The sequence below is a fragment of the Microcoleus sp. Pol8_D6 genome (assembly GCF_036700965.1).
In the GTDB taxonomy this organism is placed as follows: domain Bacteria; phylum Cyanobacteriota; class Cyanobacteriia; order Cyanobacteriales; family Microcoleaceae; genus Microcoleus.
In genome coordinates this window covers 1-56772 of sequence record NZ_JAUBPW010000028.1, presented here as the reverse complement: position 1 = coordinate 56772, position 56772 = coordinate 1, and the positions used below count along the sequence as shown (strand labels likewise).

Here is a 56772-nt window from a genome sequence, read left to right as displayed (position 1 = left end):
GACGCAAGGAACTCGAAACTTCGAGTGCAAAGGGGGAATGTGTCCACACAAATTGAGGTGGGTTCAAGACTATATCAACGATTATTTAGAACGGGAATTTGGTTTAGATGAACTGGCAGCGCTCGCGCAACTCAGTCCCTACCACTTTTCCCGTGCTTTTAAACAATCTGTTGGTATCAGTCCGCACCAATACGTGATTCAACAGCGAGTTGAACGGGCAAAACAATTGCTGTTGCAGGGAAATATGAGTCTGTCTGAAATTGCGATCGCCTGCGGTTTTTCTCACCAAAGTCACCTCACTCGTCACTTCAAACGCTTGACTGGAGTGACTCCCAAGACTTTACTCAAGTCATAGCAAGAATGTGCAAAAACAGCAATATCGTGCAATACAGGTAATGCGGCGTTTGCCATCATCAAAAGTAGACAAGCGAGAATCATGCTGTCCTTGGGGAGCAAGAAATATCAGACTTTCACTAACGTACAGGAGTAAATCTGATGAAAGCAATGCAGCCTAAGAAATCGCAAACCATACCAAACGAGCCAAATCAAGCTTTATGGAAAGAAATCGGTGATGAGGTAGCTGCTCAAATAGGCGGCGGGGGAAGAGTGAAGGGATGGGCTAAGTGCCAAGTACCGGGTAAATGTAAAGTAGGGATTGACATTACGATCGTCAGATTTTAGCAAGCATACTACTTCTTGAATTCAACGGATGGTAACGACTTTGTAGGGGCAGGTTCACCAACAATAGTGGCCTAAAACCCACAATCTCATAAACCCGCCCCCGCTTGGGCGACAAATCGCATTAGTTAAATAACATTGAGGAGACCAAAAATGTTTACTAAAACACCAGTCAAGAATTTATCGAATTCCATCTTGGATACTGTTTTCTTGGGAGAACTCACAGTACCGTTAGACGAACAAAGGGAAGAATTATTTTCAGGAGGAACTTTCTCAGGTACTCTTTCGCTGACGGCTACGACTACACGCACGCGGCATGATGTCGATTTTGTGTGTTGGGATGATAATAAAGGCGAGATTGTTTGCGTAGAAATCACAAATAAAGGAGTAGCTTAATAGGACTTACGCAATGGAGTAATTTCTACACTATTTGTGTGGTAAGGTGCGCCGAAGTCCACCCTAGGTATAGAGTTGGTGCGTAAGTCCTGTTTTAGGGCGTTCGGGATATGTGGTGAATAGGTTTAATATTTCTCCGTTTATCCTTTCGCCCTTCAAGGAACGCTTAGCAATCAAGACAGGATAAAAATTCAATATTTCAGGGATATATCTGTGCGAGGTGATTATGATGCAATTAAAATGTCTCATATTTCTTACAGCGATCGCGGCGCTTTTTAGCTTTCCTAGTGCCGCTGTAGCCAATGATCAAGATGTTCAAGCAACAACTATTCCTGCTAGTGCTTGTCGCCCGGAAAGTGACACTGCGGACGCAAGTGTCAGGATGGTGAACGGCGCTTTTATTTTCAACGGAAATAGTACGGGAACAGTAAGACTTTTTTGCCCGCTGCCAATCAACAGGTTAACAGTATCCAACCCATCAAACGACAACGATTTGACAGGGTATCGCGTCTACTACCGCGATACAGATGGTACTGGAAATCTGGCTGAAATTACGACGCACCTTTTTTACCGCAATAGCAACGCTGGCAGCTCCATACCAGTTAATGCAGCGTGGAGTTCTAATTCCAACTCTAGCAACTTGGCAGTCAATACATCTTTCTTTGTTGATGACCCAAATCACCAATTTGAGTCGTTTAGGCTTTACTTTTTTGTCGTGACTATGAGGCGGAATAATACAAATCAAGACCCGGCATTTGGCGGTATCGACTTTGTTGTTCCTCCCCCAGGTTAAGTAGTGTAAGTAGTGGGGCGGGTTTATGAGATTATCGATTTCAGGCGATTATTGTTGGTAAAACTCGCCCATACAAGACCTTATAAGGGCTGATGACTAATGACTACTGACTCTTCTTTTGACTTTCTCCGCACTGCCAAACCGGATGAATTCTTGCCGCCCGTCAGCCGCTGGATAACGGCGGGCGGATTATTTTTGTTGGGAACTTTTGGCGGTGCGATCGCCCTTGCTGCTGTCGCTAAATATAATGTTACCGTCAGATCTCCCGCTACCGTCCGTCCGGCTGGAGAAATCCGCATTGTAGAAGCGGCGACAGCAGGCACGGTTAAAAGCATTCAAGTCAAAGAAAATCAGGCTGTCAAACAAGGAGATGCGATCGCCATAATCGACTCTTCTCAACTTTTAACCAAACAAAGCCAACTGCAAGGAAATATCCAGCAAAACCAACTGCAACTGCGTCAAATTGCTGCCCAAATTAGTGCTTTAGACGATCGCCTAGCAGCGGAAACCCAGGCAATGGAAGGCGCAGTTGCCTCTGCCCAAGCTGATTTAAGCCGCAGCCAGCGGGACTATGGAGAACGGCAAATTACCTCCCTGGCTGAAGTTGAAGCGGCCAAAGCTAATTTACAATTAGCCCAGTCGGAATGGGAAAAATCGCTGCCGGAATTGCAAAAAGAACAGGCTGCCTTGCAAACAGCCGCAGCAAATTTAAAGGCTGCCGAGGCAAATTTAAAAGCAGCCGTTTCTAAGCGCGATCGCTATCAGTCAATCCAAAAAACAGGCGCTATTTCGCTGGATTTAGTGGAGGAGACGAAACTTGCCGCCCAGCAGCAAGAACAAGCCGTGGCAGGGCAAAAAGCCGCCGTAGAAGCGCAAAAAAAAGCAGTTGAAAGCCAAAGAAAAACCGTTGACAGGCAGCAACAAGCTGTTGATGTGTCCGCTGCTAAATTGAAAGTTGTTGAAGCTGCCTTGAATCCCAGTGCTGCACCCGTGGCGATCGCCCAACAGCGAATTGCTCAAGAAAAAGCCAAGGGCGAAGCAGCTTTGGCAGCGTTGAAAAAAGAACAATTAACTTCGATTCAAAGTCGCGCTGACATCGAAAATCAAATCAATCGCGATCGTCAAGAGCTCAAACAAATTGATACCGAACTTGCAAAAAGTATTGTTCGTTCTCCCGTAGACGGCACCATTCTCAAACTAAATCTACGAAATCCCGGACAAACTGCACAACTCGGCGCGGCAATTGCTCAAATTGCTCCCGCTAATGCTGCGATTGTCGTCAAAGCTCGCGTCGCTGCTCCCGATATTGGTAAAATCGCGATCGGTCAAACATCTATCCTGCGGATTTCTGCCTATCCCTATCCCGACTACGGCGTACTAGAAGCAAAAGTTAGTGCGATCGCACCCGATGCCATTGCTGGTGAAAATAACAGTCCGCCTTACTATGAAGTGACTGTTATGCCCCAAAGAACTTATTTAGTCAAGCGCGATCGGGCTATTAGTCAATCTGCCGATCAACAGTGCTGTCAGTATCCTATTCAAGCGGGAATGGAAGTTACAGCAGACATTATTTCTGGACAAGAAACCGTACTTACATTTATTCTCAGAAAAGCCAGGATGCTCGCCGATGTTTAACCAACTTTACCATCACCTATTAGTAGATTTGATTATCTAATTCACAGCGACGTTCTTAGAGCGAGTTTCTGTACTGGTACGCACGGCATCTTTACCTATCTTCAAGCTGGCCGGTTCACCAGTCAACTCAGGTATGGAAACGTAACCTGGATCAAGGCGCTCAGCATTGCCGAAGCAGCGCCATAACCTAGCAATATTGCTGCCCTTGCTGTTGCAGGATTAGGCTTGTTTCTCTTCAAGATTAATAAACAGCTAGGTTTTTTTACAGGACTAGGTGTTGAAAGCGATCGCGTTTTTCCCATAAGCGCGATCGTCTCCCCTGTATAAATTTATCTTTTGCGAATTTAATAGTAAAATTTTGTCCTGACAGAAAACAATCAGGGTACAAGCCCCCAGATAAATCCGTGGGGTCGCTTTCTTCAATCTAAAATCTCAAATCTAAAATCGATTGACTGTCACTTTCTTTTTCGCCGATCGCCAATCTCTACAATAGCCTATACTGCCATTAACACAAAAATAAAAATTATGCAAGTCACTTGATTATGCGACTGGTAACTAACAGCTAGCGAGTGTTATTGTTAGTAATTAATTAAGAAAAGCAATTTAAATCAGGGACTGTCAAAAAAACTCAGAGTGCATTTCTACACTTGTATACCTCAACAATAGTGAAATGAGCTAGATACTCGCCCGGCATGAGTATCTGGTTTCGTCATTCTCACCCTGTATGCCAATGGAGATACTTCCCATGAATTCCCAAACACCAAAGCGTCAGCGCGCAGTTATTTTAACATCTGAAGGTATTGATAAATTCCTAGCAGCAAAAGCTGAGGCAAAAAGTTACGAAAATTGCTACCAACATTATACTCTCGAAGTTTTAGGCGATCGCACTAACAAAGAGTCAGATAATTTCATTAAGGTATTAGTCAAGCAAATCTTGGATCGGGTAGGGGCGATAGTTGTGGAGATTGCTGGGCAGGTGCAATTCATGACTCAACGCGCCGAACAACTGTTGAACCAGTATTTTTTATCCCGCGCCCCGCACTCATTGCCAGAACTATTACAACATTGGTTCAACCAACAGATATCGCGACTCACATTCAACAGCGATATTCCATCTAGCTGTTTACCATTGTACATTCAGCAAGCCGGAAAACAGTTGAGCGTCCGTCTGGTTCCCGATCCCATTGGAGAGCAATATCTCTTGTTGTTAGAGGAACAAGAACTGCAAGGATTATCTATTTGTGGTCTGACATTGTTAGGACTTACCCAACGCGAGGCAGAGGTTCTCTTCTGGATTGCCAAAGATAAAAGTAATGCCCAAATTGCTAAAATTCTTGGTTGCCGTGAAGGAACAGTGCGAAAACATCTGGAGCATCTTTACGGGAAACTAAGCGTACAAACCCGGACGGCTGCTGTGATGGTTGCTCTGGAAAAGTTAGGGTTATTCAAAGCAGAACTTGTTGCAATATCTTCTTAATTCTATACGCGGATCGTCGTATTGTTGCCCGAGTTTATTTTGAGGAGGATTAGAGCATACACCAAGCAAACAGCCTAAAAGTAGTGGCTGTTTGGCTGAGGTGTTTAATTGACAACAACTCAAACCTAAATAAAGGCGGCAAGATTATGGCAAACCATGAATTGATAGAACTCGATCACGATCCTTTGGAATTCCTAGATGGGGAAGGACTAGCCACTTTGGTTAGTCCAGAAGGTGTGACGGAAGTTACGAGAGCAGATGAGCAGATGGCAGCAACTTTAGAGCTTCATGAAGCCCTCTCCGGCTGCTTTAGCATCATAGGACCGATCGCCATTTGTTATTCCAAAGTTGGCGATGGTTTTAAAGTCTGCCTGAAACTGGCAGGGCTTGAAGTAGCCTGCGCCAATTTAGGTCTCAATAAGTGCCAGACGCTTCAAGGCAATATCCTGTTAGCGAAGGCATCAATTGAAGTGTGTTTGCAAGGTAACTGTCTAACTTATAAAGCACAGGCTTGTTATCGGACGAATCCTTTCGCTAAGTGGAAGTGTGTTTCTAAGAGTGGCACGATTATCTGTTTGTAACTAGCTGCTTCGCCGGAAACCCCACGCCATAAACGCAAGGCTTGGCGCTGGGGTTTCCGGCCGGATTTTGGACGCCACAGTCTTGTGAGAAAAAGCTATGCCAAAAACAGGCAAAATTTGTTGCAATGTCTTCATAATTATATACGCGGATCGTCGTATTGCTCTCGAAGTAAATTTGGATGATTATTAGATCGAACCCTATAGGGAGTCTGTAACCTGTTCCCAACAAAAATTAACTACGGAAGTAAAAATGGAAACCAATAATGTAGATGCAACGGTCGATTTTGTCGATGTCGGTGTTCAGAAACAGGATGGGGCAGCTCGCGAAGGTCAATCAGATGCTAAACCGGGCATCGAAAATGAAACAGTGCTTCACACGCTACGCGCATCATCAATCTTCTCTGTGGAAAACAAAGAAGTTTTACCTCAAAAAAGCCAAGAAGATGCAACAGTCGATTTTGTTGATGTCGGTGCCCTGAAACAAGATTCGACAGCTCGCGAAGGGCAATCAGATGCTAAACCGGGCATCGAAAATCAAACATTGCTTCACACCCTACGTGCATCATCGATGTTCTCTGTGGAAAACAAAGAAGTTTTGCCTGAATTTACCCGTTCCCACACAGAGAAATAGAACCGTATTCATTGGCAATTACTCATTGTAAGAGGTGGAATATGCTCACAATTTGCAACAAGTATACACATGGTGTTTGGGTAGCTATTATGTACTATCGTCCCAACTGCCCAGATGGTGGGAATTGGGCAAAAAAAGGTTGGTGGCGGCTCAATCCTGGCGAATGCAAAGTGGTATATGGAGGGAGTTTGCGTAGCCTGAATCGCTACTACTGTTACTATGCCGAGGCTGATAACGGAGCAAATTGGTCAGGGCCTTACGTGAGGCCTGTCCCTCCACAAGCATTTGACTGGTGTGAGTGGACAAGCAGCACCCAAGCAACTAATGTAGGCTTCCGGTTGCTTGATATTAACAGTTACGACAATTTCACGCTCAATTTGATAGCATAAATCAGAGTGGCATTGTCAAGTTAAATTTTTATTCTAAATTTAACTTGACAACTCAATTTAAACATGAATCGTAACAGTTACGTAAGTTGTTGCCATATCTTCATCATCCTATACGCGGATCGTCGTATTGTTCTCCAAGTAAATTTGGGTGATTATTAGATCAAAAGCAGTTATCTAGCTTCAGCATATAGCTAGAAACTACTTGCCCTTAAGGTTGTTAAATAACAAGGAAATAAACAAGGTCTTCTACGACTAAACTTCATGCCTCAACTTCCATGTCGCCGTTTCCAGCAGTCCAGGAAAACCAAGACGCCCAAGTTGAAGAGGTGGATCAATTTGGTATGTCTCAAGAAGGAGCTTCGCCAGAAGCATTTTTGGGTAATGGCTACCGTTATCGCCATGACAGGGGCGATCGCAACGGACAGCACATCTTGAATCTTAATTGGGGCATAATCACACCCAACTCTCTCGTCTTCGTTGCGACTGGTGAAGACGCTTCTGGAGGTGGAAAGTTTATCGGTAATGCTCGGTGTACTCTCCATAACGTTGCCCCAAACAACGGTGTTGTTAGTATTTGGGTCAACATCAAATGGGGAATCCCGATTCGGCTCTCTGTTGACTATTTCGTATTCAACCTTTAGGAGCATGGATGAAATACAGGGCTGTTTCCTCACAAGTCACAGCCTTGTAATTCAATAAGTCTATTATCGCACTCAACGTATTATCCAACTCTAAATAAGAGGTATTTATGTCTGAACAACCTAGTTTTTCCATCCCAGAAACTGCCCAAGCCGATGAAACGACAGGGCGTTACATTATTACTTTTCGCGAAGATGCAGTGACAGAAGGATTAGACCTCCTGAGCGACCAAACTGGTATCAGAGGACTGGCAAATGCTGCCGATTTCCCCGACTCTGCTCTAGACTTGAGCCAAATTGCAGCAGCAGGGGGAGCGGTGTTTCCTACTCTCGGCGTTGCCGTTGTTTCCCTAGACGAAGGGGGTTTAAGCAGCATCATGACATCAGCGGGAGAGGATTCGGCTATTCTGGCGATCGAACCGGAGCGCACTTTCTACGCCATTGGCGATGGGTTGTCGGCAGATTACCTGCGGGGCTATCGCGATGCGGTGGATAACCTGTACGACAAAGCCACTAATACAGAGGTAGCAGACATCCAGAAACAAGAATGTTTTGCTGATGATACCGAGTTTACTTGGGGTCTGAAGGCAACGAAGGCGATGAAGTCTCTGTTGACTGGTAATGGAATCAAAGTTGCGGTGCTGGATACGGGGATGGATCTATTACATCCCGACTTCGCAGGCCGATCGATCGTATCGCAGTCCTTCGTACCAGGGGAGGATGTACAAGATGGCAACAGTCATGGTACCCACTGCATCGGGACAGCCTGCGGGTTCAAGGATCAGAACGGTCGCAGATATGGGGTCGCTCACAAATCGACCATTTATGTCGGTAAAGTGTTGAGCAATGCCGGTAGTGGCGCTGGTGCCTGGATTCTGGCTGGGATGGAATGGGCGATAGCCAATGGGTGTCAAGTGATCTCGATGTCTTTAGGAAACACCACTCGAACACCGTCTACTGCTTACGAAACTGTCGGCCGCCGAGCACTGCAAAATGGGTGTCTGATCGTGGCAGCCGCCGGCAATAACGGACGAACCGGAGGAACCGTCGGACAACCAGCCAATAGCCCGTCGATTATGGCTGTTGCAGCGATCGATAACTGCGTCCAAGTGGCTGACTTCTCGGCTACCTCTGAGCTAATTCAAGGAACTAAAGTCGATATCGCCGCTCCAGGAGTGAAAGTATACTCATCAGTGCCTATGAATAAAGGGCGTTATGCTGCTTACAATGGCACTAGCATGGCTACACCTCACGTAGCTGGCATCGCGGCCCTGTATGCCGAATCGACTGGTAAACGAGGTGCTGAACTTTGGCAATTGCTGACTGCCTATGCTATGGCACTACCATTACCATGTACTCGTGTCGGAAGTGGCTTAGTAGAAGCTCCGTAATGAAGAATATCCAAATCCCCGCAGGCTTAAAGTGCTGTGGGGATTTAACAGAAGACAATTTACAATACCGCAATGGATTTGCTCCAAAGGATGCTAAATATGTCTGACGAACAAGTACAGCGCATCATAGTGACTGTTGACGACCAAAACATATCGGTAATTCAATCGGTTGTCACTGCCTTAGAATCGGCGGGAATGAAAGTGGAGCAGGTGCTAGCTGTTACTGGCATCATTACTGGAGAAGTTTCTCAATCGCAGCTAGAAGCACTAAAGAGCGTACCGGGCGTGGCTAGTGTCGAGATCGATCAAGAAATGCAGGCAATTTAAACTAATCATTTAGGGTTAGCATATCTAGTTTTGCTAACCCCAAATAGCGAATGCCTTCCGGTGTCACATCAAAGCGACAGGGCAAAATCTCTACACCTTCATCGATCGCCTGTCTGAACAATTCTCCGTAAATGCGATCGGCACTATCCCCCGGAGCAAAATCCGTACAATCTCCGCGATTAATAAAATACAGCATTACAGCCCTTGAACCCTGCCGCACCACTTCTATCAATTCTCTCAAATGCTTCTGTCCCCTCTCCGTCACTGTATCGGGAAATAAAGCTAACTCCTCTTTTACCCAAGTTGTATTTTTCACTTCCAGAAAAATCGGTTTTTCCTCACCAGTTAGCCAAAAATCCACTCTACTTTTTTTATCAGTGCCGTAAACAACCTCCGGTTGAATTAAACTGTAATTGCCCAACTCTGGAAACAATTTCAATTCCAAAGCTAATTTAACTACTCGATTTGGCAGGCCAGTATTAACTCCCACCCAAGTTGGCACAGTGTCGCAAACTTTAATTAATTCCCAAGTATAAGCTAATTTGCGTTTGGGATTGTCGCTGGGAGATACTAGCACTGGATTGCCCGGAATGTAAACACCAGTCATCGGGCCAGTATTCGGACAGTGCGCGGTGATTATTTCTCCCGAATCTAGCTCAATTTCCGCAAAAAATCGCTTGTAACGTTTGATGAGAATTCCGGGTAAAAGACGAGGATATTTGTAAATTAAGCCAGTCATTCGATTTTAGATTCTCGATTGTAGATTTTACCTATAACCGAATACCTAGCTCCGCACTTTTGAAAGAAGTCTGGGAGCTAATACAATCGATCATAAGTTATCAACTATATGTTATTTATCTGCTTTTATCAACTCATTTATTTCATCATTTTTAAATGGTAGATTGTAGATTTTAGATTTTAGATTGACGCATCATAGCACGAAACGGCGGTTTGTAGTTAGGACGAAGAGTCCCGATCGAGTATTGAATTTCCGCAAGTCAGTAATATCGATACAATTGGTATCAGCGCAATTCCCCCTAGAAGTTTTATGAGTTCATGATATGATTCTCCCGATTCGCGATTAAAATAAGTGAATCCTTTTAGCACTAGCGTTTGTAACCATTTGTGTCCCAATTACAGAAGCCCTCTCGTTCCCTCGCAGGGATTGCCGGCATTGTCGCAGTCGCCACTCTAATTAGCAAAGTCTTTGGATTGGTGCGCCAAATTGCGATCGCCGCAGCCTTTGGAGTCGGTGTCGCCGTCGATGCCTACAACTACGCCTACGTCATCCCTGGTTTCTTATTTATTTTGCTAGGAGGGATTAATGGGCCATTTCACAGCGCCATAGTCAGTGTTTTAGCGCGCCGGGATAAAAAAGAAGCAGCACCCTTAGTTGAGACTATCACCACCTTAGTCGGGGGCATATTGCTGTTGGTAACAGTCGCTTTAATTATTTTTGCAGATCCAGCGATCGATTTGGTGGCACCGGGATTAAATAGGACAGCAGAAGGTTTACAAATCAAAGCAATTGCCGTCCAGCAATTTCGGATTATGGCGCCGATGGCGTTACTTTCAGGCTTAATCGGCATTGGTTTCGGCACTCTCAACGCTGCCGATATGTACTGGTTGCCTTCGATTAGTCCTTTATTTTCTAGCGTTGCACTTGTCGGCGGTTTAGGGATTCTCGCACTGCAACTCGGAGACAAAATTATTCAACCAGAATACGCACTAATTGGCGGCTTAGTGTTAGCTTGGGGAACTTTAGCGGGCGCAGTTTTGCAGTGGCTGGTGCAACTGGTGGCGCAGTGGCGTGCCGGCTTGGGAACATTGCGCTTGCGGTTTAATTTTAAACGACCGGGAGTGCAAGAAGTAATTAAGGTGATGGTTCCTGCGACCTTATCATCAGGAATGCTGCAAATTAATGTCTATACTGACCTATTTTTCGCATCCTACATTCCTCAAGCTGCCTCTGCGTTGGGTTACAGTGGCTTGTTAGTTATGACGCCTTTAGGGATCATTTCTAATGTAATTTTAGTGCCATTTCTACCCATATTTTCTCGCCTCACCGATCCGAGAGATTGGCCGGAATTAAAAGATCGAATTCGTCAATCTTTAATTTTGACAGCCCTGACGATGTTGCCGCTGAGCGCTTTAATGATAACGCTGGCTGGGCCGATCGTCCGCGTTGTTTACGAACGCTATGCTTTTGATCGAGAGGCCTCGCTGTTTGTCACGCCGATATTGATGGCTTACAGTATTGGAATGTTTGTGTACTTGGGACGCGACGTTGTGGTACGGGTATTTTACGCTTTGGGAGACGGAGAAACGCCTTTTCGCATCAGTATTATCAATATCTTTTTAAACGCTCTTTTGGATTATTTGTTGGTAGGAGCCTTTGGCGCGCCCGGATTAGTTTTGGCGACGGTGGGAGTGAATCTTCTTTCGATGATTATGCTTTTGTACTTTTTAGATAAAAAGCTGGGTGGTCTGCCTTGGGGGCAGTGGAGTTTACCTTTTCTGGGGTTAACTTCTGGCAGTTGTCTAACTGCTTTCGTTACCTTGGCTACTCTGCAAGGCTGTCAAAGAGTTTTGGGTACTGAAGGTTTGGTAATTCAATTAGTGCAGTTGAGTGTGGCAAGTTTTGTAGGGTTAGGGGTTTTTGCCGTGTTTGTCAGTCAGATGAAGTTGCCGGAAGTTGATATGTTTGTCGATCGCATTCGGGGGCGTTTTCGCAAATAAAATTGTCGGGGCGGGTTAAGGGCGAAATACCAGACACAACGCCCACAATCTGCGTACAAAACCCGCCCTTTACTTTACATTTTTCGTTGAAATTCCTCAAGAACATCCATCAATTGAACTTGACACTGCATCGGAATTAAATCTGCCAGTGGCACTTCCCGCTTGCCGCCACCCAATTTGACTGGAATTCCTTGCAAAACTTGTCCAACTTTGTCAGCATCTAAATTGCCATCTTCCAGCATGGAATAAAGTTGTTGGGCAACAACGGTATGCAGGTGAGCATCATTGAGATACAAATGCCACTTGGCAATGTCAATGTAGACATTTTCGCCGATTTCGGCTGCTAAGGATTCGATCGCCTGTGTAGTATTAGCCATATCAAAAAAGCCGAAAGTTATTTGTTATCAATCAAAAGACTTAACAAATCGTCGCCAACTGCCTTCAGCCAGAATCTTTGGTGAGGGGCGAATAATCGGCGATCGCAAAATGGTAAATCGCGTGGGCCAAAACTACTAGAGCCCATCCACCTGTTACCGAAATTGCCCAAGGCCAATCAGCCTTTTGCAAATTGTGAACAAACCACAAACCAGAATTGGTAGCAGAAAAAAGACCGACGTGGATAGCAAAATTCATCCGGTCATCTAAGCGGCGGTACTCTGGATCATTGCGATCGGGTTTGCGGGGCCAACGAGGAGGCATAGTTTTTCACTTGATATTAGTAGTTCTGTGCCTATTTTAATCATAAGTGCAGCTTTTTGAATGCTGCATCCCTCTTTCGGCAGGAAACTTATGCCTCTACATTTTCATAGTCTCCAGACTTGCCGCCACTTTTACTCACCAGGCGAATCGATTCAATGGCGATCGACTTTTCCAATCCTTTCGCCATATCATACAAAGTCAGCGCCGCCACCGAAACCGCCGTCAGCGCCTCCATTTCCACCCCTGTTTCCGCCTTAATTTTCACCGTCGCCCGAATTTGATACCCCGGCAACCCAGCATCCGGCATCACCTGCACCTCCACACTACTCAGCGGCAGAGGGTGACACAGAGGAATCAAATGTGCAGTCTGTTTCGCCGCCATAATTCCAGCCAGCCTTGCAGTGCCCAACACATCACCCTTCGGCGCATTCCCCGCTTCAATCGCCGCAAACGTCTCCGGCAACATCCGCACCCGGCCTGCAGCCACAGCTTGCCGCACAGTCGGCACTTTCGCCGAAACGTCCACCATTTGGGCTTCCCCGCTGTTGTCGAGGTGAGTTAGCTGTGCCACATCGGGCAATTTAGAAAAAGTTTGCGAAAGGTCTTGCATTATTTTGGTAATGGTGTTACTGTTAGATTCTGTGAGAAAAGAACTTAATCAATTTTAGATTAAATCTGAACTCTACAGGGGCTTGTAGCTTAGTTGGATAGAGTGCATGGCTACGAACCATGAGGTCGGGGGTTCGAATCCCTCCAAGCCCACTACTAAAAGTTATGAATTTTGAGTTTTGAGTTTTGAATTAAGAAATTAATTCGACTCACCACTTAAAACTCATAACTTTTTTAATTTGGTACGTTTACTGATTCAAAGCATAAATATCTTTGCCTCGACCGATCGCAAACTTCATCGAATTAGACAAGCCCTTGCTAGACTGAGTAATAAAAACCAGCAAAGCCAAGCCAGCAAGGCCAGCAGCAAAACCAAACATATTTCTGTAGCCAACTTGTTCAGCAACAAAGCCTAAAGTCGGGCCAGCAATCGCAATTCCCAAATCAAATCCGCCAATACAAAGCGAAAACAAGCGGCCCCTTTCATGAGGTTCGCACCTGTCAGACATCAGCGTTACCATCATCGGCAAAACCGTACCGCCCGCGCAACCTTCAACCAAAGCTGCGATTAAAAAAGCACTGCTGTTGTTAGCAAAATACAACAATAACATAGATACGGCATAACAGATTAAGCCGCCAGAAATAAACAAGCCGCGACCGTATTTGTCCGAAGCCCGTCCCGTGACCACTCGTATCCCGAAACTGGCGATAGCCGCCGTAGAATAAAATAATCCAGGATTCAAATTAGCCTTAGTTTCTTGGATAAACAAAGGCATAAAAGTGCTCAAAGTTCCAAATACTAAACCAACCACCAATAACACTAAAGCCGGAATTCGCACTCTAGGATTCCAAAGCATTTGCCAGTATTTTTGGCTATTTTTATCCTCAGATAGCGAGTTCGAGAGTGTTAAATCTGCAAAATTAGGTTCCGCAACTTTGCAGGTAAAAAATATAGCCATTGCAGCGAAAGCCGCCGACATCGCAAACAAAGGAGTATAACCAACCCAAGCTTGCACAAATCCGCCAATAGCCGGCCCAACTGCTAAGCCAATAGGATTCACCAAGCTCATGTAACCGATTAATTCGCCCCGCTTTCCTGGCGGCGATAAATCTGTTACCAAAGCGCTGTAAGCTGTAGTAAAAGCGGCGATACTAATGCCGTGAAAAATCCGAATAAGTAACAGTAAGGGGATAGATTGAGCTAACAGGTAGCCAAAAGGGGCGATCGCAGCGACTATCGCGCCTAGCAGCAAAACTTGTTTTCGCCCCCTGCTGTCGGCTATTTTACCCAACTGCGGCCTCGATAGCAAAAGTCCGATCGCAAATGCACCCATCACAAAGCCAATTTGCTGTTTTGTGCCACCCACAAATTGAACATACAGCGGCAAAGTTGGCAGTAGCGAAGCCAAACTAGACCAGAATAGCAGGCCTGCGGTGAATAAAGTCAGTAAGCTGCGTCTGGGTTGGGGATCGATGTCCCTAAAAATATTCAAGATGCTAATTCCCTTTAAATCTTCCGAGTGCACTCAAAGTAAGTTCGAGTGTCTCTATCATTGTGTTACAAATTCTTAAGATTTGCACCCAAAAAGTTGATATTCGACTCACTGTCAACCGTCAACCGTCAACCGTCAACTGTCAACCGTCAACTTTCAACTGTCAAAAAAGAGCATTCTTACCAATCTACCTCAGCCCTTTCCTCCACCACCCGTTCATAAACCCACTCGGTTTCCACCGCCAACTTCGGCCAACTAAACCGGCGTTCCAAATCTTGATAAGCATTGTCAACCAACCACTGCGCGTAACCCGGATTTTTCAAAACTTCCAAAATTCCCCAGGCCAAAGAATCCCGATTGTTTGCCTCAGTAACAACGCCAGTTTTAGTGTGCAGCACCACCTCTGGAAGTCCGCCCGCATCCGAAACCACCACAGGCACTCTTGCAGCAAAGCTTTCTAACGCTACAATCCCAAAAGGTTCGTAAAGACTGGGAAAAACCGCACAGTCAGCCACCGTCTGAAATTTGTCAAGATGTTCCTCAAACATGAACCCAGTAAAATAACACTTATTCCAAATTCCTAAATGCCAAGCTAAATGTTTAAGATGGTCTGTATTGCCACCGCCAACAATTACAATTTTCGCTTTACCCCCCATTTCCCAAATAACTTTAGGTGCCGCATTTAGAAATACACCAATGCCTTTTTCATAGCTAATTCTTCCTACATAATAGACAATTTTCTCATCGTCAGCAGCAAACCTCCGGCGGAAATCCATCGCGTCAAATTCGTGCCACCTGGGCTTTTTATCGGGTCTAATTCCGTTGTGAATTACCTCTATTTTGTTCCACGGAGTCGATAGTACCCGTTCGGCTTCCCGCCGCATATAATCACTACAAACAATTACTCGCCAAGCATTGTAAGCGAGGTCGTTTTCCTTGGCGTTAATGTAGCGCTGCCCGTCATTGTGGATGCCGTTGAAGCGCCCGTATTCGGTGGCGTGGATGGTGGCAATTAACGGTACTTTAAAGGTGTGCTTGAGGGCGATCGCCGCATCTCCCACTAACCAATCGTGAGCGTGGATGATATCAAAGGGGCCTTCCTCAAGCATCAGTTTCCCGCCTTGGTGGCCCATGCTTTGGTTGAGGTTCGCCACCCAGTGAAAAAAGTCCCTAGCGTGCCCCACCACCACCCGATGCACACGTATTCCTTCCACCACTTCGTACATCGGTGCGTGGCCGAACTCTACAGTAATTAAGTGAATTTCGTGTCCCAGCTTCACCAATTCTGGATATAGTTCCGATACGTGGCGGGCTATACCGCCTACAATTCTGGGAGGAAACTCCCATGCCAAAACCAAAATTTTCATCTTTCTCCCTCCAAATAATTTATATAACTTAATGTTTAGGATTAACAGATTTATTGTATAATTATCACCCTTAAATTTAAGTTGAGCGTAAGTTGATGCCCAATGCCTGAATTTTGGCAGCAACAAAGACAGAAAATCATGCCTAAACCTGGTTTTTGCATGAAATTGCTCGATCGCCATTACCTGAAAAAAACAGGTTTCCTCAAGATTTGAGCCACTGAAGGAAGCAATGGCGATCGTAACTACCCGCTTACCGTTTCTTCAAAATCGGCTCCAATTCGCGCCGAAAAAGGGTCCAAGCAGCAGCAGATGCAGAATTAGAAACACCACCCTGACGCATCAAAATCGCGCCGTCTTCAAAGCCAACAATTCCGTACTCTCCAGATTTGGACATTCGATCAATCGCTGGTACGATCTCCCGCAACTGTCCCCGTTCCCCGCGAAACGCAGCCTGATACTGCTGCAACTGCCACAAATCGGCAATTACATATTGCATCTTCACTGCCTTCCCCGCATCATTGCGGAGTTCAAACATCGGAAACCTGAGAATTTCCCGCCTGCTTGACAAAATCGGCACAATAGTATTCGTCGCTGCCACGCTAGCATCAGCAGGAATTTGAGCCAATAGAGGCCGCACTTGCAAAACGTGCTGCCATTGTCTGACGAGAGGAACCTGCACCCAAGGATCGATCGCATCGGGCAAAATCAAAGAAAAAGTCCGATTTGGGTTAGAAGTGAAGGTAAAAAATAGCGACAAACAGATGCAAAACCCCCAAAAGCGGCGAAAATTTGAAGAAGAAGGCAGAGGAAATAAAGCAGAAGGAAAACGCAAAAACATTCTTTCCTCTTTCACCATTCTATCTTCTTCCTTTTGACGCTGGGCCCACCACAGAATCGCCCCATAAAAAAGCCCTGGAACCACAGTCATCGCATAGCGAATATTAATCGCCAGCACCGACTCTCCTTTCGCTAAAAATAGCTTCAGCAGCGGAAATCCAGCTATCATCCAAGACGCAGGCGCGAAAGCAGGAACCAAAGCTAATGGCAACCACTGGCCAAGCAGGTATCTAATCTTACCAAAAAACGGCGTAAATAACTGAGCCACCAACCGCCAGGGATTGCTCACCATTCCCCAAATAATTTCTAGAGTAGAAGCTTCATCTCCATCAGCATATTGACCGAAGCGCTCCATCATAAACCGCTGGGATATATCAGCAGAAAACAAAGGCATAATCAGATTGGTCAGGACGATCATATAACCAAAACTGAGTATGCAGACAGCCAAACCAGTCCGAGGGTAGCGCCGGCTCAAAATCAGGTAAACTCCGACGCCAAATAAAACAACTCCCCCATCTTCTCGCACGGCCAAAATTAAAGTTGCCAGAATCCCAAACAGCGGCCACCAGCGCTTCTCCATCGCCAGCAGCAAGCCAAAGACATACAGCGGCATTTGACAAATATCGTGAAAATTGCCCAAAGTCGGGCCGATGACCGCGTTAGCGCAGTAATAGCTAACGACAATTGTCGCCGACAGCCTTGGTTCGAGATAGTGTCTGGCGAGAGCATAGAGCACTCCTCCAGCCGCCGTAATTAAAGTCACCTGCAACACAGTCAAAGTGACGGGCGAGGGAAACAGCGAGTAAATTGGCAGCCACAGCATCAGCGCCGGGGTGAAATGCTGCCCCAACCGATAGTAAGATACGGACGGGAGCTGATTTTGGTGAACTACATTAGTGGACAAAGCTGAAGAGAGGGAACTCTCAAACAAGTGACCCCGAGTGCCGTTCCAAAAAAGTTGATTGAAAATGCCTTGGTCGTAAGTAGCGTAAAAGCTGTAGTAGCGGTGCAGCGTCAGCAACAGGCACAGCACAAAAAAGGCGGCCGCCACTTGAACCACCACCCGCAGCGACTCATTTTTCTTCCATCTCAAAAATATCATCGGCCCGCCGTAATGAAATTATCGGACAATAGCATAAATCTAAAGTAAGTATTAAATTAAAGTAGAAGTGAAATAACTCGGCTAGGCAATGCTCAATTATTTTCACCCGATCGAAAAGCTCAACAGCGTCCATCCCACACCCGGCACCAGTGGCACTGACTGTTCTCCCGAACAGCAGGTCAATTCCGCACCGCTTTTACAGCTTTTGCTGTTTGTAGACAAGCGTTCCTCTTCCCGGGAACAGACCAGACACATCCGCAAGTCCCTAAAGGATTTGAAAGCAGACTGCGACTTTGAGCTTCAAATCATCGACGTAGGAGAACAGCCCGATTTAGCCGAACACTTTAAACTTGTAGCCACTCCCTCGCTGCTCAAAATTCATCCCGATCCGCGACAAACTCTCGCCGGCAGCAATTTAATCGCCCAACTCGAACACTGGTGGCCCCGCTGGAAGCGTTCTGTAGAGGAATACGCAGCTCAGCAACAGTCTGCCCCAGCACTTGCTGAAAGCCTGACTAACCCAAAACCACTCTATTCCGTTGCTTGCGCCGCCGAACTTGTGCAGCTTTCTGATGAAGTTTTTCGCCTCAAACAGGAAAAAGAACACCTGCAAGAGCAGTTGCAGTTGAAAGACCGGATTATTGCGATGCTAGCTCACGACTTGCGTAATCCCTTAACGGCAGCATCTTTGGCTTTGGAGACTTTGGAGTCAAGTCAGAAGGTGAAAGAGGGGGAAAAGTCGCGTTTGACACCGAGTCTGGCGGCTCATTTGATGAAACAAGCCCGCCGCCAAATCCAAATTGTCGATCGTATGATTACAGATATCCTGCAAGCAGCCCGGGGTACAAACGCTCAACTCCACATTGAACCAAAAAGAATCGAACTGGGGGCGATTTGTCAAGATGTAATCTTGCAGTTTCAAGACAAATTTCAGGCGAAAAGTCTGAACTTAGAAACAGACATTCCCGCAGATTTGCCCTTGGTTTATGCCGATCCCGATCGCATCAAACAAGTCATAGTCAACCTGCTTGATAACGCCAGCAAGTACACCCCAGACCGAGGAACTGTTAATCTTTCCATTCTGCACCGCACCGCTTACAAAGTTCAAGTCAGCATTTGCAACAGCGGCCCGGGAATTCCGGAAGAAGATTGCGCGAGCATTTTTGAAGACAGCTTTCGCTTGCAGCGAGATAAATCAACAGACGGTTACGGCATTGGACTGTCTCTGTGTCAAGGCATCATCCGCGCCCACTACGGTCAAATTTGGGTAGACTCTGTACCCGATAGAGGCAGTTGTTTTCACTTTACTCTGCCCGTCCAAAAATAGTTGACAGTTGACAGTTGACAGTTGTCAGTTGTCAGTAGCAACCGAGTTTGATATTACAGCTCAAATTTTCCGCAGTGCAGCAATAATCTGTGCGTTTGCCTTGGGAAAAGTAAATTGGTCTATTTCGTCGAGTGTCACCCAGCGAATTTCATCGCATTCGATCGTTTGCGGTTCCCCGCTGACGTAGCGGCAGTGGTGCACGTATAGTCTAACTGTAAATTTAGTGTAGTCGTGGTCAATTGTAATCAGGCGATCGCCAACTTCTACGACAATCCCCAACTCCTCCATAATTTCCCGTTCTATGCAAGCTTCGATTGTTTCCCCAGGCTCCATTTTACCGCCCGGAAACTCCCAGAAACCCCCGTGCAGTCCATGTTGTCGGCGCTTGTCAATCAAAATTTGTTGGCGATCGTTCCAGATTGCAGCAACGCCGATAACTTTGTGGGCAACAGGAGAAACAGACATATTAATTATGAATGGGGAATGGGGAATGGGGAATGGAAATGGGGAATTTAAGAATAATATCAATAATTATTCAATTATTATTGAATCAACAATCTCAAATCAACAATCTCAAATCAATAATCAACAATCACAATCTAAAATCTAAAATATTAAGCCCCCATCTTGCGAGGGGGGGCTTGACACTTGGATCACTTAAATGTTAAGAATCTACTAATCGTCCGAGCCATGTCTCTCACTGGCTTGTATGGACTTTTCAAAAGTCATTCGCTGTTCGGCATTTTTGAGAAAATAACCGCTAATCATAGCTGAGGCGAGCAATCTACCCAAATGTTCGCGACTGGTAGTCACTGTCACCCCGAAGTGTTCCGAAGGCAAATTCCCCAATAGTCCAACAATATTTCGCTCCATTACTTGAAACACTTCGTGAGAAGTCGGCTTAGACAACTGAGAAACTGTGTCGGGAGCCATTGACTGCACGTATTGCCATAATAAGTTGGCATTTTCTCCGTCTTCTTCAAAGAATTCTGGGGATTTATTAGATGAGTTGCTCACGAGTACCTCCGTTTCAGAGACAGCTTGTTATGTTAGACGCGGGCGGTTAAATTAAATAACCCTTATCTGATCGCTGCTGATCTTTATTACTAAGTAATTACTAATGTAGCAGGACAGTCATAGCAACCAAGTGGGCACAACCGAATTAAAAGCGGCGGTTTTTACGATTTTAGATTGGGGATTGCCAGTGGGGGGAACCCGATCGCCAATCCCCAATCTAGCTAGCTGGCTAGATAATCGTTGATATCTTGCTTGCGCTTGCGGAGTTTGGTCAAAGCTTCCCGTTCTATTTGCCGCACTCGTTCCCGACTGATGTTGAGACGATCGCCTATTTTTGCCAAAGTTAAGGTTTGCCCGTCTTCTAAACCGAACCGCAAGGCGAGCACTTCTCGCTGTTGCTGAGTCAGTTCCGCCATCAGGTTCTCTAAGTCAGTCCGCAGGGAAGATTGCAGGGCAAAATCTTCCGGGGTAGTACCCGTATCTTCCAACAAATCGCCCAACTCTGTATCTTGATTGTCTCCCACGCGCAAGTCCAGGGAAAGTGGCAGGCGCGCGCGATCGAGATATTCGCGAATCTGTTTGGGAGTCAATTCTAACTCGGATGCCAATTCCGCAGCCGTGGCCGCGCGACCAAGCTGTTGAGCAAGTTGGCGCTGAGCCTTTTTAATTTTGTTGAGCTTTTCGGTAATGTGGATCGGCAAGCGGATGGTGCGGCCTTTTTCGGCGATGGCCCGAGTAATTGCCTGACGAATCCACCAATAAGCATAAGTAGAAAATCTGTAGCCCTTAGTGGGGTCAAATTTTTCTACTCCCCGCTGCATCCCGATCGTGCCTTCCTGAATTAGATCCAGTAAATCTACGTTGCGCTTGATATATTTCTTGGCAACAGACACTACCAGGCGGAGATTGGCTTCCACCATTTGGCGCTTTGCCCTTTCCCCGTTTTCGATCGTCCGCTGCAACTGTGCCTCAGACAGCCCAACTGCCTGTGCCCATTCAGCCGCCGTCGGGTCGCGGCCTAACTCTTCGGCTAAAATATTTTTCTCCTGATGCAGTGCGGTTGAGCGCTGTACCTGTTTCCCATAGAGTATTTCTTGCTCATGGGTCAACAAGGGAACGCGGCCGATTTCCCGCAAGTAAGCGCGAACAGAATCTGTATCTGAGGACTTAAGAGTTTTCATGAGCTTTTCCCGCTGAGGATCTGTGCCTCTAAAGGTTTGCGGTAGTCGCAAACCCCTAGCTTTAGCTGGGAAGGAAAGCGGGCGGGGACTTGCGCTTTCCTTCCATTTAAAGAGGCTTAATTTTATGGTAGCTAGCTACTACTCCCAGTCAGCACCGTCTCAGGTTAGGTTTTGGTTGGGGCGTGCACAATACTACGTTATGTTAAGAATCTTAACATTTGTGAGAGCACTTGGCTACACTTCTTCATATTTATTTCATGCAAGCCTGGACTGTTGGTACGAGAGTACCCGCTTTCCTAGCTTTCAAGTCTGCATCAATATAAACAAAATCCGCCACATCTCAGAGGGGGAGATTGGTAGAGGAGGATAGCGGGAGATGGGAGGGGATTTGATGCTTTTGGCACAGTGCAAGTAAAAAAATACAAAAAATACAATTTAAATGCCCAACAGCTTTTCAATACTCTGAATATGAAGTTACAGATATTGATGAACCCGCCCCAACAGATAATGACTAATGACTCATGACTAATAACTAATGACTTCTTTGCCTTTGAGCTTCGTACAAGATGAGGGCTGCGGCGATCGACACATTTAAAGATTCTACGCCACGACTCAGGGGAATTTGGATTTGTCGATCGGCCAAACTCCTCAATTCTTCCGACAACCCAGATCCTTCGTTGCCCAAAACTATCAGAGTCGGCACTCGCAAATCTACTTCCCAATAACTTAAACTGGCCCCGGCGACGGTTGCTAAAATTTGCATTCCTCGATTTTTATACGCGGAGACTTCGGCGGTTAAATCTGGAGTGACTGCCATTGGCAGCTTAAACCAAGCTCCTGCTGAGGCGCGCAGCACTTTGGGATGGTCTAAATCTGCGCTGTCTGCGCTCAGCAGCAAACCGTCGGCATTAGCAGCCGCAGCCGTGCGGACGATCGCCCCCAAGTTGCCGGGATCTTGGATTGTTTCTAGGGCTATTCCTAAAGTTGACAATTTTGCGGGATCTGTTGCGGTGCGGGGTGCGGTGGCGACAATGCCGTCGGGTTGGACTGTAGTGGCGATCGACTCTAACACTTTTGCACTTACTAATTCTGTGCGATCGGCTAAATTACCAACTTGCTCCCAAAGTTTCCCGTGATCCTCCAGCCATTCGGGAGAGCAGCAAACCGTTGCTAGCGGGTATTTTGCCGCGCAAGCTTCTTCGAGTAAGTGCGTCCCTTCGAGTAAAAATAATTGTTGTTCCCTGCGTCCCTTCGAGCTGTGCAGCTTGCGAAATTCTTTAACTAGGGGGTTTTGAATACTTGTCAGCATTGTTTAATTCAGCAGAGCGAATGGGGTTATTGCCTGTATCGGGTTAACCCCAAACTTTTTTCTGCCTTGGGAATGCGGAACCCGGGACTTGAACCCGGAAGGCTTGCACCACATGAACCTGAATCATGCGCGTCTACCAATTCCGCCAGTTCCGCATCGGTCACGAATTACTACTCTGCCATACCTCCGCGAATCTGTCAAGTGTTTTGGGGAATTTATTTTTTTTCGGGGCTGCGAGTAATATTTTTTGGCACAAATTACTGTTCGGGTTGAGAAATGCCTTAGTTTCGAGGATTTACTGTTAGCCAAACATCGCAAAACGCTGTGTAGTTGAGTACGGTGCATCAGATCGTGTCCGGTTATTAATAATCCACAAGCTTTGATCTGACGCACCCTACGGGATTTGCTGAAAAAATGGGAATCTAATCAGCCAAATCGGGGAAAACATCGCGCACGGCCGGATGCACCAAGCGGTGATTCTGCACGTTCAATCCCTTCGCCAAACTCGGATTCATTTCCAAAGCTTTAATCCCGTGATTTGCTAACTGCAAAACATAAGGCAAAGTGCTGTTATTCAAAGCTTGAGTCGCTGTCCAAGGAACGGCACCGGGCATATTGGGCACGCCATAATGCACAACTCCTTCCTCAACATAAGTAGGATTTGTGTGAGAAGTTACCCGCAAAGTTTCCACGCAGCCACCTTGGTCAACGGCTACGTCAACTATCACAGAACCGGGGTGCATCTTCGCAACAAATTCGCGAGAAACCAGCACCGGAGCTTTTTTACCTAAGACCAAAACCGCACCGATTAACAAATCAGCATCGGGAACAACTGCTTCAATTTGCAAAGGACTGCTGTAGAGGTATTCTACTCGGGAACCGAACAGAGTTTCCAAGTAGGCTAAGCGATCGACATTTACATCTAAAATCTGCACTCTGGCGCCCATTCCTACAGCAATTCGCGCTGCTTCTGTGCCAACGATGCCGCCGCCCAAAATCACAACTTTACCCGGTCTTACCCCTGGTACGCCACCCAAAAGTATGCCCCGGCCACCTTGCTGCCGTTCCAGAAACCGAGCTCCGAACTGCACGGCCAAACGCCCTGCAATAATGCTCATCGGCGTCAGCAGTGGCAATTTTCTGTCCGGGAGTTCGACGGTTTCGTAGGCGATGGCGTGGACTCCGCTGCTGATTAAATGCTTGGTTAATGTGCGATCGGCCGCCAAGTGCAAATATGTAAACAGCAACTGCTCTTTTTGAATCAGCGGATACTCAGCAGGCAGTGGTTCTTTAACTTTAACAATTAGTTCGCGCTTCCAGACATCGGAAGCCTTTAAGACAATCTTAGCCCCTGCTTGAACATAGTCCTCGTCCGCGAAACCGGCCCCAGCACCAGCATTCGTTTCGACGAAAACTGTGTGGCCTTTGTCCGAACAAGCCCGGACACTTGTGGGGCTAAGCCCGACTCGAAACTCTAAATCCTTGATTTCCTTGGGGACGCCTATTTCCATCTATAACCTCTAATCTCAGGCATACGTAGATCGAATCTAACCTAAAAACCATCCCCAGCGGGACAATACTCTTGTAGATTTTAGATTTGGCAATCCGGCAATCCGGCTAGGAGAATATTTGTTGAATTTTTATCCAGTGCGATCGCAATTTCCTCAATTTAGACTTGAATTACATAATTTTTTGATTGATAGATCGACCGCAGATGTAGGGCTGATTAACACAGAGTAACGCAGATAATTTCAAGAAGAGTCAATATATTTGATCTGTCACTTATAATTTAACAGGCATAACTCGCCCCCCTATCTAAACAAATGCCACGCACACCTACCTTAACATTCGATCGCGGAACTCTATTGCTGCACCCGCCGCCCAAAGGCAGAGACTGGGTGGACTTTGCCACTTGGGACGATCGCGTGGAAAAATACCGCATTCGAGCAATTCACTACCGCCCGCTGGTAGAATGCCTCCAAGCCGAGTGCATTCACTTCACGGACGAAGCTAGGGCATACGAAATACTCGAACTGGTACCCAGCGTGGAAATGCAGCCTTACCCACATCAAGAACAAGCCCTCGTAGCTTGGCAGCAAGCAGGAAGCCAAGGAGTAGTCGTCCTCCCTACCGCTTCCGGCAAAACTTATCTGGCACAATTAGCCATGCAAGTCACTGGTCGTAGTACATTAATTGTAGTACCAACTCTCGATTTAATGCACCAGTGGTATGCTAATTTAAAAGCAGCTTTTCCCGACATCGAAATCGGATTGTTGGGCGGAGGTTCGCGGGACAAAACGCCAATTTTAGTCGCAACCTACGACAGTGCAAGTATTCATGCAGAAACCTTGGGCAATAAATACGGTTTGCTGGTTTTTGACGAATGTCACCATTTGCCAACGGACTTTTATCGAGTAATTTCCGAATATGCGATCGCACCTTTTCGACTGGGACTGACAGCTACACCCGATCGCACAGATGGCCGCCACAGCGATTTACATTTTCTCATCGGCCCCACAGTATTTAGCAAAAGACCCGAAGATTTGGCAGGCGATGCTTTAGCCGACCATAAAATTGTTCAAATCATGGTAAAACTGTCAAAAGAAGAAACCGACCGCTACGCCGAATTAATCAACATTCGCAACGACTTCTTAAAACAGTCTAACATCAAAATATCCAGCCTCGATGGTTGGAAACAGTTTATCATGGCAAGCGCGCGATCGCCCCTGGGACGGCGCGCCATGCTAGCCCACCGCCAAGCTAAAGAAATCGCCCTTTGTACCGAAGGAAAACTGCGAATTTTAGCCCAAATACTAGCAGAACACTCTCCCCAGCGCACCCTAATTTTCACCGGAGACAACGCCACAGTTTACCGAATTTCCCAAGAATTTCTCATCCCCACAATTACCCACCAAACCCCCGTCAAAGAACGCCACGAAATCCTCGATCGCTTTCGCAGCGGCGAATACAAAACCCTCGTCGCCTCCCACGTCCTCAATGAAGGAGTGGACGTTCCCGACGCCAGAATTGCTATCATATTATCTGGCACCGGCAGCGAACGCGAATACATTCAGCGACTGGGTCGAGTTCTCCGCAAAAGCAGCGATGCAAATAAGTTAGCAATTCTGTATGAAGTCGTTACGGAAGACACCAGCGAAGAAAGAACTTCTCAACGCCGCCGAGGAGGAATGCAGCCTCACAAACCCCAACCACAAACACAAATAGAACCGCCAAAGCCAGAATATCAGAAATTAGAAACTGTCAAACCGACACCCATTTACGGAGTCAACCGAGAGACAACCAAAAAAGCAGCCGAGTCACCCGCAAAATGGGGAGAAGACAATGATGAAATTCCCTGGTAGCAAGCTTAAATAACTTAGTTGTGAGATGGGAAGTCTTCGCGAAAGGATGGTTAGATAATTAAACCACTCCTAGGTCTATTTAAAATCTCAAATCTCAAATCTCAAATCTCAAATCGATTTACTGAGTCAACCCGGAGGTGACTAAAAAATCAGCCGAATCACCCGCAAAATGGGGAAAAGACAAGGATGATTCCCAGGAAGATTGAAAATTGCCCAATTAGTGTATAATCTCAATATTAACTAATTCACCTTACATAAAAATGAGCGAAACTGCACAACTAACTAACTTTAAAATTTTTCCCAAACATACAGGAGTTTGGGAGGGAGACTGGACAATACTTGATGGCGACTGCAAAGAAACCCGGCGTTTTACAGCAGTAGTAACCCAGAAAATAGTTGATAACGAGTGGAGGCAAACTAACCTTCAAACTTATGCCAATGGTCAGAGTGAGACCCAAAATTTTGTGGGTTATGTTGTCGGCGAAGGGCAAGTGCAAATTGAAGGTCTGGACTCGGTTTTTTCCAACTACAATACACTAGCGACAGAAGTTGGAGATGATTTGATAATTTTTCAAGTATGGGACAAAGCAACTGGCTTTATGAGGGCTGTTGAAACAATCCATCTTGTCAGTTCCGATCGGCGAATTCGGACTACCCAAAGCTTGACAGAAGAGGGAAAACTTAGGGGAGTTATGGTGATTGTTGAACGAAGAATTGAGTAAAACTTTTCACTGCTTATGTTACCCACTGATTTATTAAGTCACCGCCAAAACGGAGAATCAATTATTCCTCTCCGCCTCAAGATAGATGCTAAAAACTTAGATGCAGCTACCGAAATGATCGACTGCTTCCAAAGTGCGATCGGCAAAACCCAAGGCGAACTCGACGGACGCTTGCTAGAATTAGAAGGCGACAGCCCGGATTATCGGCTGAAACGGGGATTAGCGCACCTGCTGAAAGGCGGTTACTCCACCTTGGAAGTCATCAGTCCCCTAGAACCTTCAGAGTTGAGACAGCGGGTTTTTGCCTTGTCTGCGCGATCGACTCCCAGCCCTCAATCCACCCAATTAACCCTGGAAAAAATAGCATCTGAACTCAGCCAAGAGTTAAACAGAGAAGTTTTGCCTCATGAAATCACTACAGGTTTATACGCCGATTTAAACGAAAACAAAATCCTCACAGAGTTTAATGCACCAACACCCGAAAACTTGCTTCATAAATACAATCTTTCTCAAGTTCAAGGCATATTTTACCGAGCAAGTCAAGTCAAATTAACCGCCCACCGCAACGATCCAGGAGAATACAAACTCTTATTTCGCTATCTGAAACTATTTCAATTAATGACTTACATCGAAGGCGATGCAGACCACGGTTTTACACTGACAATAGACGGCCCTACAAGCTTATTCAAACCCAGCACCCGCTACGGCTTAGCCCTGGCGAAAATGTTGCCCGCACTGCTGCACGTCACCAAATGGAGTATGCACTCGACACTGCACACAAAAGATCCTTTTAGTGGCGTTTTGAAAACAGGTAAATTTACCCTAAATTCCGACTGCGGTTTAGTCAGCCACTATCCCCCTGGCAAGCCTTATGATAGTATGTTAGAAGCAGCATTTGCTGAGCGATGGAATTCCACAAAAACCGAGTGGCAACTAGAGCGAGAAGTTGATTTAATTCCGATTCCTGGTAGTGTGATGATTCCCGACTTTCGGTTAGTGCATCCCGACGGGCGAGTGTTTTTATTAGAAATAGTTGGCTATTGGCGGCCCGAGTATTTGCAAAAGAAATTTGCACAAGTACAGAAGTCTGAATGCGATCACTTGATTTTAGCTATTTCCGAACGGCTGAATTTAGAAAAAGCCGGGGTGAATGTAAATGATGTGCCGGCAAAAGTAGTCTGGTTTAAAGATAAATTGCTGCCTAAATCAGTCCTGGAAATTCTCGAATAGAGTTCTCGGCGGTTGAAACCGCGACTACACAAACAAAGTCCGCCTGCGCGGACTAAGAAATAAGAGGGGATATTTAAGTCAGATTTGGTATTATACTAAAGTCACCTCGATCGCCAAATCCTCTCTCACCCTAAAACAGATTGAAAAATGGCAGACACAAGTATTGTCGAAAGAATCAAAAAGCTGTTAGCCCTCGCCACCTCATCCAATGAAAACGAATCGACAGCAGCAGCCGAAAAAGCTTCCCTTTTACTGGCACAGTACAATCTCAGCCTCGCGGATTTAGGGCCAAATCACCAAGAAGAGATTGACGAAAACTCAGTTGAAACAACCTCGAAATTTGTCACTTGGAAAATGATGCTGCTGTCGGGAATTGCTGATGCTAACGGTTGCACTGCCATGCGAAACACTTATAATGGCAGTATGTTTTTGGTGGGAACTTCTACAAACCTGATTGTTTGTAAACATCTGTACGAGTATTTGAGTTCGGCGATTGAAAAAAGGGCTAAATACCGCAAAGGAAACGGGAGGGGATTGGCGTATCTGAATGCTTTTCGGGTTGGGTGCGCGACGAGGTTGAGACAAAGATTGTTGGAACAAAAACAGGAGATGGAAAAGTCAGGAATTCCGGGTTCGGGGGATGCGGCGGCGACTCCAGGGATTGTAGTGCGATCGATGTTTGAGAAAAATCAACAGGCGATCGCGGATTATCTAGAGGGCCGAGGGGTTAAAGTTAGAACTAGAACAGATTCTCAAGTCAGCAGCGCGGCGGGTTTTAATTCGGGGTATGAAGTGGGGGACAAAATTAGTTTGCACCAGCAAGTGCAGGCGCAAGGGGATCTGAAACAACTTAATGGATGTCTTTGAGTAGGGTGTGCGATTCTGGGATGACTTATCAAGAAATTCTCGATGATTTTCCCTATCTCAGCCAACAGGATATTTTGGGTTGCTTGAGTTTCGCAGCTAAACGGTAATTGGATCGAGAGGGATATAGTTAAGTGAATAAGATACATAGGGTAAAAACATGACAGTTTACGATCTAACTATTGCTAAAATTAGCCAACTGCCAGAGTCTCTTGTTCAAGAGGTGAATGATTTTATAGACTTTTTGCTCCTCAAATACAACAGTGAATTGCCACAGCTTACTGAATCCGACTTTTCTGATTATTTAAAGAATTTAGAAGCCTACGAAGAAAAGTTAGCCCGTGGAGAGGTTCAATGGTAGGATCTTCATCAGTAAATCCAACATATACAAGAGGAGATGTTGTGTTATGCGATTTGAATCCGGTAGTTGGTACGGAGCAAGCTGGTATAAGACCTGTTGTTATCTTACAGATCGATCGTGCTAATGCAGTAAGTCCTCATACTATTATGGCACCGTTTACTACAAAGATTCGTCGCGCTCTTTTACCTTCTCATGTATTTGTTCCATCTGGAGTTGGGGGTTTAAATCAAGATTCAGTAATACTTTGCGAACAGATTCGGGTGATCGACAAATCTAGGGTTATTAGGGTAATCGGTCATTTAGATGAAAATTATATGGATGAGCTGGCAGTAGCCCTACGTGTGATTTTAGGTTTGTGAGCGATCGCTTGCCACAGATACGTTACACCTTATGTTTTTTCGCTCAGTAATTGTCCCTTCAATTCCTGAAATTTATTTTCGCTTGGGTGAGATTGAAACCAGAGAGAATCGGCACAAAATTCTATTTCTCCAGGCCATTGAATGTATCGACCATTCTCACCAATAGAAACTTGGGCAAAAAATTCAGCATCGGCAAGCTTGGCTAAAATACCACCTGTCTCAATTATCGGGTTAAAATCAACAACTATACTACCACCATTTGCATAATCAATATGCAATTTATGTTCGTTTTCTATGGTGATTTTTTTGATTTGATACAGCATATTAATTTTTCCTTTATTCCAAGGGAGCAATTGGCGATGGTTGTTCACCTTGACGGCAACGGTTCTAGTTTTTCGATAGTTCTTCTTGATGAAGTTCTGCCCATTCCAAAATCATCGACGTGACACGATTTGGTGCTATACCTTCAAGAAAGGAAATCTCACCTTTATCAAACTTTGTTTGAAGTTTTTTCTTGGCGGCTGTGGTAAGCTTTAGACGAAACGCCATATCGTCTATGTCACAATAGATTTTGGTATTTCTATCGCTGATCAATTTATCGATAGTTGTCTGCTTGATACTGGTTCCCTTAAAAACCTTCGTCAGTTCGGATTTATTGGCTTTATTGAGATTAATAGGAAATGCCGTGGCTGTAGAAGTTGGTTTGGGTATAGGCGTGGGTGTGGGTGTGGGTGTGGGTATCGGCGGTGGAATAACCTTATCTGATTTGATAAATTGAATGTTTTTAAGTTCTAACTTTCTTTGCAGAAGAGGTGGACAGGAAGGAGCAATCATAAAAGATATATCTCCCGGTGCCCCATCAGGTTTGAACTTGGCATCTTCTAACCATTGATTAAACGTTTCTAAATGGCTGCTCAACAGTTCATAGTTTTTAGCTTCCCCAAAGGCCCTAGCAACGCAGTGACCGTTGTGCAGTAATTCTACATAAGAGTCGAAGGCATGACCTGCAATCACTGTTGTAGTTGAAACTGCCGATAGAGTATATGATTTCTGGTTCAAATAACTTCCCCACTGTTGTCTACACTGGGATTCTACTAACTGTCGTGAATTGCCTTCAAATACCTGCTCTGGAGCTTCTTTAAAATATTTTTCATGTATTTCTAATACAGCCCCAGCATAGTCTCGACAAAAATCCCTCAAAGTATTAGCAGGATTCAATGGTATATTTTTGATTTCTTGCCATGCTTGAGCAAAATTTTGATATCCCTTATAAGCCCCTTCAATACGCTCATCAATTTTCTTTCTAATCAGTTCAAATTCATTGGTATAACCCTTATTTAGATTTATAACTGAGTCACCTAAAAGGCTTTCCATGACCGAATCCTCAGTAATAAAACTTTTTACGTTATCTGATGTACCGACTAAGTAAATTAACAGGTTTATCTTTGAGCCAAATTTGTCTTTTGCCCTTCTAATCAATTGTTTAAAAAGCAGTCTAGTTTCTTTAATTTGATTAGGAAATGGTGCTAAAGCATCTAATTCATCTGTGAGATAAACAAAACTAAAGTTGGGATCGACGGCTGATACTTCGGATACTATATAAAAGAAAAACTCTTCAAGACTATCTACGCTATCGGCAATATACGTTTTAAATTTGTTGCGAAATGGCATTATTCTTTTGGCGCCATTAAGTTGATTGACTTGAGTATCAGGTAAATAATCTCTCAAAACTTGTTCAGCTACATTTTTAACAGATGGCAAAAGATTTTGATTGTGTAACAATTCATAAAATGTATGAGCTAAGATATGGGAGTACAGTTTTTCCCTAAAACTATCTTCCATAGGTACATCAGAGAGTTGAAACTCAACGACTACAGAGTGATTCTGATAGGTTGATTTAGTTTTAGTTAATTCATGCAAGTAAGTTAACAACGAGGTTTTACCACTACCAACTAGGGCGGCAACGAATCTAAATGTAAAGTAGCCGTCATCAAATGTATGACTTAGATCGTCCTCAAGAAGCTGAGTTAGATTAGATATTTGCCGCCCCGACAAACTTTTGGCTGTAGATCCTTCACCCGTTGACCCTGGAAGTCTAACAACGCGCTCTATTCTAATATCATCAACAAATCCTATGGCTGACTTTACTTGCTGAAGGAAGTCTCTTATGTACCTTTTTTTTCCTGCGTCTTCTGGCATGGCTTACTCTACCCACTGAATAAGTTCATCTTCTTTTTCGATAACTGCAAAAACTTTGCCAGTTGATTTAAGCAAAGCAAAGTTTTTATTCAAGCTTGATTGAGATACATCGTTTTGTTCCAAAAATTTCTGACAAATTTCTCGGCTGCGAATAGCAACTACCCCTCGTAACTCTTGACGCTTTCTTTCTTCAAAATAAAGAGCCTTAAACTTTTCTACAAATTTCTCAAAGTCCATCTCTTTACCACCATCGGAAGTCTGAGAATCCGCAACTCCGACTTGGCAGTAACGCCAAAGAGTATTTATAAGTTTCGCTCCTTTTGCTGAATCAAACTCATACTTACTGGTTTGCAAATTAGCAGCTAGAACTTTCTTACCTTGATCTGTCACAAAAAGCTGACCCTTTTTAGGAGATTGGAGCAATTGCTGCTGACACAAAGCATCACAGATAGCATTCGCATCCTTTTGGTATCCTTTAGATAAATGCTGTTTCACATCGCTTTTAGTCGCCTTACTCTCTTTTGAGTAGGCTACTGCGTACAGCAAGTAAAGCAGTTGTTCGGTAGAAAGCTCGATCATAAGTTCCTCTTGTCCACTGGTACTGGGCTGAACGTGGATGGTACTTTAGAGAATACCACGCCTCATACTCCTAAAGCCGTCATATTGATTACTTAATAGTTGGGGACTTGACAAGTGAGAACGGACAATCGGCAAAGGTTGAGTCTGTAAGCTACAGTTAAATTTAACCTGAAGCGATCGCCCTGATCCGGTGTTAAAGATTTCGATCCGTCAGACAAAGCTTTTTTTGGGATTCGGGCGCACTTCAATCATCAGCGAATCAGTACCAGAGCCGATCGCCCTCAATTAATCAATCAATTCCGCTTCTTCAAAAATCAGTCTAGTCGTCAACTCCAAACCAGGCAGCAACTCATCTACAATTAGTGTATTATCCGTATAAACTTGACTCGAACCATCGGTCAAAAAACTTCTAATTAAAATAGCCTCTGGATCAATCACCCAAACTCGCGGAACGCCCGCCGCCAAATAATCTTTTGCCTTATCTTCAAATTCCTGCATCGTTTGACCAGGAGAGATAATCTCAATCACCAGTTCAGGAATTGCGGGACAAGCTTCATTTTGCCGCCAGCTTTTCGCCAGACGCGCATAAGAAATATAGGTCAAATCAGGAACAGGTACCCAATCTTTATCCTGACGTTTTAACAAAATTGCCCATTCTGGAAGCACTCGCCCGCGTCCTTTACACCATACACGAATCAGGCAACACAAAGCTCCCTGTAAACTGGAATGAAAAATTTTTGGAGACACTTTAGGAACCGCTTCACCATCTACAAACTCACAATATATATCTCCGTCGGGCAAAGCTAGAAATTCTGCTAAAGTGAGTTTGGTTCCGATGTCTACCATGACTCCCAGCCCTCTCGCTAATTAACTCAAATATCAATTATACAAAATTTCCAAACTTTCCTAGAAGTACGATCGCCCCTGGGACTCTATTCCAAAAACACAATAACAAAATCCCCGACTTTTTTAAGAAGTCGGGGATTTAACCCAATACGGTTCAGTTACAAATATTTATTCCCCGGAGATCCCCCTAAATCCCCCTTAAGAAGGGGGACTTTGAGAACATTCTTGTTCCCCCCTTTTTAAGGGGGGTTAGGGGGGATCTGAGTTAACCCAAGCGTATTGACTGATTACCCCAACTTCTATGCCAAAACTGGCACGGGCTGCGGCCAACGGTTCATGACTTTACCAATCACCGCCAATTCTTCCATCAACTTGTCGAACTGATCCGGTGTTAAAGATTGTGGCCCGTCAGACAAAGCTTTTTTCGGATTCGGGTGCACTTCAATCATCAGGGAATCAGTACCAGAGGCGATCGAAGCAAACGCCATTGACGGTACAAACTGCGCCCAACCGGTGCCGTGACTGGGGTCAACCATAATCGGTAAGTGAGTCAGAGTCCGCAACACTGGAACTGCCGACAAATCTAGGGTATTGCGCGTATATTGCCTGTCATACCCGCGAATTCCGCGCTCGCACAAAATCACGTTCGGATTGCCAGAAGCCATGATATACTCAGCAGCCATCAACCATTCTTCAATGGTGGCGGAGATGCCGCGCTTCAGCAAAACCGGTTTGTCTTGAGCTCCGACTTTCTTCAACAGTGAGAAATTCTGCATATTTCTCGCCCCGACTTGGATCACGTCCGCTACTTCCACGATCGCACTTAAGTCCGCCGCATCCATAACTTCTGTGATAATTCCCAAACCGCTAGCTTCCCGCGCCGCAGCTAGCAATCCCAAAGCACTCTCGCCGTGGCCTTGGAAAGCGTAGGGGGAAGTTCTCGGTTTGTACGCGCCACCACGGAGAAAATGAGCTCCAGCAGCTTTGACGCGCATTGCCGTTTCGACAATCATTTCTTCGTTTTCGACCGAGCAAGGGCCTGCTACGATCGCGATCGGGTGATGCAGGCCGATCATTACAGTTCCTAAAGGAGTAGCAACCGCTACTTCGCTGGCTTCTCCTTGGCGGTACTCCAGAGAAGCGCGTTTGTAGGGTTTTTCCACGCGCAGCACTTCCTCAATCCAGGTGCTCATTTCGCGCAGTTGCATCGGTTCGAGCTCAACGGTGTCGCCCACCAAACCCATGACGGTTTTGTAACGGCCGACGATTTTTTCTGGTATCAAACCCCAGCTAGTGCGGAGCTCTTCGTCGATGCGATCGATCTCGGCTTCTGGAGTGCCGGCTTTCATTACTATAATCATATTTTTTTTGCCTTTTCTGTTGGGCTAGAAACGGATGATGACTCTGATGCACTGAGAAAAATAGATGCAATGGCGATCGAGAATCTATTTATATCAGTATTATTAGCATTGTTCTGGGTGGGTTCTTATTCCCTCCCCAAATACAAACTCTAGATGGTTAACAGCTTAGTTTTTAGCTAATGACTAATAACTAATAACTAATGACTAATGACTAACTTTTTGGCTTCGCGGCGCGCCACGCTTCTCGCATCCGTCCAAAATTGGTATTAAATTCTTCCCACCCCAGAGTGCTTCCTGAAACTTCTTCATCCCAGGAAGCCGAGAGGACTCCGTAGCTTAATCCCAGAACGCCTAGACCAAAACAGCCCATGCTTACCAGCAATACTGCTGTGTTGGGCAGATCAAACAAGCCGTTGCTGACTACCAAATAGCTGACAAAAAATGTGGAAATTCCCAGGATGGTCGGTATGCCGCAGAAGACCGCTATGCGAGATATCATGCGTTGGCTGACTACTTCTGGGATGGATTGCGCCTGTTTTCCGGTTTTGTTAGCTTTCGGCTGCTTGTCGGCAGAATCCGACTCTAAGGCTACGCTTGCTTGGGGTTCTGGGGGCTTTTTAGGCGTTTTTTTACGATTTGTGGCCGGTTCAAAGGGCAAGCGCTTGCGGGGTGGTTCGGAGGACATATTTTATCTCTGACCTGAAATCTCGAACATTTTTCAATAAGTCTTGGTGTTTGCCCAAGATTAAAGAATATTGTCGCAAATTTTGGCTTTGGTGTTTAGCCGCGAATGCCTAGACGGGCAATCAATGCTTTGTAGCGATCGACATTTTCCCTTTGGATGTATGCCAGCAGGCGCTTGCGGCGGCTGATCATCATCATCAAACCGCGCCGGGAGGCGAAGTCTTTTTGGTTGATTTTCAGGTGGGCGCTGAGTTTGGTGATGCGATCGGTCAGCATGGCGACTTGGACATCTGCTGAACCGGTATCGGTTTCATGGGTTTGGAAGTCGCCCATGATTTCTTGTTTGCGCTGTTGTGTAAGAGCCATGAATTGATTTTAGTTTTTTTTGTACGATTGTCACAATCTCCAATGTTATCACAGGCGAAGCATAACAACGATAAAATTTTTGCCAGGGATGGGTTTTTTGGCCCGGCCGAATTTTGGTTTTTATTCCCGGTTTTTGGATGTTGTAGGCGATTATCGGCTCAAATAGGCGATCGCCTCACGTATCCAATCATCCGCATCACCTTTGGCGGACAAAGTGCTGTCTTGACTGAGGGTTTGCAGCGCTTGCAAGACTTCAGCCGCAGTGTATCCCATCGCCAGTAGGATCATCTCGACTTCTTCTTGAATAGCTGGGGGGACTCCGGCGGCGACTGAAGTTGTCAAACCTGCTTGCTGTCTCCATTCCGAGAGTTTGCTTTTGAGTTCCAGGGCGAGACGTTCTGCGGTTTTTGTTCCCACGCCCGGTGTTTTGGCGAGGATGCGCGTGTTACCGCCGACGATCGCCTGCACTAAATCTTGCAATCCTAAAGTATCGAGAAGTGCGATCGCCAGTTGAGCACCGACACCGCTGACACTCGTCAACTGCCGAAACAAATCGCGTTCTGCCGCGCTGCCAAAACCGTACAATACGATTTGGTCTTCTTTAACTTGCTGGTGGGTAAAAATTTGGGCGACTTCGCCGGATGCTGGCAATTGACCGGTCACGCGGGGCAAAATTTGGATTTCATAGCCAATTTGATTGACTTCGAGAGTCAATATGACGCGGTTGCTGCCTTTGGCGATATCGGCGACTGTGCCTTTGAGATAGCTAATCATAAAATTAATAATAATACACCGCTATTCATTTTCATCAAACTCGGCGATGATGTTGCGGATTTCGTTGAGACTAATATCTGTTCGATCTGATTTTGAGTAAATGGTTAACAACAGTACGCTGACGGGCGATTCGACTTGATAAATCATGCGATACCCTGCACTTTTTCCTTTTTGGATGTTGCTGTTTTTCACCCGGACTTTTAAGATGATATAATCTTCGCCCATTCCGGGAATGCGATCGCCAATAAAATTGCCAGCCTGTATTTGTTCAATTACTGGCTGAGTATCTAGCCGGATTTGGCGATATTTTTTGGATAATTCACGCAAATTTCGCTTATACTCAGGCGTTAAATCAATTTGAACGAGCTCGGATTCATTCGACATCGATGCCCTCCCACATTTGAGAAAGAGGTATTCGCTGTCCGGTTTTAGCTTCCTGCAACGCTCTTCTGAGACTAGCTTTTACTTCTTCAACTGGAGTATCGTCGGGGTCTTCTTCAGCTTCATCTGTAGGTTCCTGAAAGAGGACGATGATTCGCACGGGGCCCGGAGTGTCTAGTGTTAAAGGTCGATCGAGAATTAATTGACCTTTTTCGTCGATCGTTCCTGTGACTTCAAAGGCTTTCATTTGTTTGTCCTGGATTTTTTTTAATTAATACTATTATATAACCCTGTCCGAGCGATTTTGTTATTCTCAAGCCAAAATAAGCTGCTGTTTAACCAAAGACAAATCCGTCTTACCAAAATTCATAACCAAAGCCACATTGAAATTTTCCAACGATTTGACAAACCACATAATTTCATTAGAAGCTTTACCTTCATAGTGATTAAACAAAATAGAAAATCGGTTTTCCAACTCTGGTTTAACTTTGCCCGAAAGTAGAACGAGTTTGAGCAGTAAACCCATTGTCCGGCTGGCGCCGAGGTTGTACACCAAGTCGTAAAAAACGTAGTGGCTGAGATGTTGGGAATTTTCAACTACTAAGAAGTTGAACAACTGGTGGCAAGTCCGAACTAACAATGAATTATTGAATTTCACAGAGTCATTTTCTCGCAATGTATTTTTGATTTGCTTGTACAAACGGTCATTAAATTGACGCCCGCCGTATTCTGGTTCTACGGACGATATTAAATATTCATATAAATCCACTTTAAATGAGGCGTAAGATGGAGTTTTTCGGGAATCTCTCAGGAAAAATTGAGCCGCTTCTTTGTAGCTACGATCGCCTGCTACTTTTCCCGCAAATTCCCTGACCGCTAAGTGCAGCTCTGCATCATTCAAAAGTGTGGGATTAGCCGCTCGCTGCACAATTCCTATTTCTGTATTTCTCGGCTCAACCATATAATTTAAATATTGAGACAAATGTGTTTCAAATTGTCGCTGTCTTTGAAATGCCAGTTTTTGAATGGTTTGTTGGTCTTCCTCAATGCTGCCCTTGCTCAGCAGAGAATACCCGTACAAATAAGGATACCGACATATCAATTCGCCCAAAGGATAATCTGTATCTTGTGTCTGCGGTTCCGTCTCTCTATCTAAGGCTTTTACTAAGCGCTCAAGGGTCTGGAATTCTTCACTTTTAGTAAAGAAAGCTATTTGTTCTTGCAAGCGCTTGACTATGTAAAATTCCGTCCCGAATCTGGGAGAACTCTGCTTAAATAAAGCTACCAACTTGGCGATCGCGAACTGGTTGTGTGATTGCAGTTGCCAGCGGTTGATCGGGATGTAGCAGCAGCGGTGGAGGATATATTTAAAGTGCTGATCCAATCGCTTGACGGAGACTATACTGTACAAAGTTGCTTCAATTTCTCGATCTGGATAGCCCATGCCGTCGATAAATAGCTTTCGGAACCGCTCGATCACCTGTGCGGGGGATTCTGTTTCCACGCAGGAGACGATGTGATCGTACAATCTCTGTTCGTTGCTGCCTGTTGGAACACTATCTGAGGGGGGGGTGAGGATGCGGCTGTCTGCATCTGTGTCTACGCTGCTGTCTGCAACTTGTGCGACAACCACTGTCGGTTTTTCCTCAAAAGTTCGATCGGGATTCAAGAACCAATAGTGTTCTTGGCTTAATTGTTTGTTAGCCGCCCAATCCAAAGCTGACTGCAAACTTTCCCCTGTCAATAACAGCGATTCATCTTCGCGGTCTGAAGCCAGCCAAGCTGCTAGCGCCAAGCGGTACGGAGCCAATTTTCCCAGCTCTTTTTCTACCCAGAATCGATTAAAAACTGACTGATAAATTAGGTTGGCAACTATTAATTTACCCTGAGATTTAACCACCAGTCCTGACAGTTGCAATTCGATTTTTTCGGGAGAGTATTCTGCTGGTATTCCCTGCGATTCCCCCGGTTTTGTTGCCTTGATCGGTTGTAAAGCTTGCTGGTACAGCGTTAACAGCCGCGTGAGGTCGCAGTGGCTATGGAAAATGCGATCGCGTATTGCTGTCAAATGTTGGGGTTCGTCTTCTTCTTCCCAATTTTTAATAATTCTGTGTTTGACCAGTTTTTCAACTTGCTTAGCTTCGGAATTTCTGCCAATAAAAGGCCCGTATTCAAGTACCAAGTGGCAAAGTTTTTGAGTTAGAAACGGTTGACCGCCCGTCCAAGCTAATATTTCTTGGAGCACTTTTTGGGGGCGAAAAGCTTTCAGGGCTAATCCTTTTGCTAGCGGCAAACTTTCGTGCAGTTGGAATCGACTTAAATGAATCTGCCGTCCAATATTAAAAGGGTTACATCTGGGATCTCGGATCAATTCTGAGGGGGCTGCTACTCCCATAACAGCAAAAGTCAGGCGATCGTATTCCGGTTGCTCTGCCCGCTTGGAGTAACAAGCCCGGATCAAAGCAAAAAAATCGCTGGTACTGAAATTTAGGCTGCTGATGCTGTCAATGTCATCGATGAAAATTACCAGATTTTGCTGAAGTGACTTGAGCAAAACTTTTTCGATAAATATCTCCAATCGCTGCACCGGCGATAGCAGTTCGCGATCGTTCCACCACTTGATAGCATCAAACCTGTTTGTGATGTGTAAACTGCTTGCCATGCGGTACATGATTGCGCCATACCACTTTTGGGGGGAGATATCTGGGCTGCTGATGCTTCTCAAGTTGATGGCGGCAAAAACTGTACCTTCGGCTTGCAACCTTTTGGCCGTTTGCACTAGCAGGCTGGACTTTCCCATTTGTGGCGAACTCAACACGTAGCAGAAGTCTCCGGCTTTGAGTCCTTCGTAGAGCTCGCTGTCTGCCGATCGCCTGACATAGGTGGGCGCAGCGGCAGGCAAATATCCTCCGACTTGATATTGGTACGTTGAGTTGACTTCTGCTGTAATCTGGGAATTCATCAAGATTTTACACCCCTATGCTGTACGATCGAAAGGTTACAAATTGCAATTATGGCCCGCTTATAGCATTTTAGATTTTAGATTGGGGAATGACTTATTCAATCAGGGTTTGGAGTTTGCCTGTTGCATTTGCATGGTTTTTTTTGAATCTGCCTTACTATGGTGGAAAATTTTTCTTCCTCTTTCTCTATTGTCTACTAGCTCAGCTTTCTTCTCGTCAATCTTTACCGTATCTTTGCAAGCGTTCACCCCAAATCTTACGATCTGCCCAATCGTAGCGCGCCACTTGATTTTTTACACTCGTTCACATAATTGATAAATTTTCAGTCGCTCGGATTGAGAACGCTCAAACGCCGTTTTTTTCACTTTTTTTTACAATAATACTTTAAAATTCACCCGGTGGTATGATGTGGGCAGGGAAACTCCTAACCACAGCGCCGTCAACCTTCTGCCTTTAGCTCCGCCTGCCGGATGCCGGAGGAAAAGACTGAGCAATGGCTGCCAATAAAAAACCCCAGCGTTTGGCTGAGGACTGCTTGAGTGGGAGATATCGTTAATCTGCGTTTTTTTAGTTGACTTAGATTGCATGGAATTCCATGCTGCTGACTTTCCCCGGGCTTTCGCGTTTGGGGATTCCTCAGAACAAACTTTTCAGGATGCATCCACAAAAAGTTTAATTCTTAAAGGCTTTGTCAGTACCAGGCTAACCACTCGCTCAACTATAAAAGTTAAGTCGGTGGCTAATTGTAGAAGATGCGCCCTGATGGCTTAACTACCCGATGGATTAGCACCCTGATGGCATAACTCCCTGATGGATCGACGCCCTGATGGCTTTCGCTCCACTACCCAAAAAATTCGGGTTGATGGATGATCGTGGACATTAGTAACACGTCACTTCCGGCGGTTCCGATCACAAGCGGGTGTGCCTGTCTGAATTGATTATGGCAGGCAGATTTATCAGAAGACAAGTGGGCTATTGCATCAACCCATTTCTGACAGATCGGGTTAGCCAAAAAGTGTCAATCTACGGAAATCAGGGTCATCGAACATGAAAAACAGCATCTTAGTATTAGGGGTAATTGCCTCGGCTGGCTTCGGCTTTTTCCAGGCAGGCAGCACCAGCGCTTTAGCGATCGCCCCACAACATTCATCAGCCAGCAGTTTGACGGCTTGGGAGAGTCGTCCCGACTTTAACTACACTGGAACGAATGAGGATGGGGAGCAAGAAGAGGTAAAAACGCGTAAAGGCAGGAAATAATTGGCGCTATTGTGTGGTTCGCTCTGATGCGGTTGTGGTTGTAGTTGTGGTGCTTGTGGTCCCAACCGCCTCTGATCGAGGCGGTTAAAACTCGATCCCAAGATCAGTCTACCTAATCCCAGGGGTGGGGATCAGTTTCAGAGAACGGTGGATGGGAAAATAAATAGGTAAGGCGAGTCTGTCGGTGGAGTTTCCCCGCCTATCAACTTCCTTACCTTCTGATGTTCGGGATTTGGATCTGGCACAATCGTATTTCATCTCGTAAAAACCCAATGGAAAATACTCTCGAAACTACCCGCAGACAGCGCGTATTGACAAGAACCCAGGAACGGCGTCAGGCAACACCCAAAGAAAAACAGTTAATTCATCTGCTAGCCAATATGGCTTGCAGTTTGATTAAATACGACTACAAACACGCAGCGGGCAAGGGCACCCTCCCGCCTTCGGAAAGCAAGCGTTTAGCGGAATGGCACTACCTGCGAGTTCAGCAAATTCGCCGGATCGAACGCTCATTGGAGCCTGTAGCGACCCTTAAGCGCGTTTACTACAAGAGCATCCTCAGTCCGAGAGATCTGAAGTCTTTGAAACTTCTGTGGCTGGAGGAGGACAAAAACCGTGTCAAACGGGTCGATCCTGAGTTGGACGACATCCTTAGCGAAGCTTTGGATCGGGGAGATACTTTAAAACAGCTATTTCACTCGATCAAAGTCAAAGAACGCACCTTTTCTGAAACTCCTCGCCCCGGCGCCGTCCCGCTGTGGGTCAAAGAGTGGGAAGACTCGGAATATGACATAAACTTTTTTCCGCCTTCGTTCTCTGCATGGGTTTCGATCGTGGACGACTAGGTTCAAGAAAAACTCTTTGACATGGCATCGAGTGTAAATTTCAGATGGTAGACTTATTTGCTATTGCTGCCATTGGCGAAAAGTGTACGGGCGATCGATCGGCTAAACTAGGCAGCGTGGCGCGCAGGCATCCGAGTACAGAGAAGTGAATCCGAGTCAGTACCATTGTACAATGGGGGAAAACCAGGGCTTCAGCTAATAGCTGATAGCTGATAGCTGATAGCTGATAGTTTCTCATGACTGACTCGATTTCTACTTCTCCTCTAGACTCGGCGGCCGATACAGCCGAACTCCGCTCTCAGTTGAGGTCTGGTTCGGAAAAAGCTCAACTGCAACTGCTGCAACAACAAATAGCAGATTCCGGTTGGGATGTATTGATGGAATTTTTATTAGAGCGCAAGTCAGAGGCACCGACTGCGGTAATGGGTAAGGCTTACCAAATTCTTTACAGTGCTAATTCTCCGAAAGCGACGGAGTTTTTGCAAGCGAATTTTCCGACTGGGGTTGTGCCGCTGCGATCGGACTCTAACATTGATTACACTCCGCTGCAACAATTATTGGCGTTACAGGAATTTCAAGAAGCCGATCGCTTGACTTTAGACAAGCTTTGTGAATTGGCGGGTGATACAGCTTCCGTGAGAAAGTGGCTGTATTTTACGCAAGTTGAGAGTTTGCCCGTGGCGGATTTGCAAACAATTAATACGCTGTGGAAAGTTCATTCCGAAGGCAAATTTGGCTTTTCGGTGCAGCGGGAAATTTGGCTCGGTTCGGGGAAGAATTGGGATAAGTTGTGGCCGCTAATTGGCTGGAAGAAAGGGAATAATTGGACGCGGTATCCGCAAGAGTTTATTTGGGATTTGAGCGCGCCGAGGGGTCATTTGCCGCTGTCGAATCAGTTGCGGGGAGTGCAGCCTTTTGCAGCTTTGATGGCTCATCCTGCCTGGTTGAAGTGAATGGTTTTGGGGCTTTTGGAGAATGCGGGCCGGGCTGGATGTTCAGCCCGACATTTGTTGGTGAGGAGGTGTGGGATCTGACGGTAACAACCGCGTCAAAACATAGATATAGTCATTTCAAATAAAAAAGAGACACTATTGAGCGCAGTAGGCACAGATGAGTTCATCTAAAGATGTGCCAGGAGGAGCATACATTCTAGCTCGCTTTAAGGCACTAAAATCGTGTTCAATATCGTTCAGATAGGCGAGAATATTTTGGAAGAAAAAGAACTTGATGCTCCGTTTCCTTTACCAGTTCGCGAATGGCTGTTTTTCGATGAATCGGTGCATTATCCATGATTAAGATAGATGGCTTGGTCAGAGAGGGTAATAAATATAAAGATAACCACCCTTCAAAACCTTCTGCATTGAGGCTGCCCGTAAAAACCATTGGGGCAATTAAGTCCTTTTTTCCTTTTCTTCTTCCAGCTACTAAATTTTCTCTTTTCCCCCGTTTTCCTGACTTTTCACCCCAGATTTTTTTGCCTTTTTTTGACCAGCCTAATGCACAATCTTGAAACTCTTCAAATCCTGACTCATCAATAAAAACCAGAATTTGACTTCCCGATACTTTAATTAACTCTCGGAGATATCTGTAGTAGTGTATTCTTTCTTCTCGGTTTCTTTCGTGATAACCCCGTGGTGTTTTTTTCGAGTAATTTTCATTTCTTTCTGGGGGGTAACAACCAGGCTGAAACCCATACCTTTGTATGGATTGAGCCAATCCGCTGCTCAAAAAAGATAGGCAGCATAATTGTTACACGCTGGCTTATCTCAAAAATAATGATACCAACATTCTACCTCATTCATTTAAAAAAACAACTAAGTTCAGCTCAATTTAAACTGATTGGAATCTTGTTACCCTTGATACAATCAGAAAAACAAGTGAGATTAGAACGGCTATCGCGGGTATTTCCCTATCCAATTACAACAGAAAGTCAGCGTAGAAAACTACAAAGGTTTCTCGATTTTCCTCACTTAACTATCTCACTAATTTGGTTCCCATTCATTAATTACTTATTGGTTGATTATTTATTGCCGTGTTGGTCAAACTTTATCAATTGCAATCGACCGCAGTCAATGGGGGCGCATTAATCTCTTTATGGTTAGCCTGAGCTGGGAGCGAAGAGCAATTCCATTATACTGGTCACTGTTGCCTAAATTGGGAAACAGTAACTTCGAGTCACAAACAACCAATTTACAGCAAGTTTTACCATTATTTTTAGAATATAAAGTCATCGTTTTAGGAGACCGTGAATTTTGTTCTGTCGATTTGGGAAACTGGCTGATAGAAAAGGGTGTATCTTTTTGTTTAAGACTGAAAAAGAATCATTGTGTCGAAACGGAACATTTAGTTTGGCAACAATTAGATGAATTAGGAATAGTACCAGGAAGTTCTTTATATTTTCAAGGTAAAAGAGTGAGGAAAAATCGATCTGCGACCGGATTTGATCTTGCTTGTAAGTGGAAAAGGAACTACGGGGGATGGAAGGTTGATGAAGCGTGGTTTATACTCACAGATTTAGGGTCATTGCCAGCAGCTATCAATGCTTATAAGCAGCGGATGGGTATTGAAGAAATGTTCCGAGACTGTAAAACAGGAGGCTACGATCTTGAAGGAACCAGCTTAAAAGGAGAGCGACTTATTAACATGATTTTGCTCATGACACTTGCGTACAGTTCAGCAATATTTCAAGGCACTGAACTGAAAAAAAAGCAGGTACAAAAATATGTATCTCGTCGCAAAGAACCTAAAAAAAGATATCGAAGACGGAGTACATTTGGTGTTGGTTTAGATGGAGAAAAGTGGGTCAATTATCTCGAACAATATTCTGACGAGGTAGAACAGTTAATGAAGTTAACTCGAAATAAACGCCGCTTTTATCAACAAGGTATGCGGGCCGCAACCCTTATACAGTCTATCTCGTAGACCTCTTTGTCACCCCCCCAGCATTTCTTTAAGAGCATACGATATGGCACTTGGCCTGACCCCAAACTTCTTGGCTCTGTCGATTAATCTGGCATCTGGGTTCTCTTTTACATCGTTTTCTAAGGCTTTCCAATCTAGCTTTCTCTTACGTCTTTTTACCTGGGTGGCTCTCAGGTCTGTCCGACCCCGCCACCGATATATCGTTGCCCTCCCTACCTGAAAAATTCCGGTTGCTTGAGCGATATGACCGCCATTTTCTACATAATCCACTACTCTTTTTCTCAAATCAATACTGTAAGACATTTTCCTAACTGGTTCACTATTTTTATTAATTTTACCTCATTTTTAAATAGTCTCATACTCTCATACTTATTTGAAATGATTATAAGTTAGAGGATGTTTTAAAAGTGGGAGGCTATTGTAAGAAAGCTCACAAAGCTTAAGCTGAGATTTGTAGATAACAGCACTTTGTGAGCAAAGGACGTGCAGCATATCCTAACAACTTGACGTGGGAACAGTGGGAACTAATAGCAGACCTGTTTCCAGAATCTTGCGCCCGGTGTCCTCGCACAGTATCGATTTATGCCGTGATAAATGCAATCCTCTATGTAGGGCTTGCTGAATAAGGATTGACACTCAAGCGGGCTAAAGCCACGCTCGATTCTGCTGAGAGAATAAACTTTAAAGATTATTCCCGCTACGACCGTCAAATGTCGTCTACTTAGTCACCCAAATTTAATTTAGGTTTCTAGCTACTTTTATTGTTTTGACACTTTCTGAGTCCATCACGCTTGCCAAGATGCGGTAGGCTCAACAACCTGCTATTATTTGCCCTTTACTGTCATACTGTCATCAAGACTTACACTTGACCGTTGTTTCCAGGGGCGGGGATTTGTCCCCCTCTAGGATGTCTCAACACGTAGATGGTATTATTACTCAGTTTGCGACAAAAATACAACATTTCAACAGAAATAGCAACAAAGAAAAACACTCTTGACTGAAGTCCGCCGATTCGCTTTCCACGAGCGGGCTAAAGCCACGCTCGTTTCCCGCATCCCGTGTAAATTTTTATGATTAATTTTTAAATAGTGGTTCTTGATAAAGCGGGACAGTAAAAGTAACAGTAGCTCCGAGTCCTTCCCCCATACTGTAAAAATTTACTGTACCCCCCATTGCTTCTACCAGTTTTTGAGAAATAGCCAATCCCAAACCAGTGCCGCCGTATTGCCTGGTACGAGCGCCGTCTACCTGAAAAAACGACTCAAATAATTTATCCTGCTTGTCGAGAGAAACCCCAATGCCAGTATCAGCAACTCGGATTTTCACCATTCCGGGGAACTGCTGGTTGTGAACAGTCACCTTTTTCTTAATAACCTCGGCACTGATGCGAATTCCTCCTTCCCCGGTAAATTTAATCGCATTGCCCGTGAGGTTCAAGATTACCTGAAGCAGGCGTTGGTAGTTGCCGTACACAATAATCTCGTCCTCCACAGGGGGTTTTTGGATTTGAAATTGCAATCGCTTTTGCTCGACTTGAACCCGTGTAAAATTCTCAACTTGTTGCAACAGTTCACCGAGTTTGACGGGAGCGAGGTCTAACTCCATTTTGCCAGCTTCGATTTTAGCGACATCCAAAATATCGTTAATCACATTGAACAAATGTACTGCTGAGCGGTAAGCTTCTTCGATAAATTGGTGCGCTTCTTCGGGGTCATCTGCCATGCCGTCCATAAGCAGTTTTAGGAAGCCGAGGATGCCGTTGAGGGGGGTGCGGAGTTCGTGAGAAGTATTAGCAAGAAATTGACTTTTAAGTTGGGAAAGAGCTACGGCTTCGGCGCGGGCCTGTTCTAATTCTTGGTAAAGTGTAGCGTGGGCGATCGCACTGCCGACTTGAGCGACTAACTCGCGGGCGAATTCGAGTTCGACTGGACTCCATTTCGGGGAACTGCCACAGCGGTGCAAACATATCAGTGCATTGGGTTGGTCTTCATAGGAGGTAGCTGCTACGAGCACGGAATGGCGGTGGAAGGGATCGGTGGCGGGGGAGGCGTAATCGACTGCTACTGGTTTTAAGGTGGCTAAAGTTTGAATCCATCCGGGCTGTTCGGCTGCGCGCAGTTCTACTCCCAGCATAGAAGAGTAAGCTTCTTGGCGGTATTCAGCTACTACTTTAAAAGTTTTCGATTGGAGATTTTCGATTTGAGTTGGGGAAAGCGGGGGCGAAGGGTAGCTAGCTATTGACTGTTGTAATTCGGCTGCAGCGGTCGATTTTTGCTGATTTTCGGAGGCAAGGAAGGGGGAGGTTTCGAGATTTTCGCTGTCTTTTTTGTACGAACAGATGATGCAGCGACTCGCGTTTAAAACTTGACCCAAGCTGTTAACAGTTTGCTGCCAAATGGTGGCTAAATCGAGGGTTTTGTGCAGGTTTTGAGCGATTTGGGAGATGACTTTACGATCGATTTCCGAGTACGGAGGGAGCGATCGACCGGGGATACGGCTCGCTGGAAGCGACATTTGTTGGCGGGCGTCCAAGGGGGATGGCAAAGGTCGATATAGCATGAATTCTGGGGAGTCGGGCCGTCTGTCTGTGGGTTTGTCAGACAGCAGCCTTCCCATAACTAAGACTTTTGTAGCTTTGCCGTTTGAGTCGATCGCCGGAGTGAGTGTCAAATCGAAGATAAAATATTGTCCGGCGTGGCAAAATTGATAGCTGAACCGTTGCGGTACGAGGGTTTCGAGCGCCCGCCGCAGGATATCGAGATAAGGCGCAGGGGGGATGGGTTGCAGGGTTTCGCTGAGGGGGCGATCGACAATTTGTTCTGCTGTAAGGTTGTACTGTTCGGCTTTTTGCCAGTAAAAAGATAGATATCGACCAGAGGCGTCTTGGGTAAATACTAATTCTGCTCCTAACTCTTGAAAAAAAACTGTAGAGGCGAGGCTCGATCGCCGGAAATCTGTGTTAGAGTCCATCAGAGTAGGGGATGAAAGTAGTTCGGCTTTTGGATTCTTGAGTTTTTAATAAAGAACTCAAGAGTCCCCATTGTTTTTGGCTTCTACTGTTAATTTGTGAGTGATTAATCACTTAAAAAGTTGTTGGCTTCTTAATTAAAACATTAATTTATCAAAGCTCACAATTTGCAATAATTTTAGGCTTCTACTATTGACTTTTGAGTGATTAATGAGTTCATAAAATGTTAATTCGTTAATTCTGAACTCAACTCAAAACTCAAAACTATTCGTTCTCAGCCGTTTTGGGTAATTTAAAGATAAAAATTAAGATTGAGAAATTAGGAATCTGCACCGATTAACTATCAAGTGTGAAAATTACGCCAAAATATGAGGCTGCGAACAACTCTTGTGCGGGAATGGCTCACGCATTTTTTCACTCACCTGGAATAGTTCCGAGGTTGTGATTTAGCCGAGTTCACTCGCCCACCACCTGTAGCTTTAGCCACGAAATCTGCAGGAGCTCGCCCGCGCGCTCTAAATTTCACAGCCTGCAGATTTGCGCGCGCCGTCTGGGGCGAGAGTACCTCAGTCGTTCCATTCACCACGCGGCGGGACTGGGGGGTTGCGGCGTAAACTCAGAGCCAGCTCGTCTTCGCGGCGCTCGCCTCTGAGCCACTGCTTGATTGCTGTTTCAATGACTTTACTGGGGTCATTCGTCAAGTGCTTAATTTGGTCTAGCAGTTCAGAATCTATATGGATAGATAGTTCCACTTTTTCTGACGAACTGTGGGAGGGTATACTTGACTGGCTCATAGTTAAAAAATCCTAGTTTTAATTCTTAGGTTTCAATTCTTTTGATGACAAGCGACTGGACTAGATATTTGCAGTCCCTGATTTGCACCCCACCTTTCCTCAACCGCTTAACAGCTTTCTGTACAATGAGACAGAGAAAAGTTTTTTCCTTTTGGGTATCCGGGCTCGGTCGGACACTTGATGGGTAATAACTGATACTCTTGAGGTTTGCCTCAGTTGTGGTTTCATCTCAATCCCCAGTAAGAGGTTGAAGTAAGCACTCTACTCTTGCTTGTGTAATCATACAACAAAAAGTATCCTTTGCCGATTAGCTCTTCGATAAAAAACATGACTAACGTCCCTGTATCTCGCATTCGTAATTTTTCGATTATTGCTCACATCGACCACGGAAAATCGACCTTGGCAGATCGCCTGTTGCAGGCGACTGGGACTGTGCAGGCACGGGAGATGAAGGAGCAGTTTTTAGACAATATGGATCTCGAACGCGAACGCGGCATTACGATCAAGCTGCAAGCGGCTCGGATGAATTATACTGCCAAGGACGGTCAGGAGTACGTGCTGAATCTGATCGACACTCCCGGACACGTGGACTTTTCTTACGAGGTGTCGCGATCGCTCGCTGCTTGCGAAGGGGCGCTGCTGGTGGTAGACGCATCTCAAGGCGTGGAAGCACAAACCCTGGCAAATGTCTACCTTGCCTTGGGAAACAATCTGGAAATTATTCCTGTTTTAAATAAAATTGACCTGCCGGGGGCAGAACCGGAACGGGTAAAAGGGGAAATTGAAGAAATTATCGGTCTGGACTGTAGCGGGGCGATTGAGGCTTCGGCTAAGGAAGGAATTGGTATAGATGAGATTTTGGAGTCGATCGTCGAATTGGTGCCACCGCCGCAGGATACTGTTGATAAACCGCTCAGGGCGCTAATTTTTGACAGTTATTACGACCCTTATCGGGGCGTAATTGTGTATTTCCGGGTGATGGACGGAAGTGTCAAAAAGGGCGATCGAGTTTTGTTGATGGTTTCGGGTAAGGAATATGTCATAGATGAATTGGGCATCCTTTCACCGACTCAAGTTCAAGTAGACGAACTGCACGCGGGGGAAGTTGGTTATCTGGGCGCTGCAATTAAAGCCGTAGCTGATGCTCGCGTTGGCGATACGATTACTTTGGTCAAAAAACCGGCACCGGAGCCTTGGCCGGGTTATACAGAAGCCAAACCGATGGTTTTTTGCGGCTTGTTCCCGATCGATGCTGACCAATTTCCAGATTTGCGGGAAGCTTTAGAAAAACTCGAACTCAACGATGCGGCGCTTTCTTACGAACCAGAAACTTCGAGTGCGATGGGATTTGGTTTCCGCTGCGGTTTCTTGGGTTTGCTGCACATGGAAATTGTGCAAGAAAGACTGGAGAGAGAATACAATTTAGATTTGATTGTTACGGCTCCTTCTGTGGTTTATCAAATCACAACAATTAAAGGAGAAGTGTTAACAATTGACAATCCCAGCCACTTGCCAGATCCTCAGTATCGCGAGAAAATTGAGGAACCTTATGTGCGGGTAGAAATGCTGTCGCCAGAAACTTATGTGGGCGCGCTGATGGAACTGTCTCAAAGTCGGCGGGGCATTTTTATGGATATGAAGTATCTGAGTCAAGGCAGAACTACGCTGGTTTACGAGTTGCCTTTGGCGGAGGTGGTGACTGACTTTTTCGATCAGATGAAATCGCGATCGCGCGGTTATGCGAGCATGGAGTATCACCTCATCGGTTATCGCGAAAATCCGTTGGTGAAAATGGACATTTTAATTAATGGCGATCCGGTTGACGCTTTGGCGATGATCGTACACCGCGATAAGGCTTACAATGTGGGCCGCGGCTTGACTGAAAAACTGAAGGAGTTGATTCCTCGTCATCAATTTAAGGTTCCCATTCAAGCGACAATTGGTGCGAAGGTGATTGCTTCGGAACACATTCCGGCTTTGCGGAAAGATGTGTTGGCGAAGTGTTACGGCGGTGATATTTCGCGGAAGAAGAAGTTGCTGCAAAAGCAGGCGAAGGGTAAGAAGCGGATGAAGTCTGTGGGTACTGTGGATGTACCGCAGGAAGCTTTTATGGCTGTGCTGAAGCTCGATCGGGATTCGTAATCTGTGTGGCTTTTTGTCAGGAACAGGCTTTCGGGCCTGTTCCACAAAGAGTCATTTTTCTTGTAGTTATTTGCAGTCATCTAGAACAGGCAAGATGCCTGTGAAGCGAAGAGTCAGTTTGATTGTGGGATGGGCATCTTGCCCGTCCCTGTGGAAATCAGAATAAGGCTGCAGCGTGAGTGGCGATCGCCCGCTCGCATCACAGCTTAAACAAGAATACTTTGTTGAAACTCGCGCTGAATTTCATCTACCACTTTGCGATCGCTCAAATCGCGATGCCACCAGTGGCTACAGCCATCTTGACAATATTTGCAGTACCTGCGCGCATCGGCAATTGCCAATAAACTGATTAACAGGAAAAAGGTTTTGATAGATTCTGAGGGCGGCAGTTTCAAAAGCTTTGCTATTTGTTCTTTTAATCGCCCTCTACTCAGCAACACACAAGGGGTGTAAGTTGGGCGAAGTTTTGATTTGGCAATAGCTAGGGAAACATCTTCTTTTCGCGCCCCTGCTTGGAGGGTCATGTAGGATAGCCGCTGTAATATTTCCTGCTGGTATTCGGTTGGAAAGCTTAAAAACCACTTTTTTGCATCTTCTTGGCTAATTAATTCTTGTTGAATTTGATTGATTGTAATTTCATCGGCTAGATTCATTTGCCTCTCCTAAGTCTGGCTCAAATATAACGTGAGGTTCTCCTGAGATGAGGGGGCCAGTAAAAATATCGATTCCCGTTTCTCGACCTGAACTATTAATTTCGCCACCACTTGTACCGCGAGGGACGGAACTGCGAGCTGAATGCCGCTGCCGAGAGTTACCTAACATTATATAGTCCCAGTCAGAAGTTGGCGTACTTGTCCCGTTTGCTCGACTGCCCACAACTATGATGGTTTGTTTTGTGCGATCTGCTGCATTCTGAATTCTCCTGGCATCTTCTGGAGATATGCCTGCTTGCCATGTTTTTACACCTCTCATTTAATGAATATTAGCATTGCAGTAGGCGAGTTTTTTCGCACTTCTCGATTTAAAAATTAAGCACGATAAATCAAGTTTTAGTTTCAGTCATCTGTTGATTTGAGCTTGCCGGATGCTTTTGCTTGGTCGATCGCCTCTTGAATCAGAAGGTAGACAAAGTTGGAGATCGATCGCTTCTCGATATCGCACAACTTTTCGAGATCCTTTTTAGCCTGTGTTGGCAAAACCACTGAAATCCGCTCGCTGTCGCTCATGCCTTGCAATCTGTTGGAAGTTTCCCCTATTGTGCCACCTCGGCAGTACAGCTTGCAATGGGCGATCTTCGGTCGCTATCGCAGCCGATCGGATGCGGAGGGACATCTTCAGTTGTTTCGGCAACGAGTGCCCAACATCCGATTTGAAGTGGTGTTTGATTTACCCTCTCGCCGAGGATAACTTTTTTGAGGGAGGGTGTTTGATAAGTTAACGGTCAAATTATTGAGGGCGATCGCACTTTTGGACGTGAAGGGCGATCGCACTTAATTACGAGATAGCCGAAGCAGGAGCAATTTCGCGGAGTGGCATCAGGAATTCTTGCTTTTCTTCGAGGGTGATATAGCTGCCATTTAGAGCCATTTCCATAAGTTGTTCGACAAATTCCTTTGACTCTGTTATGACTTGAGTTTTATTCAGTTCAAAATGTTGATTTCTGGATTTTAGGGTAAACTGGTTTGGAGATAAATATCCAAATTTTTTTAAATTACAGCTAATTCGATCCTTGGCTAAGGGCTGTAATTCCAGAGTGATGCAAACACTTTCAACAAATTCTATGTTGATGGGTTTTCCTTGGGATAACTCACTCAGTTTTTTGGGGAGTTCATCTTCTAGCAGCATACAAATATCGGGGTCTAAAAAAACGTTTAGTTTTTCTTCACCGATTTCTATTGAGACTAGACGATCGCATTCAAAGCAAAATAGTTTCAGGCCTAATTCAAAATGCGAAAGTTCTCCTAATGTGTCATCTGGTGCGTCAGCATATTTTTCGCCATTAGGTTCTTCTAGGTGAATTGTAAAATTGCTATAGTTATTCATCATCATCGCTCCTATCTAATGAGGACAGCGTAGCATCATTGAGAACAGGATAAGCAGATTTGAATGTTCCATCTGGTTTCCTTTTAATAAAAGCATGGGTAACATTTTCAATTATTGTTCCATCTGGATAGTGAACTTTCCCAATATAACGCTTGAAATTTATAATGTAACGACCGGGATATTTCGGTGTGACTTGTTCAGCTTTTACCCAGTCTTGAGCATTTAGCCACTGGCCTTGAGGCTGATTTTTGGATGCCGCCCTGCCTCTAAAATTAAGGGGTTTCAGTTTAGGGCCATGATGGCGATCGATATGGTCGTAGGCTTTGATGGATTTTGGATTATGCCACTGAGGTTCTACTCCACTGCCTCTCCAGTCACAACCACTTCCTACTTCAATCGTTTGGTCTATTATATCCTGTTCTATAATTTCTGGAGTGTCTTCAGAAGTATCTGTCCCATTATTCAAAATAATTGGTTTACTCCTAAATGGTATTTGATTGATGATTATACCATTAACTAATTTTAGGAGGGCGATCGCACTTTTGGAGCAAAAGGACGATCGCACTTAATCTAAACTTGTCTGAAGACGAGATTAGAAAATAATGATATTAGCCGCCGTCAGAGGTTGAGTGTGAAGCACTTGGATCGTATTCCCAGGACTGAGAGTGATCCGAGAAAACAGCGCTCCAGTAAAAGTATTGGGGCCATTGAAGAAGTTTCCACTAGCAGCAAAAGCAGCCGCTCCGTCACTAAAACCAAGACTAGCAGCTAGCTGTATCTTGTCATCAGCCACAACAAAATCACTGATATTATCCTGACCATTAGCATCGCCAAATACAAAAGTATCCTGACCATCACCACCAGTAAGGTTGTCATTGCCAGCACTGCCAATCAGGCTATCATTGCCACTGCCGCCGATGAGGATATCATTACCATCACCACCGACGAGGATATCATTGCCACCGCCACCATTGCTCGTATCATTGCCAGCACCTCCAATCAGGCTATCATTGCCAGCTACACCGTTGATGATGTCGTTACCACCTAAACCGTTGAGAGTATCAGGTAAACTTGTGCCAAGGACTTTATCATCTCCCTCAGTTGCAGCGGTTGGCGTTGAATCTTGAACAGTAAATCCGTCAAATGTGTACCCAATATCCGCCAACAGTGACAAGTCAACTTTAGTGGGGATTGATAACCCTGCACCGCCACCGTCACCCAGAAGAGAGGGCAATCCACCACTGCTCACAATACTTCTTAAATGAGATAAGTCAGGAGCGGGTTGAAGAGGCATAGGATTCCCCCCATTAGCAGCCCTGGCGTTGGGGCCGTCAAAAGAGCTTCCATTTATTCGCGCACTGAAAGCTGGTACCCCATTAGAAAACCCCAGTGCGTGTTGTATTTCGTGCGCTGCACTAATAAAAAGGCTGTTAACACCACCGAAAGCATTAGGAGTGCCAGGTTCGCTCGGAGTGTCAGTAAAGTCAAATGGCGTTGAATCGACCAAATAGGAGATATTAGTATCAAAAGCCATACTCGCTACAAAAGGTTTGTAATTTACTCCGTCGATTCGATCGCGGAAAGCTTTTGGATCGGAATACCCGTAAGTTATCCCCGCAGCATTGATAGGACCAGCGCCTACAAAGATCAGAAAATCGTCAATTTCCCGATCTAAAACCACAGTCTCTATCTCTTGTGTAGAAGGATTCTGCACTGAAAGTTTAGTGCCAAGGGGAATGTTTTCAAATTCATCTTGAATGACAGATTCCCAGTAGGTAGCTGCGGATTCCAAAACAGCTTGACGGTTGGGGTTATTCTTGAAAAACCCAGTCGTATCAAACCGATAGTCGAATTCAATGTTAAAAGTGCTCACAAAAGAAGGGGCACTGGCGCGACCTTCAACTTTACCTACAGTTTCGTAGTGTTCCAAAGCATTTTTTACGCTCCCAGTAGAAATAGCCTTGGTTGCATCGTAATTCATCATTAAATAGAATTTTTCATCAAACGCTGTCGGTTTTACACGTGCAGGCGTCGGAGTCGTCACAGGTGTCGGAGTCGTCACAGGTGTCGGAGTCGTCACAGGAGTTGGAGTCGTCACAGGCGTCGGAGTCGTCACAGGCGTTGGAGTCGTCACAGGCGTTGGAGTCGGCGCAGGAGTTGGAGTCGTCACAGGCGTCGGTGTCGTCACAGGCGTCGGTGTCGTCACAGGCGTCGGTGTCGTCACAGGCGTCGGTGTCGTCACAGGTGTCGGCGCAGGCGTCGGAGTCGTCACAGGTGTCGGAGTCGTTGCACTTGGGGTGATTGAAGGCTTCGGCTCCGGTGTCGGTGCAGGTGTCGGTGCAGGTGTGGGCTCCGGTGTCGGAGTCGGTGCAGGTGTCGGTGCAGGCGTCGGTGCAGGTGTCGGTGCAGGCGTCGTCACAGGCGTCGGAGTCGTCACAGGCGTCGGAGTCGGCAAAGGCGCAGGTGTCAGACTCACAATCCCGCTAGAATCAGCAATAGTCAATCTGGCGTCACCCTCCAAAACTGCCAAATATTGCCTTGTTAACTCATCCTGAATAATCGTGTAGCCAGCATTAACCCCTGTACCCACATAAATCTTGAGGTCATTAAAGGTAAGATCGTTCCTTAACTTAATTACATCCTCACCCTCTGTATAATCAACAATGAAATCGGCATCCGAAAGCTCAGAACCCCCAGTATTTTTACCAATAAAAAAAGTGTCGTTACCATTCCCCCCAGTTAATGTATCTGCTCCCTTATCTCCATAAAGAATGTCATCCCCGAAGTTGCCAAACAAGCTGTCATTACCTTTACCACCGTAAACTGTATCGTTATCTATTCCGCCATTAACTGTATCCTCGCCTTCGTTGCCGTATATCAAGTTATCTCCAGCATTAGCAAACAGCCGATCGTCACCTTTGCCACCGTAGACGCTATCATTACCTTTGCCACCGTAGACGGTATCATTACCTTCATTACCGTATAGCTTGTCATCTCCTTGCTTGCCGTAGATTAAGTCGTCTCCATCACGGCCAAACACTAAGTCAGAGTCTTGTTGTCCAAATATTAAATCTGCATCGGGGGTGCCATTGAGAGTATCGTCAGCCAACGTTCCATTAATGTTCATGTTGCAATCTCAGTGTAAATACTAGATTTATCCCTCTTCGAGCTACAAGTCTTTCTCCATTTCTGACAAAATGACTTGCTAGCCTGTATTTTTAGATCCTGCGATCGCCCTAAATTTATGCGAAGTCAGGTATTTGCTATGTAAGCAAAACTATTGCATAGCAAAGCTTTCGTCGCGATCGCACTCACAAAGAACTCAGTCTGCAGAAGGCGCATTGCAGCCTCCCATTTATTTATCAGGGGCAAATCCCGAAAATTATGCAAAAACCAGAAAATAAATTAAAAAAATTACTGGCAGTGGCCGAAACTAGAGTCAAAGCGAGAAACTTACCAAAGTTCAGCCTTACTCCCCTGTCGGGTAGCTAACTGTAGTCAGTGACGGCTCAAAAACTCTCCTACAAAAATTTTGACTGGTAAATTGCATTACTTGCGCTTCAGCATTCACTTATCATAAGCTAGCTGAGTCTGGTAATAACCTGACATATATCAGGAGTTATATTAGAATTCCATCAGGAAATTTAGAGACACCCATCTATGGCATCCACAAACGATCGCTTCGTCGAAGCAGAAAGCCGCTGGGACTTAAAAACTCTGTACTCTGACTTGGCCGCCGTTAAGGGAAAGCCTCTCACCCCCGTAGAAAAGCTGCATCTGCGGGGGTTGCTTTGTGGCTTCAGTCCCGCTGAAATCGCCGAAAAGCTGAAAAATAATCCCAAGGGTGTTGAAACTGACCTGTGTGCCACTATTTATAAATACGTTAAAGCGTTTCTGGGTAAAGGGATTGAAAAGATAGAAAACTGGAGAAATATTGCTGAATGGCTTGAGGATGCTGGATATAAAACTCAGTCGTCTGCTAAATTACCAGTCAAAGATTTATTACCTGAAAATTGTGTTGTTAATGTAACGAATATAAATATAGATAAAAATCAAATAAGCTGTCAAACATCTAAACTGCATTAACTAAGTTGCCTTTATTTTTTATCTTTCGGTTCCATTTCATAATTAGTC

The 56772-nt window shown here is 45.3% G+C and carries 60 protein-coding genes, 2 tRNA genes and 2 pseudogenes (1 of these 64 only partly in view); 29 read left to right on the top strand and 35 right to left on the bottom strand.

Annotated elements, in window-relative coordinates:
- From QUA10_RS13650 to QUA10_RS13595, 12 genes are all read left to right on the top strand, one after another.
- Positions 1–355: the end of an AraC family transcriptional regulator gene (locus QUA10_RS13650; protein ID WP_333083108.1), read on the top strand. It extends 539 nt beyond the left edge of the window; the window shows 355 of its 894 coding nt (coding positions 540–894); its start codon lies off the left edge, out of view; its stop codon occupies positions 353–355.
- Between the two features lie 140 nt (positions 356–495).
- A complete protein-coding gene (locus QUA10_RS13645; RefSeq protein ID WP_333083109.1) occupies positions 496–681 on the top strand; it encodes a hypothetical protein in 186 nt (61 codons plus the stop codon).
- A gap of 150 nt (positions 682–831) precedes the next feature.
- The gene (locus QUA10_RS13640) at positions 832–1074 is read left to right on the top strand and encodes a hypothetical protein (RefSeq protein WP_333083110.1); all 243 of its coding nucleotides are present in this window, start codon (positions 832–834) and stop codon (positions 1072–1074) included.
- 226 nt (positions 1075–1300) lie between these two features.
- Positions 1301–1867, top strand: a complete 567-nt coding sequence (locus tag QUA10_RS13635; RefSeq protein WP_333083111.1) for a hypothetical protein — start codon at positions 1301–1303, stop codon at positions 1865–1867.
- A gap of 99 nt (positions 1868–1966) precedes the next feature.
- On the top strand, positions 1967–3502 hold the full coding sequence (locus QUA10_RS13630; protein WP_333083112.1) for an HlyD family efflux transporter periplasmic adaptor subunit: 1536 nt from the start codon (positions 1967–1969) through the stop codon (positions 3500–3502).
- A 745-nt stretch (positions 3503–4247) separates the two neighbouring features.
- Positions 4248–4979 (top strand): helix-turn-helix transcriptional regulator, encoded by a 732-nt coding sequence (locus QUA10_RS13625; RefSeq protein ID WP_333083113.1) that lies wholly within the window; start codon positions 4248–4250, stop codon positions 4977–4979.
- A gap of 146 nt (positions 4980–5125) precedes the next feature.
- Entirely contained in the window at positions 5126–5560 is a 435-nt protein-coding gene (locus tag QUA10_RS13620; protein ID WP_333083115.1) for a hypothetical protein, read from the top strand.
- Between the two features lie 250 nt (positions 5561–5810).
- Positions 5811–6191 carry a hypothetical protein gene (locus QUA10_RS13615; RefSeq protein WP_333083116.1) on the top strand — a complete coding sequence of 127 codons (381 nt, stop codon included), beginning with the start codon at positions 5811–5813 and terminating at the stop codon, positions 6189–6191.
- A 41-nt stretch (positions 6192–6232) separates the two neighbouring features.
- Positions 6233–6580: a DUF1036 domain-containing protein gene (locus QUA10_RS13610; protein ID WP_333083117.1), complete on the top strand. Its 348-nt coding sequence runs from the start codon at positions 6233–6235 to the stop codon at positions 6578–6580.
- A gap of 275 nt (positions 6581–6855) precedes the next feature.
- A complete protein-coding gene (locus QUA10_RS13605) occupies positions 6856–7221 on the top strand; it encodes a hypothetical protein (RefSeq protein WP_333083119.1) in 366 nt (121 codons plus the stop codon).
- A gap of 107 nt (positions 7222–7328) precedes the next feature.
- A complete protein-coding gene (locus tag QUA10_RS13600) occupies positions 7329–8609 on the top strand; it encodes a S8 family serine peptidase (RefSeq protein WP_333083120.1) in 1281 nt (426 codons plus the stop codon).
- 99 nt (positions 8610–8708) lie between these two features.
- Positions 8709–8936: a hypothetical protein gene (locus QUA10_RS13595; RefSeq protein WP_333083121.1), complete on the top strand. Its 228-nt coding sequence runs from the start codon at positions 8709–8711 to the stop codon at positions 8934–8936.
- A 1-nt stretch (position 8937) separates the two neighbouring features.
- Here QUA10_RS13595 and sfsA read toward each other — a convergent pair whose 3' ends face one another.
- Entirely contained in the window at positions 8938–9675 is a 738-nt protein-coding gene (gene sfsA / locus QUA10_RS13590) for a DNA/RNA nuclease SfsA (protein ID WP_333083122.1), read from the bottom strand.
- Between the two features lie 386 nt (positions 9676–10061).
- On the opposite strand from sfsA, the gene murJ reads away from it, so the two are divergent.
- On the top strand, positions 10062–11675 hold the full coding sequence (gene murJ / locus QUA10_RS13585) for a murein biosynthesis integral membrane protein MurJ (protein ID WP_333083123.1): 1614 nt from the start codon (positions 10062–10064) through the stop codon (positions 11673–11675).
- Between the two features lie 74 nt (positions 11676–11749).
- Here the strand turns inward: murJ and QUA10_RS13580 are convergent, their stop codons facing one another.
- The 3 genes from QUA10_RS13580 to moaC form a co-directional block, all read right to left on the bottom strand.
- Positions 11750–12052, bottom strand: a complete 303-nt coding sequence (locus QUA10_RS13580; RefSeq protein ID WP_006633891.1) for a DUF3181 family protein — start codon at positions 12050–12052, stop codon at positions 11750–11752.
- A 64-nt stretch (positions 12053–12116) separates the two neighbouring features.
- Positions 12117–12374 (bottom strand): 2TM domain-containing protein, encoded by a 258-nt coding sequence (locus QUA10_RS13575; RefSeq protein ID WP_006633890.1) that lies wholly within the window; start codon positions 12372–12374, stop codon positions 12117–12119.
- 88 nt (positions 12375–12462) lie between these two features.
- Positions 12463–12984, bottom strand: coding sequence for a cyclic pyranopterin monophosphate synthase MoaC (gene moaC / locus QUA10_RS13570; RefSeq protein ID WP_333077685.1), 522 nt, complete (start codon positions 12982–12984; stop codon positions 12463–12465).
- Positions 12985–13062: 78 nt separating this feature from the next.
- Between moaC and QUA10_RS13565 the strand changes: the two genes are divergently transcribed.
- A tRNA-Arg gene (locus QUA10_RS13565) sits at positions 13063–13136 on the top strand.
- Positions 13137–13231: 95 nt separating this feature from the next.
- On the opposite strand, the gene QUA10_RS13560 is transcribed toward QUA10_RS13565, so the two are convergent.
- The 3 genes from QUA10_RS13560 to QUA10_RS13550 form a co-directional block, all read right to left on the bottom strand.
- A complete protein-coding gene (locus tag QUA10_RS13560; protein WP_333083124.1) occupies positions 13232–14476 on the bottom strand; it encodes an MFS transporter in 1245 nt (414 codons plus the stop codon).
- A 179-nt stretch (positions 14477–14655) separates the two neighbouring features.
- Positions 14656–15843, bottom strand: a complete 1188-nt coding sequence (locus QUA10_RS13555; protein WP_333083125.1) for a glycosyltransferase family 4 protein — start codon at positions 15841–15843, stop codon at positions 14656–14658.
- A 250-nt stretch (positions 15844–16093) separates the two neighbouring features.
- Positions 16094–17782 (bottom strand): DUF2079 domain-containing protein, encoded by a 1689-nt coding sequence (locus QUA10_RS13550; protein WP_333083126.1) that lies wholly within the window; start codon positions 17780–17782, stop codon positions 16094–16096.
- Between the two features lie 88 nt (positions 17783–17870).
- Here QUA10_RS13550 and QUA10_RS13545 point away from each other — a divergent pair, with 88 nt between their 5' ends.
- On the top strand, positions 17871–19109 hold the full coding sequence (locus QUA10_RS13545; protein WP_333083127.1) for a histidine kinase: 1239 nt from the start codon (positions 17871–17873) through the stop codon (positions 19107–19109).
- 60 nt (positions 19110–19169) lie between these two features.
- On the opposite strand, the gene mutT is transcribed toward QUA10_RS13545, so the two are convergent.
- The 6 genes from mutT to ald all read right to left on the bottom strand — a co-directional run bounded on the left by mutT (position 19170) and on the right by ald (position 24127).
- On the bottom strand, positions 19170–19574 hold the full coding sequence (mutT, locus tag QUA10_RS13540) for an 8-oxo-dGTP diphosphatase MutT (protein ID WP_333083129.1): 405 nt from the start codon (positions 19572–19574) through the stop codon (positions 19170–19172).
- 210 nt (positions 19575–19784) lie between these two features.
- Positions 19785–20126: a DUF760 domain-containing protein gene (locus QUA10_RS13535; protein WP_172187001.1), complete on the bottom strand. Its 342-nt coding sequence runs from the start codon at positions 20124–20126 to the stop codon at positions 19785–19787.
- Positions 20127–20347: 221 nt separating this feature from the next.
- A complete protein-coding gene (locus QUA10_RS13530) occupies positions 20348–21307 on the bottom strand; it encodes an RNA polymerase sigma factor, RpoD/SigA family (RefSeq protein ID WP_333083130.1) in 960 nt (319 codons plus the stop codon).
- Between the two features lie 532 nt (positions 21308–21839).
- Positions 21840–22616, bottom strand: a complete 777-nt coding sequence (locus tag QUA10_RS13525; RefSeq protein WP_333083131.1) for an RNA methyltransferase — start codon at positions 22614–22616, stop codon at positions 21840–21842.
- A 73-nt stretch (positions 22617–22689) separates the two neighbouring features.
- Positions 22690–22771, bottom strand: a tRNA-Leu gene (locus QUA10_RS13520).
- A gap of 267 nt (positions 22772–23038) precedes the next feature.
- Complete coding sequence (gene ald / locus QUA10_RS13515) at positions 23039–24127, bottom strand: alanine dehydrogenase (RefSeq protein ID WP_333083132.1); 1089 nt, start codon at positions 24125–24127, stop codon at positions 23039–23041.
- A gap of 312 nt (positions 24128–24439) precedes the next feature.
- Between ald and QUA10_RS13510 the strand changes: the two genes are divergently transcribed.
- From QUA10_RS13510 to QUA10_RS13480, 7 genes are all read left to right on the top strand, one after another.
- A complete protein-coding gene (locus tag QUA10_RS13510) occupies positions 24440–25978 on the top strand; it encodes a DEAD/DEAH box helicase family protein (protein WP_333083133.1) in 1539 nt (512 codons plus the stop codon).
- Positions 25979–26238: 260 nt separating this feature from the next.
- Positions 26239–26700, top strand: a complete 462-nt coding sequence (locus QUA10_RS13505; protein WP_333083135.1) for a DUF3598 family protein — start codon at positions 26239–26241, stop codon at positions 26698–26700.
- Between the two features lie 15 nt (positions 26701–26715).
- The gene (locus QUA10_RS13500) at positions 26716–27930 is read left to right on the top strand and encodes a DUF790 family protein (protein WP_333083136.1); all 1215 of its coding nucleotides are present in this window, start codon (positions 26716–26718) and stop codon (positions 27928–27930) included.
- A gap of 147 nt (positions 27931–28077) precedes the next feature.
- Positions 28078–28797: a DUF2786 domain-containing protein gene (locus tag QUA10_RS13495; RefSeq protein WP_333083137.1), complete on the top strand. Its 720-nt coding sequence runs from the start codon at positions 28078–28080 to the stop codon at positions 28795–28797.
- Positions 28788–28904: a DUF433 domain-containing protein gene (locus QUA10_RS13490; protein ID WP_333083138.1), complete on the top strand. Its 117-nt coding sequence runs from the start codon at positions 28788–28790 to the stop codon at positions 28902–28904. The genes QUA10_RS13495 and QUA10_RS13490 overlap by 10 nt, the downstream gene beginning before the upstream one ends.
- A gap of 50 nt (positions 28905–28954) precedes the next feature.
- Positions 28955–29155, top strand: a complete 201-nt coding sequence (locus tag QUA10_RS13485; protein WP_333083139.1) for a DUF2281 domain-containing protein — start codon at positions 28955–28957, stop codon at positions 29153–29155.
- Complete coding sequence (locus tag QUA10_RS13480; RefSeq protein WP_333083140.1) at positions 29149–29514, top strand: type II toxin-antitoxin system PemK/MazF family toxin; 366 nt, start codon at positions 29149–29151, stop codon at positions 29512–29514. Before QUA10_RS13485 ends, QUA10_RS13480 begins: the two co-directional genes overlap by 7 nt.
- Positions 29515–29543: 29 nt before the next feature.
- On the opposite strand, the gene QUA10_RS13475 is transcribed toward QUA10_RS13480, so the two are convergent.
- The 11 genes from QUA10_RS13475 to QUA10_RS13425 form a co-directional block, all read right to left on the bottom strand.
- Positions 29544–29837 (bottom strand): DUF2442 domain-containing protein, encoded by a 294-nt coding sequence (locus QUA10_RS13475; protein WP_333086278.1) that lies wholly within the window; start codon positions 29835–29837, stop codon positions 29544–29546.
- A 64-nt stretch (positions 29838–29901) separates the two neighbouring features.
- Positions 29902–31713: a hypothetical protein gene (locus tag QUA10_RS13470; protein ID WP_333083142.1), complete on the bottom strand. Its 1812-nt coding sequence runs from the start codon at positions 31711–31713 to the stop codon at positions 29902–29904.
- Positions 31714–31716: 3 nt separating this feature from the next.
- Positions 31717–32208 (bottom strand): hypothetical protein, encoded by a 492-nt coding sequence (locus QUA10_RS13465; RefSeq protein WP_333083143.1) that lies wholly within the window; start codon positions 32206–32208, stop codon positions 31717–31719.
- A gap of 369 nt (positions 32209–32577) precedes the next feature.
- Positions 32578–33138, bottom strand: a complete 561-nt coding sequence (locus tag QUA10_RS13460; RefSeq protein ID WP_333083144.1) for a Uma2 family endonuclease — start codon at positions 33136–33138, stop codon at positions 32578–32580.
- Positions 33139–33437: 299 nt separating this feature from the next.
- Positions 33438–34499: a 3-deoxy-7-phosphoheptulonate synthase gene (gene aroF, locus QUA10_RS13455; RefSeq protein ID WP_333083145.1), complete on the bottom strand. Its 1062-nt coding sequence runs from the start codon at positions 34497–34499 to the stop codon at positions 33438–33440.
- 211 nt (positions 34500–34710) lie between these two features.
- Positions 34711–35184, bottom strand: a complete 474-nt coding sequence (locus QUA10_RS13450) for a PAM68 family protein (RefSeq protein ID WP_333083146.1) — start codon at positions 35182–35184, stop codon at positions 34711–34713.
- A 95-nt stretch (positions 35185–35279) separates the two neighbouring features.
- Positions 35280–35549, bottom strand: a complete 270-nt coding sequence (gene rpsO, locus QUA10_RS13445) for a 30S ribosomal protein S15 (protein ID WP_190661928.1) — start codon at positions 35547–35549, stop codon at positions 35280–35282.
- Positions 35550–35699: 150 nt separating this feature from the next.
- A complete protein-coding gene (gene ruvA, locus QUA10_RS13440; RefSeq protein ID WP_190742029.1) occupies positions 35700–36323 on the bottom strand; it encodes a Holliday junction branch migration protein RuvA in 624 nt (207 codons plus the stop codon).
- A 21-nt stretch (positions 36324–36344) separates the two neighbouring features.
- On the bottom strand, positions 36345–36707 hold the full coding sequence (locus tag QUA10_RS13435) for a type II toxin-antitoxin system RelE/ParE family toxin (protein ID WP_333083148.1): 363 nt from the start codon (positions 36705–36707) through the stop codon (positions 36345–36347).
- Positions 36697–36951, bottom strand: coding sequence for a type II toxin-antitoxin system RelN family antitoxin (locus QUA10_RS13430; protein ID WP_333083149.1), 255 nt, complete (start codon positions 36949–36951; stop codon positions 36697–36699). Before QUA10_RS13430 ends, QUA10_RS13435 begins: the two co-directional genes overlap by 11 nt.
- Before the next feature lie 66 nt (positions 36952–37017).
- Positions 37018–39666 (bottom strand): AAA-like domain-containing protein, encoded by a 2649-nt coding sequence (locus QUA10_RS13425; protein ID WP_333083150.1) that lies wholly within the window; start codon positions 39664–39666, stop codon positions 37018–37020.
- A gap of 1048 nt (positions 39667–40714) precedes the next feature.
- On the opposite strand from QUA10_RS13425, the gene QUA10_RS13420 reads away from it, so the two are divergent.
- Together QUA10_RS13420 and QUA10_RS13415 are read left to right on the top strand one after the other, a co-directional pair.
- Complete coding sequence (locus QUA10_RS13420; protein ID WP_333066317.1) at positions 40715–40924, top strand: hypothetical protein; 210 nt, start codon at positions 40715–40717, stop codon at positions 40922–40924.
- Between the two features lie 272 nt (positions 40925–41196).
- On the top strand, positions 41197–41769 hold the full coding sequence (locus QUA10_RS13415) for a hypothetical protein (RefSeq protein WP_333083151.1): 573 nt from the start codon (positions 41197–41199) through the stop codon (positions 41767–41769).
- A 40-nt stretch (positions 41770–41809) separates the two neighbouring features.
- On the opposite strand, the gene QUA10_RS13410 is transcribed toward QUA10_RS13415, so the two are convergent.
- On the bottom strand, positions 41810–42007 hold the full coding sequence (locus QUA10_RS13410; protein WP_333083152.1) for a hypothetical protein: 198 nt from the start codon (positions 42005–42007) through the stop codon (positions 41810–41812).
- Here QUA10_RS13410 and QUA10_RS13405 point away from each other — a divergent pair.
- On the top strand, positions 42006–42722 hold the full coding sequence (locus QUA10_RS13405) for a GUN4 N-terminal ARM-like repeat domain-containing protein (protein ID WP_333083153.1): 717 nt from the start codon (positions 42006–42008) through the stop codon (positions 42720–42722). The genes QUA10_RS13410 and QUA10_RS13405 overlap by 2 nt on opposite strands.
- 135 nt (positions 42723–42857) lie before the next feature.
- Here QUA10_RS13405 and QUA10_RS13400 read toward each other — a convergent pair.
- Positions 42858–43433, bottom strand: a pseudogene (locus QUA10_RS13400) (IS630 family transposase); the annotation flags it as partial.
- 352 nt (positions 43434–43785) lie between these two features.
- On the opposite strand from QUA10_RS13400, the gene QUA10_RS13395 reads away from it, so the two are divergent.
- Positions 43786–44691, top strand: a complete 906-nt coding sequence (locus tag QUA10_RS13395; protein WP_333083154.1) for an IS4 family transposase — start codon at positions 43786–43788, stop codon at positions 44689–44691.
- A gap of 21 nt (positions 44692–44712) precedes the next feature.
- Here the strand turns inward: QUA10_RS13395 and QUA10_RS13390 are convergent.
- From QUA10_RS13390 to QUA10_RS13380, 3 genes and pseudogenes are all read right to left on the bottom strand, one after another.
- Positions 44713–44994, bottom strand: a pseudogene (locus QUA10_RS13390) (IS630 transposase-related protein); the annotation flags it as partial.
- Positions 44995–45765: 771 nt separating this feature from the next.
- The gene (locus tag QUA10_RS13385) at positions 45766–47661 is read right to left on the bottom strand and encodes an ATP-binding protein (RefSeq protein WP_333083155.1); all 1896 of its coding nucleotides are present in this window, start codon (positions 47659–47661) and stop codon (positions 45766–45768) included.
- Positions 47662–48225: 564 nt separating this feature from the next.
- Positions 48226–48453, bottom strand: coding sequence for a type II toxin-antitoxin system CcdA family antitoxin (locus QUA10_RS13380; RefSeq protein ID WP_015176471.1), 228 nt, complete (start codon positions 48451–48453; stop codon positions 48226–48228).
- Positions 48454–48780: 327 nt separating this feature from the next.
- On the opposite strand from QUA10_RS13380, the gene lepA reads away from it, so the two are divergent.
- The gene (gene lepA, locus QUA10_RS13375; protein ID WP_006632512.1) at positions 48781–50595 is read left to right on the top strand and encodes a translation elongation factor 4; all 1815 of its coding nucleotides are present in this window, start codon (positions 48781–48783) and stop codon (positions 50593–50595) included.
- A gap of 206 nt (positions 50596–50801) precedes the next feature.
- Here lepA and QUA10_RS13370 read toward each other — a convergent pair whose 3' ends face one another.
- The 3 genes from QUA10_RS13370 to QUA10_RS13360 all read right to left on the bottom strand — a co-directional run bounded on the left by QUA10_RS13370 (position 50802) and on the right by QUA10_RS13360 (position 51821).
- Positions 50802–51248, bottom strand: coding sequence for a DUF5958 family protein (locus QUA10_RS13370; protein WP_333083156.1), 447 nt, complete (start codon positions 51246–51248; stop codon positions 50802–50804).
- The gene (locus tag QUA10_RS13365; RefSeq protein WP_333083157.1) at positions 51232–51567 is read right to left on the bottom strand and encodes a nucleotidyltransferase domain-containing protein; all 336 of its coding nucleotides are present in this window, start codon (positions 51565–51567) and stop codon (positions 51232–51234) included. Before QUA10_RS13365 ends, QUA10_RS13370 begins: the two co-directional genes overlap by 17 nt.
- Before the next feature lie 83 nt (positions 51568–51650).
- A complete protein-coding gene (locus tag QUA10_RS13360) occupies positions 51651–51821 on the bottom strand; it encodes a ribbon-helix-helix domain-containing protein (RefSeq protein ID WP_333083158.1) in 171 nt (56 codons plus the stop codon).
- On the opposite strand from QUA10_RS13360, the gene QUA10_RS13355 reads away from it, so the two are divergent.
- Positions 51820–52002 (top strand): hypothetical protein, encoded by a 183-nt coding sequence (locus tag QUA10_RS13355; RefSeq protein WP_333083159.1) that lies wholly within the window; start codon positions 51820–51822, stop codon positions 52000–52002. The genes QUA10_RS13360 and QUA10_RS13355 overlap by 2 nt on opposite strands.
- A gap of 87 nt (positions 52003–52089) precedes the next feature.
- Here QUA10_RS13355 and QUA10_RS13350 read toward each other — a convergent pair whose 3' ends face one another.
- The 3 genes from QUA10_RS13350 to QUA10_RS13340 all read right to left on the bottom strand — a co-directional run bounded on the left by QUA10_RS13350 (position 52090) and on the right by QUA10_RS13340 (position 55765).
- A complete protein-coding gene (locus QUA10_RS13350) occupies positions 52090–52644 on the bottom strand; it encodes a hypothetical protein (protein WP_333086277.1) in 555 nt (184 codons plus the stop codon).
- A complete protein-coding gene (locus tag QUA10_RS13345) occupies positions 52631–53104 on the bottom strand; it encodes a hypothetical protein (RefSeq protein ID WP_333083162.1) in 474 nt (157 codons plus the stop codon). The genes QUA10_RS13350 and QUA10_RS13345 overlap by 14 nt, the downstream gene beginning before the upstream one ends.
- Positions 53105–53230: 126 nt before the next feature.
- Complete coding sequence (locus QUA10_RS13340) at positions 53231–55765, bottom strand: hypothetical protein (protein ID WP_333086276.1); 2535 nt, start codon at positions 55763–55765, stop codon at positions 53231–53233.
- 533 nt (positions 55766–56298) lie between these two features.
- On the opposite strand from QUA10_RS13340, the gene QUA10_RS13335 reads away from it, so the two are divergent.
- Positions 56299–56724 (top strand): helix-turn-helix domain-containing protein, encoded by a 426-nt coding sequence (locus tag QUA10_RS13335; RefSeq protein WP_333083164.1) that lies wholly within the window; start codon positions 56299–56301, stop codon positions 56722–56724.
- The last annotated feature ends 48 nt before the right edge of the window (positions 56725–56772 follow it).

Coding starts and splice junctions, on each gene's coding strand:
- QUA10_RS13645 (WP_333083109.1), top strand. CDS start 496: ATGAAAGCAATGCAGCCTAAGAAATCGCAAACCATACCAAACGAGCCA.
- QUA10_RS13640 (WP_333083110.1), top strand. CDS start 832: ATGTTTACTAAAACACCAGTCAAGAATTTATCGAATTCCATCTTGGAT.
- QUA10_RS13635 (WP_333083111.1), top strand. CDS start 1,301: ATGATGCAATTAAAATGTCTCATATTTCTTACAGCGATCGCGGCGCTT.
- QUA10_RS13630 (WP_333083112.1), top strand. CDS start 1,967: ATGACTACTGACTCTTCTTTTGACTTTCTCCGCACTGCCAAACCGGAT.
- QUA10_RS13625 (WP_333083113.1), top strand. CDS start 4,248: ATGAATTCCCAAACACCAAAGCGTCAGCGCGCAGTTATTTTAACATCT.
- QUA10_RS13620 (WP_333083115.1), top strand. CDS start 5,126: ATGGCAAACCATGAATTGATAGAACTCGATCACGATCCTTTGGAATTC.
- QUA10_RS13615 (WP_333083116.1), top strand. CDS start 5,811: ATGGAAACCAATAATGTAGATGCAACGGTCGATTTTGTCGATGTCGGT.
- QUA10_RS13610 (WP_333083117.1), top strand. CDS start 6,233: ATGCTCACAATTTGCAACAAGTATACACATGGTGTTTGGGTAGCTATT.
- QUA10_RS13605 (WP_333083119.1), top strand. CDS start 6,856: ATGTCGCCGTTTCCAGCAGTCCAGGAAAACCAAGACGCCCAAGTTGAA.
- QUA10_RS13600 (WP_333083120.1), top strand. CDS start 7,329: ATGTCTGAACAACCTAGTTTTTCCATCCCAGAAACTGCCCAAGCCGAT.
- QUA10_RS13595 (WP_333083121.1), top strand. CDS start 8,709: ATGTCTGACGAACAAGTACAGCGCATCATAGTGACTGTTGACGACCAA.
- sfsA (WP_333083122.1), bottom strand. CDS start 9,675: ATGACTGGCTTAATTTACAAATATCCTCGTCTTTTACCCGGAATTCTC.
- QUA10_RS13580 (WP_006633891.1), bottom strand. CDS start 12,052: ATGGCTAATACTACACAGGCGATCGAATCCTTAGCAGCCGAAATCGGC.
- QUA10_RS13575 (WP_006633890.1), bottom strand. CDS start 12,374: ATGCCTCCTCGTTGGCCCCGCAAACCCGATCGCAATGATCCAGAGTAC.
- moaC (WP_333077685.1), bottom strand. CDS start 12,984: ATGCAAGACCTTTCGCAAACTTTTTCTAAATTGCCCGATGTGGCACAG.
- QUA10_RS13555 (WP_333083125.1), bottom strand. CDS start 15,843: ATGAAAATTTTGGTTTTGGCATGGGAGTTTCCTCCCAGAATTGTAGGC.
- QUA10_RS13550 (WP_333083126.1), bottom strand. CDS start 17,782: ATGATATTTTTGAGATGGAAGAAAAATGAGTCGCTGCGGGTGGTGGTT.
- QUA10_RS13545 (WP_333083127.1), top strand. CDS start 17,871: ATGCTCAATTATTTTCACCCGATCGAAAAGCTCAACAGCGTCCATCCC.
- mutT (WP_333083129.1), bottom strand. CDS start 19,574: ATGTCTGTTTCTCCTGTTGCCCACAAAGTTATCGGCGTTGCTGCAATC.
- QUA10_RS13530 (WP_333083130.1), bottom strand. CDS start 21,307: ATGAAAACTCTTAAGTCCTCAGATACAGATTCTGTTCGCGCTTACTTG.
- QUA10_RS13525 (WP_333083131.1), bottom strand. CDS start 22,616: ATGCTGACAAGTATTCAAAACCCCCTAGTTAAAGAATTTCGCAAGCTG.
- ald (WP_333083132.1), bottom strand. CDS start 24,127: ATGGAAATAGGCGTCCCCAAGGAAATCAAGGATTTAGAGTTTCGAGTC.
- QUA10_RS13510 (WP_333083133.1), top strand. CDS start 24,440: ATGCCACGCACACCTACCTTAACATTCGATCGCGGAACTCTATTGCTG.
- QUA10_RS13505 (WP_333083135.1), top strand. CDS start 26,239: ATGAGCGAAACTGCACAACTAACTAACTTTAAAATTTTTCCCAAACAT.
- QUA10_RS13500 (WP_333083136.1), top strand. CDS start 26,716: ATGTTACCCACTGATTTATTAAGTCACCGCCAAAACGGAGAATCAATT.
- QUA10_RS13495 (WP_333083137.1), top strand. CDS start 28,078: ATGGCAGACACAAGTATTGTCGAAAGAATCAAAAAGCTGTTAGCCCTC.
- QUA10_RS13490 (WP_333083138.1), top strand. CDS start 28,788: ATGTCTTTGAGTAGGGTGTGCGATTCTGGGATGACTTATCAAGAAATT.
- QUA10_RS13485 (WP_333083139.1), top strand. CDS start 28,955: ATGACAGTTTACGATCTAACTATTGCTAAAATTAGCCAACTGCCAGAG.
- QUA10_RS13480 (WP_333083140.1), top strand. CDS start 29,149: ATGGTAGGATCTTCATCAGTAAATCCAACATATACAAGAGGAGATGTT.
- QUA10_RS13475 (WP_333086278.1), bottom strand. CDS start 29,837: ATGCTGTATCAAATCAAAAAAATCACCATAGAAAACGAACATAAATTG.
- QUA10_RS13470 (WP_333083142.1), bottom strand. CDS start 31,713: ATGCCAGAAGACGCAGGAAAAAAAAGGTACATAAGAGACTTCCTTCAG.
- QUA10_RS13460 (WP_333083144.1), bottom strand. CDS start 33,138: ATGGTAGACATCGGAACCAAACTCACTTTAGCAGAATTTCTAGCTTTG.
- aroF (WP_333083145.1), bottom strand. CDS start 34,499: ATGATTATAGTAATGAAAGCCGGCACTCCAGAAGCCGAGATCGATCGC.
- QUA10_RS13450 (WP_333083146.1), bottom strand. CDS start 35,184: ATGTCCTCCGAACCACCCCGCAAGCGCTTGCCCTTTGAACCGGCCACA.
- rpsO (WP_190661928.1), bottom strand. CDS start 35,549: ATGGCTCTTACACAACAGCGCAAACAAGAAATCATGGGCGACTTCCAA.
- ruvA (WP_190742029.1), bottom strand. CDS start 36,323: ATGATTAGCTATCTCAAAGGCACAGTCGCCGATATCGCCAAAGGCAGC.
- QUA10_RS13435 (WP_333083148.1), bottom strand. CDS start 36,707: ATGTCGAATGAATCCGAGCTCGTTCAAATTGATTTAACGCCTGAGTAT.
- QUA10_RS13430 (WP_333083149.1), bottom strand. CDS start 36,951: ATGAAAGCCTTTGAAGTCACAGGAACGATCGACGAAAAAGGTCAATTA.
- QUA10_RS13425 (WP_333083150.1), bottom strand. CDS start 39,666: ATGAATTCCCAGATTACAGCAGAAGTCAACTCAACGTACCAATATCAA.
- QUA10_RS13420 (WP_333066317.1), top strand. CDS start 40,715: ATGAAAAACAGCATCTTAGTATTAGGGGTAATTGCCTCGGCTGGCTTC.
- QUA10_RS13415 (WP_333083151.1), top strand. CDS start 41,197: ATGGAAAATACTCTCGAAACTACCCGCAGACAGCGCGTATTGACAAGA.
- QUA10_RS13405 (WP_333083153.1), top strand. CDS start 42,006: ATGACTGACTCGATTTCTACTTCTCCTCTAGACTCGGCGGCCGATACA.
- QUA10_RS13410 (WP_333083152.1), bottom strand. CDS start 42,007: ATGAGAAACTATCAGCTATCAGCTATCAGCTATCAGCTATTAGCTGAA.
- QUA10_RS13385 (WP_333083155.1), bottom strand. CDS start 47,661: ATGGACTCTAACACAGATTTCCGGCGATCGAGCCTCGCCTCTACAGTT.
- QUA10_RS13380 (WP_015176471.1), bottom strand. CDS start 48,453: ATGAGCCAGTCAAGTATACCCTCCCACAGTTCGTCAGAAAAAGTGGAA.
- lepA (WP_006632512.1), top strand. CDS start 48,781: ATGACTAACGTCCCTGTATCTCGCATTCGTAATTTTTCGATTATTGCT.
- QUA10_RS13370 (WP_333083156.1), bottom strand. CDS start 51,248: ATGAATCTAGCCGATGAAATTACAATCAATCAAATTCAACAAGAATTA.
- QUA10_RS13365 (WP_333083157.1), bottom strand. CDS start 51,567: ATGAGAGGTGTAAAAACATGGCAAGCAGGCATATCTCCAGAAGATGCC.
- QUA10_RS13355 (WP_333083159.1), top strand. CDS start 51,820: ATGCCTTGCAATCTGTTGGAAGTTTCCCCTATTGTGCCACCTCGGCAG.
- QUA10_RS13360 (WP_333083158.1), bottom strand. CDS start 51,821: ATGAGCGACAGCGAGCGGATTTCAGTGGTTTTGCCAACACAGGCTAAA.
- QUA10_RS13350 (WP_333086277.1), bottom strand. CDS start 52,644: ATGATGATGAATAACTATAGCAATTTTACAATTCACCTAGAAGAACCT.
- QUA10_RS13340 (WP_333086276.1), bottom strand. CDS start 55,765: ATGAACATTAATGGAACGTTGGCTGACGATACTCTCAATGGCACCCCC.
- QUA10_RS13335 (WP_333083164.1), top strand. CDS start 56,299: ATGGCATCCACAAACGATCGCTTCGTCGAAGCAGAAAGCCGCTGGGAC.